Origin of the sequence: Exiguobacterium sp. 17-1 (genome assembly GCF_023096305.1) — a bacterium.
Taxonomy (GTDB): domain Bacteria; phylum Bacillota; class Bacilli; order Exiguobacteriales; family Exiguobacteriaceae; genus Exiguobacterium_A; species Exiguobacterium_A sibiricum_A.
This window is the reverse complement of the sequence record NZ_JALIGJ010000004.1, coordinates 1-57,455: the sequence shown is the minus strand read 5'-3', so window position 1 is coordinate 57,455 and position 57,455 is coordinate 1. Positions and strand designations below refer to the sequence as shown.

56 protein-coding genes, 7 tRNA genes and 1 rRNA gene (1 of these 64 running past the window's edge) are annotated in these 57,455 nt (G+C 49.0%); 18 read left to right on the top strand and 46 right to left on the bottom strand.

From position 1 onward, the window contains the following. Positions 1 to 625: the 5' portion of an IspD/TarI family cytidylyltransferase gene (locus tag MUN34_RS11315; protein ID WP_026829555.1), read on the bottom strand. Its footprint begins 89 nt before the window's first position; the window shows 625 of its 714 coding nt (coding positions 1-625); the start codon lies at positions 623 to 625; its stop codon lies beyond the left edge, outside the window. Between the two features lie 305 nt (positions 626 to 930). On the opposite strand from MUN34_RS11315, the gene MUN34_RS11310 reads away from it, so the two are divergent. The 3 genes from MUN34_RS11310 to MUN34_RS11300 all read left to right on the top strand — a co-directional run bounded on the left by MUN34_RS11310 (position 931) and on the right by MUN34_RS11300 (position 5,114). Next, the gene (locus tag MUN34_RS11310) at positions 931 to 2,697 is read left to right on the top strand and encodes a CDP-glycerol glycerophosphotransferase family protein (protein WP_247857814.1); all 1,767 of its coding nucleotides are present in this window, start codon (positions 931 to 933) and stop codon (positions 2,695 to 2,697) included. Next, positions 2,694 to 3,752 (top strand): acyltransferase family protein, encoded by a 1,059-nt coding sequence (locus tag MUN34_RS11305; protein ID WP_247857813.1) that lies wholly within the window; start codon positions 2,694 to 2,696, stop codon positions 3,750 to 3,752. Before MUN34_RS11310 ends, MUN34_RS11305 begins: the two co-directional genes overlap by 4 nt. Before the next feature lie 165 nt (positions 3,753 to 3,917). Further along, complete coding sequence (locus MUN34_RS11300) at positions 3,918 to 5,114, top strand: MFS transporter (protein WP_026829558.1); 1,197 nt, start codon at positions 3,918 to 3,920, stop codon at positions 5,112 to 5,114. 82 nt (positions 5,115 to 5,196) lie between these two features. On the opposite strand, the gene MUN34_RS11295 is transcribed toward MUN34_RS11300, so the two are convergent. From MUN34_RS11295 to MUN34_RS11285, 3 genes are all read right to left on the bottom strand, one after another. Next, positions 5,197 to 5,529, bottom strand: a complete 333-nt coding sequence (locus MUN34_RS11295; protein ID WP_026829559.1) for a hypothetical protein — start codon at positions 5,527 to 5,529, stop codon at positions 5,197 to 5,199. Positions 5,530 to 5,621: 92 nt separating this feature from the next. Then, on the bottom strand, positions 5,622 to 6,074 hold the full coding sequence (locus tag MUN34_RS11290; RefSeq protein ID WP_247857812.1) for a DUF4385 domain-containing protein: 453 nt from the start codon (positions 6,072 to 6,074) through the stop codon (positions 5,622 to 5,624). Between the two features lie 45 nt (positions 6,075 to 6,119). Further along, entirely contained in the window at positions 6,120 to 6,743 is a 624-nt protein-coding gene (locus tag MUN34_RS11285; RefSeq protein WP_247857971.1) for a TetR/AcrR family transcriptional regulator, read from the bottom strand. Positions 6,744 to 6,854: 111 nt separating this feature from the next. Between MUN34_RS11285 and kynU the strand changes: the two genes are divergently transcribed. Genes kynU through kynB form a run of 4 tightly spaced genes read left to right on the top strand, consistent with a single transcriptional unit; the run spans position 6,855 to position 11,021 of the window. After that, the gene (gene kynU, locus MUN34_RS11280; protein WP_247857811.1) at positions 6,855 to 8,132 is read left to right on the top strand and encodes a kynureninase; all 1,278 of its coding nucleotides are present in this window, start codon (positions 6,855 to 6,857) and stop codon (positions 8,130 to 8,132) included. 9 nt (positions 8,133 to 8,141) lie between these two features. Further along, positions 8,142 to 9,524 carry an amino acid permease gene (locus MUN34_RS11275; RefSeq protein WP_026829563.1) on the top strand — a complete coding sequence of 461 codons (1,383 nt, stop codon included), beginning with the start codon at positions 8,142 to 8,144 and terminating at the stop codon, positions 9,522 to 9,524. Between the two features lie 20 nt (positions 9,525 to 9,544). Continuing rightward, complete coding sequence (kynA, locus tag MUN34_RS11270; protein WP_247857810.1) at positions 9,545 to 10,384, top strand: tryptophan 2,3-dioxygenase; 840 nt, start codon at positions 9,545 to 9,547, stop codon at positions 10,382 to 10,384. A 13-nt stretch (positions 10,385 to 10,397) separates the two neighbouring features. Further along, on the top strand, positions 10,398 to 11,021 hold the full coding sequence (gene kynB, locus MUN34_RS11265; protein WP_026829565.1) for an arylformamidase: 624 nt from the start codon (positions 10,398 to 10,400) through the stop codon (positions 11,019 to 11,021). Between the two features lie 43 nt (positions 11,022 to 11,064). Here the strand turns inward: kynB and MUN34_RS11260 are convergent, their stop codons facing one another. The 3 genes from MUN34_RS11260 to cydD all read right to left on the bottom strand — a co-directional run bounded on the left by MUN34_RS11260 (position 11,065) and on the right by cydD (position 15,282). Further along, on the bottom strand, positions 11,065 to 11,715 hold the full coding sequence (locus MUN34_RS11260; protein WP_247857809.1) for a cyclase: 651 nt from the start codon (positions 11,713 to 11,715) through the stop codon (positions 11,065 to 11,067). A gap of 121 nt (positions 11,716 to 11,836) precedes the next feature. Beyond that, positions 11,837 to 13,555 carry a thiol reductant ABC exporter subunit CydC gene (gene cydC / locus MUN34_RS11255; RefSeq protein ID WP_247857808.1) on the bottom strand — a complete coding sequence of 573 codons (1,719 nt, stop codon included), beginning with the start codon at positions 13,553 to 13,555 and terminating at the stop codon, positions 11,837 to 11,839. Then, a complete protein-coding gene (gene cydD, locus MUN34_RS11250) occupies positions 13,552 to 15,282 on the bottom strand; it encodes a thiol reductant ABC exporter subunit CydD (RefSeq protein WP_247857807.1) in 1,731 nt (576 codons plus the stop codon). The genes cydC and cydD overlap by 4 nt, the downstream gene beginning before the upstream one ends. Before the next feature lie 211 nt (positions 15,283 to 15,493). Between cydD and MUN34_RS11245 the strand changes: the two genes are divergently transcribed. Both MUN34_RS11245 and MUN34_RS11240 read left to right on the top strand, forming a co-directional pair. After that, the gene (locus tag MUN34_RS11245) at positions 15,494 to 15,976 is read left to right on the top strand and encodes an RrF2 family transcriptional regulator (protein WP_026829569.1); all 483 of its coding nucleotides are present in this window, start codon (positions 15,494 to 15,496) and stop codon (positions 15,974 to 15,976) included. Positions 15,977 to 15,991: 15 nt separating this feature from the next. Continuing rightward, the gene (locus MUN34_RS11240; RefSeq protein ID WP_247857806.1) at positions 15,992 to 16,381 is read left to right on the top strand and encodes a nuclear transport factor 2 family protein; all 390 of its coding nucleotides are present in this window, start codon (positions 15,992 to 15,994) and stop codon (positions 16,379 to 16,381) included. 58 nt (positions 16,382 to 16,439) lie between these two features. On the opposite strand, the gene ypfJ is transcribed toward MUN34_RS11240, so the two are convergent. Beyond that, entirely contained in the window at positions 16,440 to 17,285 is an 846-nt protein-coding gene (ypfJ, locus tag MUN34_RS11235) for a KPN_02809 family neutral zinc metallopeptidase (protein ID WP_012369084.1), read from the bottom strand. Between the two features lie 205 nt (positions 17,286 to 17,490). Here ypfJ and MUN34_RS11230 point away from each other — a divergent pair, with 205 nt between their 5' ends. Continuing rightward, positions 17,491 to 19,017, top strand: a complete 1,527-nt coding sequence (locus MUN34_RS11230) for a methyl-accepting chemotaxis protein (RefSeq protein ID WP_247857805.1) — start codon at positions 17,491 to 17,493, stop codon at positions 19,015 to 19,017. Between the two features lie 141 nt (positions 19,018 to 19,158). Further along, positions 19,159 to 23,619: an MFS transporter gene (locus MUN34_RS11225; RefSeq protein ID WP_247857804.1), complete on the top strand. Its 4,461-nt coding sequence runs from the start codon at positions 19,159 to 19,161 to the stop codon at positions 23,617 to 23,619. Positions 23,620 to 23,666: 47 nt separating this feature from the next. On the opposite strand, the gene MUN34_RS11220 is transcribed toward MUN34_RS11225, so the two are convergent. Further along, positions 23,667 to 24,821: a glycosyltransferase gene (locus MUN34_RS11220; RefSeq protein WP_247857803.1), complete on the bottom strand. Its 1,155-nt coding sequence runs from the start codon at positions 24,819 to 24,821 to the stop codon at positions 23,667 to 23,669. A 51-nt stretch (positions 24,822 to 24,872) separates the two neighbouring features. Between MUN34_RS11220 and MUN34_RS11215 the strand changes: the two genes are divergently transcribed. The 3 genes from MUN34_RS11215 to MUN34_RS11205 are packed head-to-tail and all read left to right on the top strand — an operon-like array spanning position 24,873 to position 28,059. Further along, positions 24,873 to 26,060: an MATE family efflux transporter gene (locus MUN34_RS11215; protein ID WP_247857802.1), complete on the top strand. Its 1,188-nt coding sequence runs from the start codon at positions 24,873 to 24,875 to the stop codon at positions 26,058 to 26,060. After that, a complete protein-coding gene (locus MUN34_RS11210; RefSeq protein ID WP_026829575.1) occupies positions 26,057 to 27,196 on the top strand; it encodes a glycosyltransferase family 4 protein in 1,140 nt (379 codons plus the stop codon). Before MUN34_RS11215 ends, MUN34_RS11210 begins: the two co-directional genes overlap by 4 nt. After that, positions 27,193 to 28,059 carry a glycosyltransferase family 2 protein gene (locus MUN34_RS11205; RefSeq protein WP_026829576.1) on the top strand — a complete coding sequence of 289 codons (867 nt, stop codon included), beginning with the start codon at positions 27,193 to 27,195 and terminating at the stop codon, positions 28,057 to 28,059. The genes MUN34_RS11210 and MUN34_RS11205 overlap by 4 nt, the downstream gene beginning before the upstream one ends. Here the strand turns inward: MUN34_RS11205 and MUN34_RS11200 are convergent. After that, on the bottom strand, positions 28,043 to 28,654 hold the full coding sequence (locus MUN34_RS11200) for a response regulator (RefSeq protein ID WP_026829577.1): 612 nt from the start codon (positions 28,652 to 28,654) through the stop codon (positions 28,043 to 28,045). The genes MUN34_RS11205 and MUN34_RS11200 overlap by 17 nt on opposite strands. Before the next feature lie 35 nt (positions 28,655 to 28,689). Here MUN34_RS11200 and MUN34_RS11195 point away from each other — a divergent pair, with 35 nt between their 5' ends. After that, complete coding sequence (locus tag MUN34_RS11195) at positions 28,690 to 30,021, top strand: sugar phosphate nucleotidyltransferase (protein WP_051525187.1); 1,332 nt, start codon at positions 28,690 to 28,692, stop codon at positions 30,019 to 30,021. A 33-nt stretch (positions 30,022 to 30,054) separates the two neighbouring features. Here MUN34_RS11195 and MUN34_RS11190 read toward each other — a convergent pair whose 3' ends face one another. The 3 genes from MUN34_RS11190 to MUN34_RS11180 form a co-directional block, all read right to left on the bottom strand. Continuing rightward, positions 30,055 to 31,014, bottom strand: a complete 960-nt coding sequence (locus tag MUN34_RS11190) for a type I phosphomannose isomerase catalytic subunit (protein WP_026829578.1) — start codon at positions 31,012 to 31,014, stop codon at positions 30,055 to 30,057. A gap of 171 nt (positions 31,015 to 31,185) precedes the next feature. After that, positions 31,186 to 31,821, bottom strand: a complete 636-nt coding sequence (locus MUN34_RS11185) for a peroxiredoxin-like family protein (protein WP_247857801.1) — start codon at positions 31,819 to 31,821, stop codon at positions 31,186 to 31,188. Positions 31,822 to 31,879: 58 nt separating this feature from the next. Beyond that, complete coding sequence (locus tag MUN34_RS11180; RefSeq protein WP_247857800.1) at positions 31,880 to 32,932, bottom strand: YcjF family protein; 1,053 nt, start codon at positions 32,930 to 32,932, stop codon at positions 31,880 to 31,882. A 120-nt stretch (positions 32,933 to 33,052) separates the two neighbouring features. Between MUN34_RS11180 and MUN34_RS11175 the strand changes: the two genes are divergently transcribed. Further along, on the top strand, positions 33,053 to 33,655 hold the full coding sequence (locus tag MUN34_RS11175) for a hypothetical protein (RefSeq protein WP_026829581.1): 603 nt from the start codon (positions 33,053 to 33,055) through the stop codon (positions 33,653 to 33,655). Between the two features lie 78 nt (positions 33,656 to 33,733). Then, positions 33,734 to 34,291: a hypothetical protein gene (locus tag MUN34_RS11170; protein ID WP_247857799.1), complete on the top strand. Its 558-nt coding sequence runs from the start codon at positions 33,734 to 33,736 to the stop codon at positions 34,289 to 34,291. 79 nt (positions 34,292 to 34,370) lie between these two features. Here MUN34_RS11170 and MUN34_RS11165 read toward each other — a convergent pair whose 3' ends face one another. The 12 genes from MUN34_RS11165 to MUN34_RS11110 all read right to left on the bottom strand — a co-directional run bounded on the left by MUN34_RS11165 (position 34,371) and on the right by MUN34_RS11110 (position 43,119). Continuing rightward, a complete protein-coding gene (locus MUN34_RS11165; protein ID WP_026829583.1) occupies positions 34,371 to 34,850 on the bottom strand; it encodes a GNAT family N-acetyltransferase in 480 nt (159 codons plus the stop codon). A 63-nt stretch (positions 34,851 to 34,913) separates the two neighbouring features. Further along, positions 34,914 to 36,275, bottom strand: coding sequence for a DUF4179 domain-containing protein (locus MUN34_RS11160; RefSeq protein ID WP_247857798.1), 1,362 nt, complete (start codon positions 36,273 to 36,275; stop codon positions 34,914 to 34,916). Further along, positions 36,250 to 36,795 carry a sigma-70 family RNA polymerase sigma factor gene (locus MUN34_RS11155; protein ID WP_247857797.1) on the bottom strand — a complete coding sequence of 182 codons (546 nt, stop codon included), beginning with the start codon at positions 36,793 to 36,795 and terminating at the stop codon, positions 36,250 to 36,252. Before MUN34_RS11155 ends, MUN34_RS11160 begins: the two co-directional genes overlap by 26 nt. Before the next feature lie 98 nt (positions 36,796 to 36,893). Further along, a complete protein-coding gene (locus tag MUN34_RS11150) occupies positions 36,894 to 37,334 on the bottom strand; it encodes a GNAT family N-acetyltransferase (protein ID WP_247857796.1) in 441 nt (146 codons plus the stop codon). Positions 37,335 to 37,442: 108 nt separating this feature from the next. Then, positions 37,443 to 38,414 (bottom strand): Gfo/Idh/MocA family protein, encoded by a 972-nt coding sequence (locus MUN34_RS11145; RefSeq protein ID WP_247857795.1) that lies wholly within the window; start codon positions 38,412 to 38,414, stop codon positions 37,443 to 37,445. Beyond that, positions 38,411 to 39,112: a YjjG family noncanonical pyrimidine nucleotidase gene (locus MUN34_RS11140; protein ID WP_247857794.1), complete on the bottom strand. Its 702-nt coding sequence runs from the start codon at positions 39,110 to 39,112 to the stop codon at positions 38,411 to 38,413. The genes MUN34_RS11145 and MUN34_RS11140 overlap by 4 nt, the downstream gene beginning before the upstream one ends. A 3-nt stretch (positions 39,113 to 39,115) precedes the next feature. Then, positions 39,116 to 39,586, bottom strand: coding sequence for a DMT family transporter (locus MUN34_RS11135; RefSeq protein WP_114597218.1), 471 nt, complete (start codon positions 39,584 to 39,586; stop codon positions 39,116 to 39,118). A 12-nt stretch (positions 39,587 to 39,598) separates the two neighbouring features. Further along, positions 39,599 to 40,267, bottom strand: a complete 669-nt coding sequence (locus tag MUN34_RS11130) for a Crp/Fnr family transcriptional regulator (protein WP_247857793.1) — start codon at positions 40,265 to 40,267, stop codon at positions 39,599 to 39,601. A 12-nt stretch (positions 40,268 to 40,279) separates the two neighbouring features. Beyond that, entirely contained in the window at positions 40,280 to 40,705 is a 426-nt protein-coding gene (locus MUN34_RS11125; protein WP_026829591.1) for a DMT family transporter, read from the bottom strand. Positions 40,706 to 40,844: 139 nt separating this feature from the next. Next, positions 40,845 to 41,183 carry a zinc ribbon domain-containing protein YjdM gene (locus MUN34_RS11120; RefSeq protein ID WP_247857792.1) on the bottom strand — a complete coding sequence of 113 codons (339 nt, stop codon included), beginning with the start codon at positions 41,181 to 41,183 and terminating at the stop codon, positions 40,845 to 40,847. Positions 41,184 to 41,335: 152 nt separating this feature from the next. Continuing rightward, positions 41,336 to 42,187 (bottom strand): PPK2 family polyphosphate kinase, encoded by an 852-nt coding sequence (locus tag MUN34_RS11115; protein ID WP_026829593.1) that lies wholly within the window; start codon positions 42,185 to 42,187, stop codon positions 41,336 to 41,338. A gap of 74 nt (positions 42,188 to 42,261) precedes the next feature. Continuing rightward, complete coding sequence (locus tag MUN34_RS11110) at positions 42,262 to 43,119, bottom strand: SDR family oxidoreductase (RefSeq protein WP_247857791.1); 858 nt, start codon at positions 43,117 to 43,119, stop codon at positions 42,262 to 42,264. Positions 43,120 to 43,244: 125 nt separating this feature from the next. Between MUN34_RS11110 and MUN34_RS11105 the strand changes: the two genes are divergently transcribed. Further along, complete coding sequence (locus MUN34_RS11105) at positions 43,245 to 43,598, top strand: winged helix-turn-helix transcriptional regulator (protein ID WP_247857790.1); 354 nt, start codon at positions 43,245 to 43,247, stop codon at positions 43,596 to 43,598. A gap of 48 nt (positions 43,599 to 43,646) precedes the next feature. Here the strand turns inward: MUN34_RS11105 and MUN34_RS11100 are convergent, their stop codons facing one another. The 21 genes from MUN34_RS11100 to rrf all read right to left on the bottom strand — a co-directional run bounded on the left by MUN34_RS11100 (position 43,647) and on the right by rrf (position 57,446). Continuing rightward, entirely contained in the window at positions 43,647 to 44,639 is a 993-nt protein-coding gene (locus tag MUN34_RS11100; protein WP_247857789.1) for an NAD(P)/FAD-dependent oxidoreductase, read from the bottom strand. A gap of 65 nt (positions 44,640 to 44,704) precedes the next feature. After that, a complete protein-coding gene (locus MUN34_RS11095; protein ID WP_247857788.1) occupies positions 44,705 to 45,601 on the bottom strand; it encodes a phosphotransferase enzyme family protein in 897 nt (298 codons plus the stop codon). Beyond that, the gene (locus MUN34_RS11090) at positions 45,598 to 46,080 is read right to left on the bottom strand and encodes a GNAT family N-acetyltransferase (protein WP_026829598.1); all 483 of its coding nucleotides are present in this window, start codon (positions 46,078 to 46,080) and stop codon (positions 45,598 to 45,600) included. The genes MUN34_RS11095 and MUN34_RS11090 overlap by 4 nt, the downstream gene beginning before the upstream one ends. A gap of 13 nt (positions 46,081 to 46,093) precedes the next feature. After that, positions 46,094 to 46,654, bottom strand: coding sequence for an isochorismatase family protein (locus MUN34_RS11085; RefSeq protein ID WP_247857787.1), 561 nt, complete (start codon positions 46,652 to 46,654; stop codon positions 46,094 to 46,096). Positions 46,655 to 47,025: 371 nt separating this feature from the next. Next, positions 47,026 to 47,625 (bottom strand): short chain dehydrogenase, encoded by a 600-nt coding sequence (locus MUN34_RS11080; RefSeq protein WP_247857786.1) that lies wholly within the window; start codon positions 47,623 to 47,625, stop codon positions 47,026 to 47,028. 61 nt (positions 47,626 to 47,686) lie between these two features. Further along, a complete protein-coding gene (locus MUN34_RS11075) occupies positions 47,687 to 48,028 on the bottom strand; it encodes a hypothetical protein (RefSeq protein WP_247857785.1) in 342 nt (113 codons plus the stop codon). A gap of 338 nt (positions 48,029 to 48,366) precedes the next feature. After that, positions 48,367 to 50,163, bottom strand: coding sequence for a glutamine--fructose-6-phosphate transaminase (isomerizing) (gene glmS / locus MUN34_RS11070; protein ID WP_026829603.1), 1,797 nt, complete (start codon positions 50,161 to 50,163; stop codon positions 48,367 to 48,369). A 486-nt stretch (positions 50,164 to 50,649) separates the two neighbouring features. Beyond that, on the bottom strand, positions 50,650 to 52,005 hold the full coding sequence (glmM, locus tag MUN34_RS11065) for a phosphoglucosamine mutase (protein ID WP_026829604.1): 1,356 nt from the start codon (positions 52,003 to 52,005) through the stop codon (positions 50,650 to 50,652). Positions 52,006 to 52,034: 29 nt separating this feature from the next. Then, positions 52,035 to 53,321 carry a CdaR family protein gene (locus MUN34_RS11060; protein ID WP_247857784.1) on the bottom strand — a complete coding sequence of 429 codons (1,287 nt, stop codon included), beginning with the start codon at positions 53,319 to 53,321 and terminating at the stop codon, positions 52,035 to 52,037. Continuing rightward, positions 53,321 to 54,181 (bottom strand): diadenylate cyclase CdaA, encoded by an 861-nt coding sequence (gene cdaA, locus MUN34_RS11055; protein ID WP_014969179.1) that lies wholly within the window; start codon positions 54,179 to 54,181, stop codon positions 53,321 to 53,323. Before cdaA ends, MUN34_RS11060 begins: the two co-directional genes overlap by 1 nt. Positions 54,182 to 54,261: 80 nt before the next feature. Next, the gene (locus MUN34_RS11050) at positions 54,262 to 54,876 is read right to left on the bottom strand and encodes an anti-sigma factor (protein ID WP_026829607.1); all 615 of its coding nucleotides are present in this window, start codon (positions 54,874 to 54,876) and stop codon (positions 54,262 to 54,264) included. Positions 54,877 to 54,897: 21 nt separating this feature from the next. Further along, positions 54,898 to 55,461, bottom strand: a complete 564-nt coding sequence (gene sigW / locus MUN34_RS11045) for an RNA polymerase sigma factor SigW (RefSeq protein ID WP_026829608.1) — start codon at positions 55,459 to 55,461, stop codon at positions 54,898 to 54,900. A 125-nt stretch (positions 55,462 to 55,586) separates the two neighbouring features. Continuing rightward, positions 55,587 to 56,495, bottom strand: a complete 909-nt coding sequence (gene rocF / locus MUN34_RS11040) for an arginase (protein ID WP_247857783.1) — start codon at positions 56,493 to 56,495, stop codon at positions 55,587 to 55,589. Positions 56,496 to 56,716: 221 nt separating this feature from the next. Beyond that, positions 56,717 to 56,792, bottom strand: a tRNA-Ala gene (locus MUN34_RS11035). 12 nt (positions 56,793 to 56,804) lie between these two features. Beyond that, positions 56,805 to 56,876, bottom strand: a tRNA-Gly gene (locus MUN34_RS11030). A 6-nt stretch (positions 56,877 to 56,882) separates the two neighbouring features. Continuing rightward, positions 56,883 to 56,955 (bottom strand) — tRNA-Lys (locus MUN34_RS11025). Positions 56,956 to 56,959: 4 nt separating this feature from the next. After that, a tRNA-Tyr gene (locus MUN34_RS11020) sits at positions 56,960 to 57,043 on the bottom strand. Positions 57,044 to 57,077: 34 nt separating this feature from the next. After that, positions 57,078 to 57,150, bottom strand: a tRNA-Thr gene (locus MUN34_RS11015). Positions 57,151 to 57,162: 12 nt separating this feature from the next. Continuing rightward, positions 57,163 to 57,237 (bottom strand) — tRNA-Glu (locus MUN34_RS11010). Positions 57,238 to 57,239: 2 nt separating this feature from the next. Continuing rightward, positions 57,240 to 57,314, bottom strand: a tRNA-Asn gene (locus MUN34_RS11005). Between the two features lie 16 nt (positions 57,315 to 57,330). Further along, positions 57,331 to 57,446 (bottom strand): 5S ribosomal RNA (rrf, locus tag MUN34_RS11000). Positions 57,447 to 57,455: the final 9 nt, after the last annotated feature.

The window sequence follows — 57,455 nt, the reverse complement described above, 5'->3', positions numbered from 1 at the left end:
CGAGCGCGACCGCTTCACCTTTGAGCAAAAGAATCTTACATGCGTCTGTCAGAATCGCCCGCTCATCGGTTGATAATGCTTCGTAATGATTTTTCAGCTTTGTGATTTGGAAACTTTGCGGCGTCTGTCCTTGATACATTTGATCACGGACTGGAATATCGGAAATCGTTTTTCCGTCTGTCGAGGCGACAATCGTATCGATGGCTGAGATGACCGTATCGCATGCTCCGTATTCGAGTGCTGTCGAAATGTTTTCTTTGATGATCCGGTGCGTCAAGAACGGACGGACCGCATCATGTGTGACGATGACATCCTCGTCTGATAAACCATTTTTATTTTCGATCCAGTTGATGGCTGCCATGATGGATTCGTTGCGGTCACTTCCGCCTGCCGTGATGACAATCCGCTCATCGGTTCCAATATATTTCTCCAAGATATCACGTGTATAGTTGATCCAGGCCGTTGGAGTCACAATGATGATTTGATCAAAATCTTCGTGTAACAGAAACTTTTCAACGGTATGCACGAGAATCGGACGTTCTCCGATTGAAAGGAATTGTTTAGGACGATCGACATTCCCCATTCTTGTTCCTTTTCCGCCAGCTAAGATTGCTGCATAAATCATCTTGTATCGCAAAGTTCCCATCCATAGACAATGGCGCTGCCATGGGTCACTTCGCTTCCCTCCCTTATTTAAAAAGTTTTTTTGTTTCCACTTACCAGCGATGTGGGTATGTCTCACAATATGGTCTTTTTTTGACGATTCTATCCACCAAACCAAAAAAAATAGACAAAGTTCTATTTTTTTTGCACCATCACGATATAATGATGGGTGATTTCTAATATCACTATACTATGTTCGTGATGATTTTAAAAATCTGTCATTGTTGTGTAAATGCATTGTAATCATTTAAGCGAGGAGAGATTGTTTTGACAGAAGAAACACAGATACCGACATTACAGGCACACGTTAACTATCTAGAACTAGCGGGAACGAAATTCCGCTTCGAGGCACGTCTTTTCGGATTAACTGATTTCCTTCAGGCCGAGCAGCTACTTTTTGAGAATCCTGCCGTTCCTGAAGACACAGAAGAAACACAACCGGAAGATGGATACATCCAGTCCGAAGCACCGGTCGAACCGATTCCTTTAGAACGGGCCGTGATTTTCCGTAACAAACGAAATAAACGGACATTCATACTGCGCTTCCCGTTTGAAGGGGACTGGACGGAAGAAACGTTCAGCGGCGAGCTTGATCTCAACCATCTGACTCCGACCGGACGACCTTTGCCAATGGGCTACTTCGATGCTTTCTTCGGAATCGTCCAAGGAAAATCAATTTTACATGAAGCTCCATTTGGTGATACACGGTCCTTGATTCCGGTCATTTATCGTGTTGAAACGAAACATAGCAATGTCTTGCTCAAACTCGAATATGAACTGGTCGTCCAGTATTCAGAATACAGCAATACCCTAAGTTTCCATTCCCTTAAGCAAGGAGAGACGAAACGTTTTATCCGCTTGATCGAAAAATTCAACAAATCGAAAAAGAATTGGCGGAAACGCGCGTTTAAATTCCGTCGTTTTACATTCAAGAGTATTTACAATGTCACAAAATGGACGCAACCGATCCAAGACAACAAAGTTGTGTTTGCTTCGGATTCCCGAAGTGATGTCAGCGGGAATTTCGCCTATATCTTAAACGAAATCGAACGCCGGGATCTCAACCTGGATGTTAAAACGTTCTTCAAACCCAATTTGCAGTCCCGCCGCGATTGGCGTGATAAATTTACGTTGCCGTATCACCTCGCGACAGCCAAAACGATTTTAGTCGATGATTTTTATCCGATGATTTATCCGCTCAGCATCCGGAAAGGAAGCGATCTTGTTCAAGTCTGGCACGCAGTCGGAGCCTTCAAGACATTCGGATACAGCCGTCTCGGTAAGCCGGGTGGCCCAAGTGCCAACTCGCTCAGCCACCGAAACTATACGAAAGCCATCGTCAGCTCGCATAACGTCGCTCGTCACTATGCGGAAGGGTTCGGATTACGGGAAGATCAAGTCATCGCAACCGGGATTCCCCGGACAGATATGTTCTTTGACCAAACCTACATCTCCGATGCCAAGGAACGGATTTACGAAGAATATCCTGTCTTCAAAACAAAAAAAGTCATCATGTTTGCTCCGACTTTCCGTGGAAACGGCGCGAAAAGTGCCCATTATGATTTCAGTCAACTCGATTTGGATGCTTTGTATGAAGCTTTCCATGAAGACTACGTCTTCGTCTTGAAGATGCATCCGTTCGTCCGCCGCCGGATGGAGATTCCAGAAGTGTATGCTGACTTCTTCCTCGACTTGACGGACCACCGGGAGATCAACGAATTACTGTTCGTCTCTGATATTTTGATTACCGATTATTCATCGACTTGTTTTGAATTTTCACTGCTCGATCGCCCGATGCTCTTCTTCGCTTACGATTTAGAAGATTACATCTCAAAACGTGACTTCTATTATGACTTTGAAGAATTTGTTCCCGGACCAATCGTCCGTACCTCGGAAGAGTTGATTGAACGGATTAAGAACGAAGATTTCGAGATGCAAAACGTCAAAGCTTTTGCTGAATACTTCTTCGAGCATCAGGACGGGAAGTCGAGTCAACGTTTCGTCGATCAAATCATTCTTGGAGAAAACGAATGAATCAAACACCAAAACCAATGACCTTTTCCTATGATCATTGGCTCGGGAACTACAAAGTACTGCTGATTTTCATGGTGGTGTTCGGACATCTAATTGAGACGTTCCGTAATTTGGATGGGAATGATCCGGTCCAAATCGTCTACAACATCATTTATTTGCTGCATATGCCGGCTTTCATCTTCATGAGCGGATATTTTTTCAAGGAAGTCAGACCGAAACGAATCATTTCGTTTGTCGTCCTCTATTTCATCTGGCAATCGATTCATGAAGTCTATCTTGCTTACGTCAATGAGAAGACGGCCGATGGATTGATGGACGGTCTCCTTCATCCGCTCGTTCCGAGTTGGACGCTCTGGTACCTGCTCGGAATCATTATTTGGCAGATTGTGACGCCGGGATTTCTGACCTTGCGTTATCCGTTGTTGATCAGTATCGCGTTTGCGCTGCTGATTAACGCCAATCCGGGTTCGATTACGAACTTCCTGTCCTTGCAAAAGGTCATCAGTTTTTATCCGTTCTTTTTGATGGGCTATCTCATCAAAGAGCGGGGATGGCTCGCGGACGGACGGATTCGTGACCGGATGACGTCACCCCTCGGCCGTTTGACCGGATTGATCATTTCTGTTTCCATCGCCATTGCCATGGCGGTCTGGACAAAAAATGGATTCGATACGGTCTGGTTGTTCTACCGGGACACCTATGGCGAGTTTGACGTTCCGATACTCAAAGGCGCATTGATTCAACTCTTTTTATATGCAGTCAGTACCGTGATGATTTTCTCCATATTGATGATGGTTCCACATCGTTCGTTCGGTGAACGGTTTGATCAGATCGGAATTCAGACGTTGGCGATCTATCTGTTACATTCGTTCATCGTCCGTCTGTTTCGTGACTCTGTTCCACCATGGATTGCCGAATCGCCGGCGTTGCTGATTGGTTCCTCCTTCTTGCTCGCCCTGTTCTTCGTTTGGATTTTATCCAGTCGTCCAATCGTTCGATTGTTCCGACCGTTGTTATCTCCAAACGTTAACTGGCTGTTCAAGAAAACGCTGTAAATGTCAATTCAACAAACAGTTGATATAGGACCAGATCTCATTTCTTGAGATCTGGTCCTTTTTGTAACGGGGCGATAAAATTGACAGGTTCTTTCTCTTGAAACTAAGATAGTAAAGGTAGATCAAATAAACGCTTACACCAGCGTGCAGAAAGAAGGGATCCCCTTGCAAGCGGATCAACGTAAAAAATTAACGGTCCTGATGATTAACATGTTCATCGCCGTCGGGAGCTTCGGGATCATCATTCCGATTCTGCCCGCTTACTTAGCTTCAATCGGTCAAGGCGGTACTGCTGCCGGTCTGATGATCGCGATTTTTGCCGGCGCACAGCTTGTCATGTCACCGGTCGCCGGAAAATGGGCCGATCAGTACGGTCGCCGAAAGATGATCATCTACGGTTTGATCGGACTGACGTTATCGATGTTCGTCTTTTATTTCTCGAACTCGGTTACAATTCTCTACATCTCGCGGGCAATCGGCGGTGTCGGTGCCGCGCTGTTGATCCCTGCGATTTTTGCCTACGTCGCAGATATCACGACGATGGACCAGCGCGCAAAAGGTAACAGCTTCGTCTCCGCCGCGATGTCACTCGGAATCGTCATTGGTCCCGGGATCGGCGGTTTCCTCGCCGAGTTTGATTTAAAATTACCGTTGCTCGTCTCAGCACTCGTTTCACTCCTTGCTGTAGTTTTCAGCGTTCTGTTGCTTCAAGAAAGTGACGTCCATGACGCGACGGCGATGGCACCGGATGAAGGGTCGATGTGGAGCAAGCTCGGCGCGTCGTTCCATAAACCGTACTTCGTCCCGCTCGTCATCACACTGGTCATGAGTTTTGGTTTGATGGCGTACGAGTCCGTGCTTGGCCTGTTCGTCGACAACCAGTTTGGTGCGTCACCAAAAGACATCGCCATCATGGTGACGTCGACCGGAATCATCAGTGTCATCGCTCAGATTTTTGTCGTCGATAAACTGTCCCGCAGTCTCGGCGAAGGCAAAGTCTTGAACATCTTCCTGTTAATCGCGACGCTTGGCTTCTTGTTGTCACTTCTGACAGCAAGTTACGGCGGCTTCTTCGCCGTCACACTCGTCATCTTCCTTGCGACGTCGATCCTGCGTCCTGTTTTGAACACGATGATTTCAAAACTGGCCGGAAACGAACAAGGATTTGCGATGGGGATGAACAACGCCTACATGAGCATCGGGAACGTGCTCGGTCCGACACTGGCCGGACTGTTATATGATGTCAACATTCTTTATCCGTTCATGCTCGGACTTGTTTTCCTTGCCGTGACACTGATCGGATCTGTCATTTGGCAACGCCGTCAGTCCCGTTTGATTAAAAAGATTGAACAGACATCTTGATTCAGATGTCATAACAAAAGCAGGAGGTCGTCCGATTGGATTATCGGAGAACCTCCTGCTTTTTTCATATGGTATGGAAATATCAGCCATGCAACGTCGTCCGGTCCCACCAAAGCGCCTGCAGGAAGCGGAGGGTTTTGACAAACGTTTCGACGACGAGCAAGACGAGTAAAAATGCTGTGAATCGTAAATCCAGGGCATGGTTCAGGACCAGTCCTAACAGAAGCGTCGTCACAAAGACACGTCGTGTCAGCTCAATTGAAGACACTTCGAACGTCGTGACGATACTGAGTCCGATACTGTATACCAACAGGCCGACCAAGATGCTGACAGGAACGGTTTCTACTGTATAGTCCACCAACAGATACATACTTATAATCAATCCGATCAAAGCTATCCAGTACGTGTATCGCATATCTGTTCCTCCCTTTTGATCTCATCATAGCAAATTCTGATTCCTTCATTTTCAGTGCCACGAAACAGGCAAATGGGAAACTAAGAATCCGTTCATCCGTACTGTTTTTGATGAGCTTTCTTTAGCTTCAAGTACTCTTCATCCGCCCGGATCAAATCCCATTTTTCCTGAAAGATTTCTGCCGATTTTGCTTTTTCCGGATCAATTTCCCGTTCGTTTAACTCACCTGTCGCTTTGTTCTTGTACTTCCGTCCGCCTTTATAATTCGTATACCGGCGTGCCCGCGTATGTCCCATCTGGATGAACTTCCGCGCCATGTCCATTCCGACGAAGTCTCCGGCCTCTTTATAGTCGAGGTACATCTGATAGATTTTTTCGGAAGATTCTTTGGCAATTTCCGGCGTCTTGAACCGCCAATGCGGCAAGATTTCTCCTTTATACGGTTCAACGAGTAAGACACCCTGCTCGCCCCGTCCGACCCGATATTTTTCCGGTTCTTTGCGGAAGTCCGTTGTCTTAAAATCAAGATCGTAATCAAATGCCATATTCAGCGCTCCCTTCTTCTAAAGGATTCCCAGGAACGTTCTTCTTTAATCGTGTTGATACAATCCGGTCGTATACACAGCCGTCAAGGTTTTAGCGATTTCTTCAATCGATGCTGTCGTCTCTTCCCGGACGACTTCGAACAGATACATTTCGTTGGCAAAAAACCAGCCGCGGCCAACGAGTGTCGGATTCAAGTCCGGACGTGCAAGTCCCGCTGCTTGCGCATAATGAATATCGTGACTGATCCGTTCGATGAACCGTTCGCGGATCTGTTTCCATTTCGCCCGGATGACATAGGATACCCCGATTGCCTGATCGACGACCCGGAGCATCTCCCGCTCCTGCTCAGCCAGCTGTAAAAAAGCCGTCGCCTGTTGCTCGATTTGTTTTTTCGCCTCTTCAGCCGTTCCAGGCTCAAACGGCTGTTCCGCCACTTGATGGAAACGATCCATCACGTCTTCCATCAGGACGATCAACAGTTCATCTTTTCCTTCAAAATGGACATATGCCGTTCCGTAGCCGACACCCGCCCGTTTGATGATTTGCGAAATCGTCGTCGTCTGAAAGTCATTTTCAAGAAATACTTCCCGTGCTGCGACTAATAACTTTTCCCGCGTCCGGACTGTCCGTAAATGCCGTTTGTCCATTTTGGATTCATCTGCTTTCATCATAATCAACCACCTCTCCTGATTCTCTATCCGATAATATTGACACAGTGTCAATTTGTTTGCTACGCTTTTCTCAAAATTGATTACTGATTCATTTAAGGAGGAACGGACATGACATTGAACGCATCACGCAAGCATGCCATCGAACAGGATCAACAGGATATACTCGCTCCATACCGGAACGAATTTTATCTGCAGGAAGGTTCGATTTATATGGATGGCAACTCGCTTGGTCTGTTGTCGAAACGGGCGGAAGCCACGTTACTCGAATCGCTCGCCGATTGGCGGGAACTCGGGATTGACGGATGGATGAAAGGTCGGCACCCCTGGTTTAACTTGTCGGAAAAACTGGCTGCCTTGAACGCACCGCTTGTCGGTGGACGTGCGGATGAAGTCATGGTGACCGGTTCGACGACGGTCAATCTGCATCAACTGGTCGCAACTTTCTTTGCTCCGTCCGGACGACGGACGAAAATTTTAGCCGACAGTTTGACGTTCCCGTCTGATATTTATGCGCTCCAAAGCCAGCTCCGGTTGCGCGGACTCGATCCGGCAGAACACCTCGTTCAGGTCGAAAGCCGCGACGGACGGTTTCTTGATGAAGCGGATATCATCGCCGCAATGACGGATGACATTGCCTTGATCGTTCTGCCGACCGTTCTTTACCGGAGCGGACAAATTTTAGATATGGAACGATTGACCCGCGAAGCCCATGCCCGCGGGATCCTGATCGGCTTTGACGGCTGTCATTCCGTCGGCGCGATTCCCCATGCCTTTCATGACTGGGGCGTCGACTTTGCCTACTGGTGCAACTACAAACATTTGAATGGCGGTCCCGGTACGGTCGGTGGATTATTCGTCCATGAACGTCATTTCGGAACATTGCCTGGTCTAACCGGCTGGTTCGGTTCCCGTAAAGACAAACAATTTGATATGAATCATACGATGACACCTGCCGAAAATGCCGCTGCCTTCCAAATTGGCACGCCACACGTCTTGAGCCTCGCCCCGCAAATCGGTGCGCTCGAGTTGTTTGCAGAAGTCGGCATCGATGCCGTTCGGACAAAATCACTGGCACTGACCGACTACATGATGGCGCTCGTCGATCAAGAATTGGCAGCTTACGGCTTCGTCATCGGCAATCCGCGTGACGCGAAACGACGTGGCGCCCACCTGAGTCTCGAACATCCGGAAGCAGCACGCATTTGTAAAGCACTAAAAGCCCATCAGGTCATTCCTGATTTCCGGGCACCGAATATTGTCCGCCTGGCTCCTGTTGCCTTGTATAATAGTTTTGAAGACGTCTATGAGGTCGTTTCGATTTTAAAAACGATCATGGACGAAAAACAGTACGAACAATTCAAGAACGAACGCGAAGTCGTCGCGTAAGGAGGCTTTATGAAAGAACATCCTACTGAATTACGGCGTGACTTAAAAACACGTCAACTGACGATGATTGCGATGGGCTGTGCGATCGGAACGGGTCTTTTCCTCGGAAGCGGTCTCGCGATCAGTCTCGCCGGACCAAGTGTTCTCGTCAGCTATGCGATCGGTGCCTTCATCGTCCTGCTGTTGATGGGCTGTCTCGCGGAAATGACCGTCGCCCATCCGACCTCCGGCTCATTCGGAACGATTGCTGAAATGTACATCAGTCCCTATGCCGGTTTCCTCGTGCGTTATTCTTATTGGGTCGCGAATGTCTTGGCGATCGGCGTCGAAGTCAGCGCCATCGCCATCTACATGAAATACTGGTTCCCCGACGTACCCGGTTACATCTGGATTTTCGTCTTTGCAGCAGCGTTAATCTATATTAATGCCACGACCGTCAATACGTTTGCGACATTCGAATACTGGTTTTCTGTCATTAAAATCAGTGCCATCCTGATGTTCATGATTCTCGGTGCTTACCTGGTCTTCGGGAGCAGTTCACCGGAAATCGGTCCGCAAAACTTCACGAATGACGGTGGCTTCATGCCGTTCGGATTCTCCGGTCTCTGGATTGCCGTCTTCATTTCGCTGTTTAGTTTCCTCGGGACCGAATTAATCGCCGTTACGGCCGGTGAAGCAAAGGATCCGGACGTCGCTGTGCCGAAAGCATTGAAAGCAACGGTCTTCCGGCTGTCGACGTTTTATGTCATCACGATTGCTTTGATGCTGATGATCGTACCGTGGCAGCAGGCCGGCGGTGTCGATGAAAGTCCGTTCGTTAAAGTGATGGAAATGTTGTCGATTCCCGGTGCGGCCGGTATCATGAACTTCATCATCCTGACGGCTGCTTTGTCCGCGATGAACAGTCAGTTGTATGCCTCGACACGGATGATGTATTCATTATCGAAAGCCACCTATGCCCCACGAATCTTCAGTCGTCTGAATGCGAAAGGTGTGCCGCTCTTTGCACTCGCTGTGTCGACACTCGGCATATTCCTTGCTGCCGTCATCAGCAGTCAATCGAGTGTCTCCTATCCGTTCATGATGGGAATTTCGATGTTCGGGGCCATCTTCACCTGGTTCATGATTTTCATCTCCCATCTCTATTTCCGGAAAGCCTGGGAACGGGACGGTGGACGGAAACTGCCGGTCCGGATGATGGGCTATCCGTATTTGACGGCGCTCGGTGCCCTCTTGTTATTTGCACTGGTCATCACGACCTGGTTTACCGATTTCCAGATCGTCTTGAAGTTTGGTATTCCGTGGTTGATTTTCCTGACGATTGCCTATGTGTTCTGGAAACGCAACAACCCGCCGCAAGCGGATCAGACAAAACGTTCACAATCACTTTAACGTAAAGGGGATCGAGTGGTATGAAACAGACGGACGCGACACAGATTGAGGAGTCGATTCAAACCGACTTTAAAAAAGACATGTCTTACGGGGATTATTTGCAGCTGGACTCGCTTTTAATGAGCCAACAACGGTTATCGGATCACCATGACGAGATGTTGTTTATCGTCATTCATCAAACGAGTGAACTCTGGATGAAACTGATTTTGCATGAGATGACGGCGGCCATTCAGGCAATCGCCGATGATCAACTCGAACGGTCGTTTAAGATGCTCGCCCGGGTTTCAAAAATTCAACAACAGCTGATCCAGTCATGGAGTGTCCTCTCGACACTGACACCGGCTGAGTATCTTGAATTCCGTGACTCGCTTGGGCATTCGTCCGGATTCCAGTCGTACCAAAACCGGCAGATTGAGTTTGCGCTAGGCTTTAAGAATGCCCAAATGTTACGCGTCTATGAGCATGAAACGGCGTTGTTCGCTCAATTGAACGATGACTTAAAGACACCGAGCATCTATGACGAAACCGTCCGGGCGATGCACCGGCGCGGCTTACCGATTGACGAGACGATTCTCAAGCGGGATGTCACGGAAGACTGGGAAGCTGATCCGAGTGTCGAAGCTGCCTGGGCCATCGTCTATCAAGACGTCGAACAGTACTGGGATTTGTATGAACTCGGCGAAAAGTTGCTCGACATCGGCAGCCAGCAACAAATGTGGCGCTTTAACCACATGAGCACCGTCGAACGGATTATCGGTCAAAAGCCGGGAACGGGTGGTTCGTCCGGCGTCAGTTATCTGCGCCGTGTGCTCGATCATCGGTTCTTCCCGGAACTGTGGTCGGTCCGGACAAAACTTTGAGGGGGAATCTTGCATGAACCGTTGGATAGATGTCTCACAACCTTTAACATCGTCGATTACGACGTGGCCGGGTGATACGAAATTTGACTACACCATCAATTGGAGTAAAGCCGATACCGGCTCCGTCAACGTCGGACAGGTCACGATGAGTCTGCATACCGGCACTCATATCGATGCACCGTTCCATTTTGATGATGCCGGTCAAAAAGTCATCGATTTGGATCCGGATCTTTATATCGGTCATGTCCGTGTCATTTACTTGCCCGGTCGGACGGAACTCGTGGCAAGTGATCTCGAGGCATTTGATTTAACCGATGTCCGCCGGTTGATTATTAAAACAGACGGCTGGGTCGATAAATCGATTTTCCCGGAAACAATCCCGGTACTGACACCAAGTCTCGCCGAACGTCTTGGAGCACTCGGCGTCGAATTGATTGGTCTTGATTTACCGTCCGTCGATGCGATTGACAGTAAAGAGATGAGTGCCCACCATGCGCTCGCCGCACATGGAGTTCATATACTCGAAGGGTTGGTTCTTGATGCGATCACACCGGGTGATTATCATCTCAATGCCGTCCCGCTTCCGCTCGTCGACGGTGACGGCAGTCCTGTCCGTGCGTTGTTGCGACCGTATTAAAAAAACCGACAGAACGCTCTTCCGAGAGTTTTCTGTCGGTTTTTCAGTTTTCCTTGACCGTTACGGGGAACAATACGTCTTCCGTCCGTTGCATGATCTGTCCGAGTACTTGAAGAGACGGATCGACTTCAAAATCAATGTCGAGCGAATGGTTGGCTCCTTTTATTTGTTCCAGCACTAGGTTCGAGCTGCCGCACCGTTCCAACGCTTCCGGACTGAACTGACGATCGTGGTCACCGATGACGAGTAAACCGTGATGCCGGCTGTTCGCAATCGCCTCGACGATTGCCGGATCTTTTAAGAGAGGCGTCAAGAGAACAACACGCGCTTCCGGAAACAATCCGCGGTGCATCATCGTAACCAGCGGTACCGTTCCGAGCGATTTGGCAATGAAGTGAATCGTTTGATATGTACGTGAACGTAACACCTCATCGATGACCGCTTCAATCCGCCGACTCATCTCCGCATCTCCCTGTTCGTCCGGCAAGCTGAACAAATCATCCGAGACATACTGAATCTCAATCACGTTCACGCCCCGCTTCAATAACATCATCCGACTGAAGTAAAAGTATGGATGATCATACGCATAACCTGCGCCGGACAACATAAAGCAGACCTCATCCGACTCGGAATAATAGTGATTATAGGCAATCGTTTGATTCCCCAGTCGTGTCTCGCAACGCCGAATTTCCATCATGGCTCCCCCTTTATTTTTTCCTTACTTTACCATTCCCGTTATCAATCGTCTATTTAAATCCTCTACATACTAAACAGCCCCCTCCAACGCTTTAGTAGCGACAGAGAAGGCTGTTGGTTTAACGGACCAGTTGATCTGGTGTAAAGACTGACTGTTCAACTTGTTTTAAGGCATAAAAAGCACCTTGTCGTGCCATTAAATCTTCATACGTCCCGACTTCGATGACCTGCCCCTGGTCCATGACGACGATTTGGTCCATCGTCTCTAGTCCTGCGAGACGGTGACTGACAAGCAACAGCGTTGCATCCGTTGCACGTACGAACAAGTGCTCTAAAATTGTCTGTTCCGTCAACGCATCAACCGACGAGGTCGGCTCATCCAACAGATACAGTGGTGTCTGACGCAAGAAAATTCGGGCAATCGCCAGCCGTTGTTTTTCACCGCCGGACAGGTTTTCCCCTTTTTCAAGTACCCGGTCGTCGAGTTCAAGCAACGAAAGACCGACCTGTTCGAGTGCCTCGATCATCTGCTCATCCGTTGCCTCGCTACTGGCGAGCTTCAGATTGTCGCGAATCGTTCCGTAAAAGAAATGGTTCTGTTGCAGGACGACATTCGAATGTTTCCATAACGCTTCCGGATTAATCTCTTGACCCGGAGTTCCTTCAATCCGGATCCCGTCGGCCGGGTACATCCGCAACAACAGTTGCAACAGCGTCGATTTTCCGGAACCGCTCGCTCCGACAATCGCCGTTTTACTGCCTGCAGGGAACGTCACGTTGACATTTCGTAAGACTGGACGATCCTGCCCGGGAAACGTGAAGCTGACGTGTTCCGCACGGAGTTCCGGAGCCCGCGTCAATGCAAACGGGCGATATTCCGGTTCCGCTGTCGCTTCGACGACGTCATCGAGCCGACGTGCCGCATGACGGCTGTCTTCGAAGAAGCCCGGTAAGATCGCCATCGGTGCGGCATTTTCAAACACCGTCAACGAAGTCATGACGAGTAAGGCCAGGAAGACACCGTCGAGCTGCCCGTCAGCAACCAGATAAGCACCGAGTCCGAGGACAATCCAGGAAATAATCAATGTCGCCAGTGTATTCAACGCAAGGTTCGAGACGGCGTGTAGCCCGTTGCGTTTTTCTTCTGCCACGTAACGTGCTGCGACGGCATTCAGTTCCGCTTCCTTGTTCCCGAGTTGTTGATAAATCTTTAAGTCCCGGTAGCCTTGGAACAGTTCTGTCACTTCTGTCGACAGTTCCCCGCGCCGTGTCCGAACGGACCGGGCAAACCGTTGTTCCCGGTAGGCAAACCAGCCGGGAATGATGAATCCCGTCAAGATTAGACCGAACACAAGCACAAGTGCGACACTGAGTGAAAAGAAACTGACGAAAAAGATTGTACACAGAAAAACGAGCACCAGGATAATCGGCGGATACACGACGCGCAAAAATGTATTTTGCAGACTTTCGACGTCCCCGACAATCCGGGCGAGCAAATCACCACTCCGGTACTTCGCAAAGATGCCCGGTGCGAGCGGTTCAAGACGTTTATAAAACGTCGTCCGTAAGTCGCTGAGAATCGTAAACGTCGCCCGGTGTGAGTAATAACGTTCCGCATAACGGCTGACAGCCCGTGTCAGGCTCGAGATTTTCTGCAGGGCAATCAAAACAGCAAGTGTCTGGATCGGTGGCAATAAGGCGGCTTTTGAGATCAAAAAGCCGCTTGCGGCAAACAAGCCGACCGCCGTGATGCCGGCCAAAACACCAAAGATAATCGAGAGCACGATGTCCCGTTTCTGGTGCAACATCAAGCGAAAAATTCCCATCAACTCTTTCATCGTGTCTCCTCCCCTCGTTGAACGGCACGCATCATCGCATACTCCGATTCGCGTCCGAGTAATTCTTCGTGTGTCCCACGGTCGACGATCTGTCCCGCTTCCAGCACGACGATTTGATCCGATTGTTCGATCGTATGCAGACGGTGGGCGACCGTGATGACAGTCGCTTCACGTCCTAAGACGGTCATTGCTTCCTGTAATACCCGTTCCGTCTTGACGTCAAGACCGGTCGTCGGTTCATCAAACAAGATGACGTTCGGTCGTTTCAGGAAAGCACGTGCCAGCGCAACACGCTGTTTTTCGCCGCCGGATAAGCCGCGTCCGCCTTCCCCGATTACCGTGTCGAGTCCGTTCGGCAGTTGTCCGATCAATTCAGTCAGACCGGCATCAGATGCCGCCTGCTCAATCGCCGGTCTCGATGCTTCGCGCAATTCACCTATTGCGATGTTATCCGCAAGTGTCCCGGCATAGAGGTACGGATGCTGGGAGATATAACTCAGTTGACGGAACCAGCTCGCTTCCGTAATTGTCTGACGATCTTGACCGTCCAACAACAGCTGTCCGTCCTGCGGATCGGCAAGACCTGCCAGTAATTGAAGAACGGTCGATTTTCCGGCACCGCTGCGACCAATCAAGGCAACCTTCTGATACGGTTCGATGACAAGATTCAGTTCAGTCATCGCAAACCGGGCATCGCGGTACGTAAAGGCGACATCTTTCAGCTCAATCCGCGGCGGATGGCCTGCTGATAATTCAGTTTGTCCGAAGACGACACTCCGGTCATCTTCCGTCAGTTCGGCCGCAATCTGTTTTGCGGCGGCGACACTACCGCGCCCCGTATGGAAGGCAGCGCCCATCTCTTTTAAAGCTAAATAGTATTCCGGTGCCAGAACCAACATCAGAAAGGCCGGCACGAAGGTGATGCTTTGGAACAAAATCAACCGTAAACTGACTTCAAGCGCAATCATCCCCATGCTGAGCATCGAGATGAATTCGAGCATCAGCGATGACAGGAAGGCCAGTTTTAAGACAGTCAACGTCGCATCCCGAAAATCGAGGCTGCTCCGTTCGATGACGTCCTGCTGGGCCTTTGCCCGTCCAAATAACTTCAACGTCGTCAGTCCCTGTAACGTATCGAGGAACGTACCGGAAAAGGCATTCATCTTCTCGAGCTGCGTATCGGCCCGCTTTTGCGTCATGATCCCGATGACGATGTAAAACAGCGGAATGAACGGCGCCGTAATCATCATGACCAGTCCCGTCACCCAGTCATAGCTGAAGGCGGCAATCAGCACCATCAGCGGAACGATCGACGTCTGGATAACTTTCGGCAGGTACTGGCTATAATAGCTGTCCATCTCATCGACGGAATCGAGCAGGACACTGACCTTTTTTCCGGATTGTCCTTCGAGCATCGATTCAACAGAGTTTTTCGTATATTTCGCGACAAGTGCCTGGCGTAAGTCTTGTTTGACCCGTGCCGCAAGATTCGTCCCGAGACGTCCGTTCCAGTACGTGACGCCGACGCGCAGGACAAGCATCCCCAACAGGACACCAAGCAATGGAATGACTGCCGCGAACGGATCCCCTTGCAGGAAAATCCGGTCGACAATGATGACAATCAGATAGGATTGACCGATGACGGCTACGCCCATCAGGACGGCTGCAAGCATCAGTTGTATAAAAATCGTACGCGGAATCGTGATGATTCCTTTGAGTGGATTCATAAGAAAACGTCCTTTCACTAAGTGTGAACGACTTTTAGTGAATATTTTCACATATCGTACATTCAGTATACCGAATCCATTCTGTTGATGCCACGGGTATGCTGTCGAAAAGGTGTGACGGTTTTGTGAGGGACCTTTTGTTGGACAATTCATCTATCCGGATGTATTGTAGATAATAGTTATCCACGTTATACAGAAAGGAGAATGTTTCATGCAAATGAAAACAGGCGTCGAACAATCGGTGTACGCGATGCTCTTATTGACGTTTTTACCGGAGAAGGGTGTGTTGCCTGGAGAATTCATCAGTCAGCAACTCGGCGCTTCCCCGACCTATTTTCAAAAACTGCTTCGGAAGCTCGTGAGTGCGGATCTGCTGATTTCTGTTCCCGGTGCCAAAGGCGGCTTCCGTCTGAAAGCGTCACCGGAAACAATTCGTGTGTTTGATATTTATGAAGCCATCGAGGGCAAACAGTCATTATATGCTTCAAGCGGTGTCTTCGAAGACTTGATGGGCATCCAAAACCAAAACATCTGCCTGTTATCCGACCTGATGGCGGAAGCGGAACAATCCTGGCAGTCGACGCTTAAACGCGAGACGATCGATTCGATCCGCCGTGAAATTTATTTGAACTGTCCGCCCGACCATCTGACAAAACTGCAAAGCTTAATCGAAGAAAAAATGATTCGCAACTAAAAGGAGATTATTATGATGAACACTACTACACTTGACCGTTATTTTGATTTATTTGACGCTTCCCGGACCGATGAACAAGCCTTCACCGATCTTGTTTCCCTGTTCTCGGACGATATCACGTTCGTCTTAAACGGACAGGAACAGCATGGAATCGAAGCCTGGAAACAGTTTGTCCGGATGGTCTTTACGGCTAATCAGGATATTAAGCACATGTATGCCGGATGGGTTCCTTCAGAAACAGGCGATACGCTTGAAACACGATGGGCCGTTTGTGGTAAGCGTGCCGACGGATCGGTCTTCACGCAAGACGGAACGGATATCGCCCGACTGGATGCGGACGGAAAAATCGTCTATCTCGCCAACGTCCCCGATGATACTGCGATGTTCAATCAATACAATTCTTAATCACAGATGAAAGACAAAAGGTCTCACTTCATGCGAAGTGAGACCTTTTAATGCTGCTTTATAAATTTTTCGCCTTGAAGGTGTCGCCACCTTCAATCGTTCCATTATCAAATCCTTTTTGGAACCAACGTTCCCTTTGCGCCGACGTACCGTGTGTAAAGCTTTCCGGTACGACATAGCCTTGCCCTTTTTTCTGCAATGTATCATCTCCGACGGCATTCGCCGCTCCAAGTGCCTCTTCCAAATCGCCTTCTTCAAGCAGATTTTGTCCTTGTGCATGGTTGGCCCAGACACCCGCATAGTAATCCGCCTGCAATTCAAAGCGGACCAGGTATTTGTTGAACTTCTCTTCGCTCATCTTTTGGCGGAGCGGCATGATTTCGTCTGATGTCCCAAGCAACGTTTGGACATGGTGCCCGACTTCATGGGCGATGACATATGCCATCGCAAAGTCTCCCGGTGCCCCGTATTTATTTTGCAGCTCATCATAAAAACTAAGATCGATGTATAATTTCTGATCCCCCGGACAATAAAATGGTCCGACTGACTTTCCGGCTTGCCCACACGCTGAACTGACCTGATCGGTATATAAAACGAGCGTCGGTTCTTTATAGGTCATACCGTCCTGTTTAAATTCCTTCGTCCATACTTTTTCCGTATCTGCCAACACAACGGATACAAAATCAGCCGCTTCTTTTTCTTTGGCAGTTTCCTGGTACTCGCCTTGACTGTCACCTTGCGAATCGGACAGCCCCCCGAGGATATCCGCTGGATTGCCACCCATTAACGTGACGACGATTAAAATGATGATTCCGAGTCCGCCACCAATACCGGCGACTCCTTTACCGCCCATCCCCCGCCGATCCTCGACGTTCGAACTTCTTTCCCTACCCTTCCATTTCATACACAGTTCCTCCTACAAATCTCAATGCACTTCTATACCCCATCTCGTGTCTGTTTAGCCGTGATTTCTTATTTTAAAATTTAATTTTATTTAAAGTATCTTGAAGCTAAACAATTTTAATTCCTCAACCGATAGTCGTATACGTTTAACATGTTTATTCGCAATTTGTTTCACCTTTAACTAAAAAACGGGGGAATTTTATTTTATGAAACGTCGAAATCAGCTTATGCTTGGAATCAGTTTCTTTGTCGTCATCTTGTCACTGATTGTTCATGGTTTACACCGCTTCACAGATTTTGCTGACGGATATCAAATCATTCGTGGAAACGTCAGTGCTGCCCCACCGATCGCTCTGATTTGGATTGCTTTGTTACCGGTCATTTGTTTGCTTGCTGTTGCTGTCCTGTACCGGATGCAATCACGAAGTGCGACCGTTCCGCTTCTGTTGACGCTGACATTGACATTTTCCAGCATGTCAATCGTCGCTGGCGGAAACGGACTCGTCGAATACCATTTCTCGATTTTTATGGTCTTGGCATTGATTGCCTACTTCCGTCGGATTGATTTGATTCTTGTCAGTACCATTCTGTTTGCCGTTCAACATTTTGCCGGCTTCTTTTTTGCACCGGCGCTGATTTGCGGTACGACCGGTTATCCGTTCAGCATTCTGATGATTCATGCCGTTTTCCTGATTTTAACCAGTGCTGCGCTTATCATTCAAATTGCCGTTCAAAATAAAGAGCGTCAAGCGTCATCACGCCGTGAAGCGGACGCAACGACGCTGATTACGAATGTCAGTCAGCAGATTGAATCTCTGGTCGGCAGTTTAAAAACGAATACGAAACACTTACAGCAGGCGGCTGTCCAGTCCGTCGAAGCAACGAACCAAATCGCGACGGCGATCGCACCAATCGTTCAGTCCGCTGACGGTCAGCATCAATCGATGCAACAAGGAACAGATCAGTTGCACCAGGTTAACACGTCCATCGCCTCGATCCAATCGAAAATGGCACAGACCGTCACGACGACGGAACATATGACGAAACGCGCGTTGACCGGAAACGAGGAGATGAATCTGATGGACCGCCGCGTCGAAGAGATGGTCGAATCGACGAATGGTCTGCACACTTCTGTCACGGCAATGGCCAGCCGGTCGGATAAGATTCAAAAAATCCTCGCCAGCCTAGAAGCCATTGCCGGTCAGACCAATCTATTGGCATTAAATGCCGCCATCGAAGCGGCACGTGCCGGGGATGCCGGACGGGGATTTGCCGTCGTCGCAACGGAAGTCGGGCATCTCGCTGTTCAGTCCCGTAGCTATGCAAACGAAGTAACGGAAGTCTTGCAGGCCCTGATTGCCGATACCGATCAAATCAAAACGACTGCCGCCGGTTATACGAAAACACTGGCTGAAAATCAAGAAATGACGAGCCGTGTCCGTCAGACTTTTTCTGATATCACGCAACTCGTTCAAGAAGTTGAACAAAGTATCAACTCGATTCAAACAGCCCGTCACGGAGTTGGTGTTCAGATGCTCGACATTGAACAACGAATGGAAACGACCCGAACCGCTTCACTCGAAGTCCGGCATGGCATTGAATCGACTGCCGTCTCACTCGAACAACAAACGACTGTCCAACACGAATTTGAAACGATGACCCAGTCACTCGGTCAGATGACAAGTTCCTTGGAACAATTGGTTGATGAATTGACCAATCACATCGAACGGTAATTTAAACCAGGCAGGCTCCTCCTTCAGACGGAGGAGCCTGCTGTCATTTTTGTTAAAATTAAGTGAAGCTGTTCTAGGAATCATCCCAGTACATCCCGAATAGTAAGAGAATTGACCTTTTTTTGAGAGAGGAGTTCCTAGATGCAGACCTCACTACAATCACTACTCGATGCTGCCCGCAGATTTGGTCGAACCTATCGCAAAGATGCTCTCGTGTTAACCGGCGTTCTCGTTTTGATTGTTCTGTACGGCGCCCCCCTGCTGAAACCGGGAATGGTCGTCTTCAGTGATATGTCATTTGGTCTCTCGTCCAACCGGTATCTCGAGGAAATTTTTGGCGCCTGGAACAACCGCTGGAGTACGACGACCTTGTTGAACGTCGCCCGTCTGATTTACATCTTTCCTTTTTATCTGCTCAGTCTACTGTTTGGTGCGTCCGGTCCGATTTTGATCAAGTCGTTTATTTTCGGATTGTTGATCGTCTCCGCTGTTTCGATGTTCGCTTTGACGAAACGGTTGCATTCGGTCTACGTCTCACCTCACTTTTCTTTTTTATCACTCGTCGCCTTTGGTCTCGCCGCTTTGTTTTATGCCTTGAATCCATGGGTCATCACGCGGATTCAGCACATTTATCTCTTATGTGGCTACTCCGTCTTTCCACTCGCCTTGTTGTTGTTTTTTAATATATTTGATCCCAAATTCCGTGAACAGCTGAATCCGAACTTTTCATTATCCGAACGGCTATCTCGACGGACATGGATCGACATTACCGGACTGTCCGTCGTCTTTGCTTTCATGGCGGCCGGCATCCATTACTTTTTCTTCTCCTTGATCTACATGGGGATCATGGTCGCCCTGATTTTTGCGAAGACCTTCTGGACACACCGCAAGGAAAAGATCATTAAACCGTTGATCGGTTTTTATGTCCGCTCCACGATTGCCTTTTCTCTTGTTTTCCTGTTGTTTAATTCGTACTGGTTTTTCATGTATGTCGGTTCCATCTTGACCGGATCACAAGCTTCGCAACATAACATCAATGTCTCCGATACGTTGATGTTATTCAGCCGTCATTCTTCGTGGACAAATGTATTTTATATAACGAGCTACTGGTGGCCGATGTTCGATCTGACGACGTTACCGCTTAGTTTCTGGTTAGGCGGCGGTGTCATTCTGTTGTTGATTTCGCTTGGTGCGTTCGTCTCCTATCGTCAGCCGATCCTGTTATTCTTCACCGGACTGAGCATCCCGTTGATTGTGTTTGCGACAGGGACTCACGAGCAGGTCGCCGACCTCTTTGTCTTGTTCGTCACGAAGACACCGCTGATCGGTGCCATGTTTCGTGACCCCAACAAGTTAGTCGGATTGCTGATGGTGAGCTATAGTTTGTTGCTCGCTTCAAGCCTCGCGACCGTGTTTAACCGCCCTTCCAAAACGTTGCCGCTTCCGGTTTACCGCCTGCTTGCGATTGGAACGACAGTCATCGCCCTCGGGTTGTTTTTCTGGCCGTATCGCGCCGTTTACATGGAAGGTTTTTATCATCCGGTGAAGATGCCGAAAGAATATACCGCCGTTCAAGAACTGATTGACGGGAAATGGCTCCAGTTTCCGATTGCGGATGAAATGACACAACCGAGTACGGGGGTCGCGACACCGACCTGGAATAAAAATCCGCATCCGGACGGCGAAACCAAAGCGACCGGGGACGTCCAAGTCTACGGTTCGCAGGCAAACACGGTTTTTCATCACGAAGGTACCACCCAGACGGTCCGCTACATGATGACGTTCATGCAATATTTACTCGATACCGGCCGCTCCGATCAAGCCGGGCAAATTGCACAGGCGTTTGGTCTGCAACAGTTTGCGTACCGGACGGAATATACGGGCATGCAGGAGCGGCAAGCCTTCAATAAAAAGATTCTCGCCACCCAACACGATCTGCTCGCGACAAAACAAGTGGGGCTGTTTACGTTATTCGATTTAATCGAGCCACTTGACAGTCGGACTGTTCCACAGTTGATTCTGACCCCATACGGTCTCGAACGGTCAGTCACTTTCTCGACTTTGGATGATTATAAACTTGGTCCCCAATCCATTTTGTATGCGACCCAAGCCCATCAAGACGGCTTATCGTGGTTAAAGAAAGACGACATCATCGAGATGACGGAAGAAAACGATGTGTTACTGAGTCAGGTACCGGAACAATACTTCTGGAAACCTTTCGACGCAATCGATTCAGCTAACTCTTTTTTAAACTGGGGAAAAACGTTTTTGGCAAACAGTGATTGGCGCTGGTATTTACGGACACAAGGAATCAGCAATCCATCGTTTGATCTCGACTTCGGTGATGGCGTCGGCTTATCCTTTGCTTCCGCACGAATCGATGCTCCCGTTTATAAACTTGATCAATTAAAGACAAAACAAGTTGCTTCCTTCAATTCAATGCTTGAGGACGAGACATTTTTCAAAGCGGATAATCCGGACATCGTCGACTTATCCCCCAATCCTTTGTCAAAGGAAAATAACCTGCCTGTCCTGCGGGCGGAAGTCGCAGAGGGTGATCCGAAATACATTTGGCAGGTCGCGAAATCCGGCAAGCTGGACGCTTTACCGAACAATGCGTACCGGTTTGACATCACAGCGTCCGGTCGTGGTGTTGACCGGTTGCACGTCAAAGTCCGGTTTTACGATGCACAGGATCGTGAACTGAATCAGACGTATGTCGTCGCTCCCCGCGACTCCGGTGATCTTGACGCAATCCATCTTCAAGGCGAGTACGTCACCCCGAAAGACGCCAAGACGATGCGGATTGATTTGCTGAGTTTTCAGCGTCCGGAACGGAAGACGTATTGGTGGGTCCACGATATCAAGATTTTCAGTTTCGAGGACTATATGGTACCGAACACGATTGAGATGACAAAAGAGACTACCCGAGGTCGTTATGCCGGTTACGCACGTGTCTTATTGAACCAAAACGGCGGCCAGCTTGACTTTGAATTCAACGACCAAACATTCTCTGTCAAGACGAAGCAAGCGGCAGGCGCAAAACTCGTTTGGGTGCCTCTCGGAAACTTCGTCGCAGACAACACAAGTTCGACACTCCGCATCACGAATACGTCCGGCTTTAATGCCGTTCAAAACATCGTCTTGATTCCGAAAACAGAATGGACGAAAGTTCAGGAACGACTGGAAGAGAAACTTCCAATCACCAAAACGTTGATGGTGCTCGAAGCAGAAACTGCCTTTGATTACGAGGGACACCTTCAATCCGAACGTAACTACCCCGGATTCAGTTTCGGAAAAGGTGTAGCTGCTCAAAAAGGAACGTTACGCCGGACGATTGATGTTGCTGAGGATGGAACCTATGACATCCAGCTGAAAGCGACACGACCGACGAACACGAATGGCCGGTTGACCGTCTTGCTGCGCGATGGGAAAAAAATCATCTACCGGCGTGTCTTGACAGCGCAGGATTTCAAGACGCCGGACATCCGAAAACAAGCGATTGGTCAAGAAACCGTGACCTTCGATCCGTTGCACCGGGATTTTCCGTATCAACTCGAATCTTTGCCGGATGTCTACTCGGCACTTCATCAGATTACGCTGAAAGACATTCCGTTGATGGGTGGTCGTTATGAGATTGAACTGGTTTATGCGAGTGCCGTTCCGTCACTCGTTACGATGGACGATCTGCATCAGTTTGACCCGAGTGAAATCGTCACCGACAAGCCACTTACGGAACCGGAAGCAGCCGCCAATTGTGCGACATGTGTCTCGATCACGGACGATATGTTTAGCGGGAGCGAAAAAGACGGTACGTATCGAATGGAATATGAAGCAACTTGTTCGTGTGACTGGTATATCTTCGCCTCCCAAAAAATCAAGGCACGCCCGAATCATGAATACTTGTTGCAGTTTGATGCGGTCAGTAAAAATGTCCGGCAACGCCACTTGAAAGTCTTTTATTTGGATGAAAAAGACCGTGTCATCGGGACTGATTTCATCAATGAAGTCGAGGAAGACAAAAAGAGCCGCTGGAATCATTACGAACAGATGATCATTCCTCCGAAAAAAACGGTGCGGATGCAACTGCATATCTGGACACGCGGTAATGAAAAAAAGGCGGGCAGCTTACAGCTTAAAAATTTGGAGTTTCTCCCTTACGATCAACTGATTCTCGTCGATCAGTTCGTGATGGCGGAACAGACCGGAAAACCACTGTTTTCTAAAACACCAGCCGAGAAATTGGGTGTCACTCCGTCATTGATGAATCGACACATCACAAGTGATGCGCCTCTTGGTCGTTTTACAGTCAACGATTCGCCGACACCGCTCTTTGAGTTACGGGACGGCATCGAACCGATGCGGGGAAACATCGCACTGAACGGCGTCAGCCAACTGTACCGCTCGACTCAATCAACCGCCGATGTCACCGTCGTCTTACGTCCCGTCTATTACGTCGGACTGACCGTCCTGCTGCTTGCGTTCCCCTTGAGCGGGCTGCTGATCTGGTGGATGACGGGTCACCGCTTCATGACGGTTCGTCAGCGGCTCCGCACGAAACTGTTGTCAGCGATTCGTCGCCTTAAAAAATCGAAGACATGACAAATACCCTGTACCGACCCGTTGCATATCGAGTCGGTACAGGGTATTTAACGATGCCGTCGATACAAGGCAACCATCGTCTTTAAAAAAGCAATCGAGTCCTTGACCAGATTGACGTGTGACCCTTCCCGCTCGATACAGGTCACGGGCTGTTGGAACACACGCAACCGTTCTTTTTTCGCGGCATACATCAATTCCAAATCAATCGCAAGACCGCTCTCGACGTTTAAATACGGCAGGATCCGCGGGACGACACGACGATTGATGATTTTTAGACCGGTTTGTGAATCCGTCACCCCTTTTGGTAAAAAGGTCCGTGTCAGATTCCGTTTGGCAAAACTAAGCAGACGCCGGACAAGACCGCGGTCTTCGATCGTTAAGTCCTTCGTTCCGATGACGATATCATAGTAATCGTTTTGGGCAATCGTCAGCAGACGGGCGATGTCTTCTGTCTTAAACGAATTGTCAGCATCGACGAACACGTAATAATCACTCGAGATATTTTTCATCCCTTCGATGAAAAGTCCCGCTTTCCGAGTATTCCGTTCCACCTGATGGACTTCCAGATATCCGACTGTAAACAGTGTATCCGTCGCTTCCATGACGATGGACCGATAGTCATGTAACAGCGCCTTTGAACGGTCGGAAGAAGCATCATCAAAGAAGTTGATCGAGGCATGGATGTAATCTTCACTGATCAGCTCTGCCAAGGCCTCTAAAAATTGTTTTACATGCATAAAACGTTTCTCTTCGTTAAATATTGGTAATATAAAGGCTATAGTGTCTTTTAAAATGGGATATTCAGGATGGATGATATGTTGGATTTCAGCAAACAGTTCATTTGGATAACCTGCTCGATAGGAAAATGTGTGGAGAATGCCGTCCCCCTTAACCGCTTCATAGGGGAAATCCCCTTTCATCTGCACGACATCTCTAATCAGCAGAATTTTAGCACGCGAACGGATACTTCGGATTTGATTCAAAATCTTCAACTCGTCTTCACGCGTCTGATAATCGACGATATACAACTTGATATCATGTTCACCTTCTGCCTCCTGCACTTCTGTAATGGCAATTTGTTCAAAAGAAGCAGGACATTTACCAGGCTGCGTGTAAAAGAGTACAGGATAATAAGAAATCAGGCTCTCGTACGGAATATGCCGTCCGTGGTCCGTAAAGACTGCGATATGACCTTGATTCATGCTGATTCATCCTTTCCGTATCATTCAAACTGATTGATGGGAGGTGTTCCGATGACTGGTTTTCTGAACCGTCATGCGGTAATTTTGATTTTTCCGGTTCTCGATATTTTATTGAACATTGTCAACTATGCCTATCACTTGTTGTTAGCCCGTCAATTATCGAGTGTCGACTATGGATTTTTAAACGGTTATCTCGCTTTACTTGGTCTGCTCCTTATCATCGGAAGTGCTTTGCAGTGGACGGTCACACGCGATCTCAGTCAGCATTTAACGAATCATTATCGTGTTTTACGAAACCGGTTGCTTGCTGTCGTTGGAGTCATTTTACTTATCTTACTGTATGTCTTACCTATCCTTCTACCTTTTACCAGAATAAACCTTCTTCTTGTTGTGCTTACAGTCTTCTTCCATATCTTATTATCTTTCAGGCGTGGTGTCATTCAAGCGCAAGAACGTTTTTACGCCCTGAACCTTTCTTATTATGTTGAATCATTAACAAAAGTGATTGCCACCTGGCTCTTGCTTCAGTATACGAACGTGACCCTTGCCTTAGCCTTTATCTTAATCGGGATGCTAATGGCTTATCTTGTCAGCCTGCTTCAGACATCATTCCCAGAGAGTACCGGTCCAACCCGGTGGCACGGTCTGACGCATATGATTCATACCCAGGTCGTCATGACCCTCTTCTTTACACTCGACAGCCTGCTCGTGACACGGTTTTTCCCGACCTTTGCCGGCGACTATTCCGTCGCGTTGCGGTTCGGTCAGTTATTGTTGTTTGTCGCCCTCTCCTTATCGCAGCTTCTTTTGCCGCGTCTCAGCAGCCTTAATCACCAACAGTCCTTTCACATCTGGGAACGTAAGTTGTACGTGTTTCTATTGAGTGGTCTTGCCTGTGCCATCATCTTTTACGTCACGGTTGTCCCGTACCTTATTCCCTTATTATTCGGAGCCGGTTATGACTTGGCCGGACAATATGTCAAATACATGGTGCTCGTCTACGCCGGGATCACGCTGATCCAGTACGAAGCACTTGTCCAATTTTCGCTCCACCGGACAAGCTATCTGAAGTGGTTTTGGGGGATTCTCGTCTTGTTGGTCCTCTCTCTCTTGTTCGTCCGCCAAACGGTTGAAATTTGGTTGACCGGACAAGCGGTCGTCTTGTTAGGAAGTGCCTTTGTCCTGAGATTCATTTTGCCGAAACAGCGATTGATTGCGAAAAAGGAGGAACGATTATGAAACCCCATCTCTTATTTTTATCGTGGCGTGACATCAAACATCCGAAGGCCGGTGGTGCCGAGGTCTTTACACATGAAATGCTTCGCCGTGTCACGGATGACTATACGATCACGCACATTTCCCCCGCCTTTGAAGGGGGGCATGACGTCGAGTTTTTGGACGGCGTCACGTATGTCCGCCACGGTACACTCGCAACCGTCATTCCCTATGCGGCTTCTTACTATTACAAACACGCTTCATCGATCGATCTCGTCGTCGATCAGGTCAACACCCATCAGTTCTTCACGCCGTTTTACGTCCCGCGCGCCAAGCGTGCTTTGTTCATTCATCAGTTCACGCGTGAAATCTGGCAGATCAATGTCAAGCGCCCTTACGCCTGGCTCGGCGAACAGACCGAGACGCCCCGGCTTCAGCTGTACCGAAATGGCCGCGCCTTGACGGTCAGTCAGTCGACGGCGGACGACTTGCGCTCCATCGGCTTTTCCAAACAACAGATCACGATTCTTCCCGAAGGACTCGATTTTGTTCCTTGGAAAGAAGACGTCTGGCAGCCGAAAGAGCCGGTCCCGACCTTTTTATACGTCGGACGGATGTCTGCTTATAAAGGAATCGACGATGCCATTCAGGCTTTCGTCATCCTAAAACAAGAATTTCCGACAGCAAAGTTTTGGGTCATCGGCAAAAAAGATGAGCGCTATATTCAGCAGCAGCTGGACCCGCTTGTTCCGGAAGAGATTCGGGGAGATATTACGTACTTCGGCTTTGTCAGCGCAGAAGAAAAACTCGAACGGATGAGTCGGGCGACCGCCCTCCTCTTCCCTTCCAAACGCGAAGGCTGGGGATTGACGGTCAGCGAAGCAGCGGCTGTCGGCACACCGACGATTGTCTATGACGCCCCCGGTTTACGAGATGCCGTCCAGTACGGGATGGCGGGTTATATGACCGTCGCCCAGTCGCCCGGTGCGCTCGCTTCCGAAATGCGTTCCTGCATTCAAGACACCGAACAATACGACACGATTCGTTATGCCGCCTATCGTTTCGCCCAGACACTGCACTGGGATAACACCGGTCAACACTTTCGAAACTGGCTTCAGAACGAACTTCCACTACCTGATGTGAAGGAGGAGTATGTATGATTGGAATCGCGATGTCGACGTATCAAAATGAAGCCATTATCGGGGAAACGATTCGTTCTCTCCAAGCCCAAGCTTCACCTTTTCGTTGTATCATTGCCGACGACGGCTCGACTGATCAGACGGTCCAAATGATTCAGCAGTTGACACAACACGATGAACGCTTTGAGGTCATTGCTCTGCCGCATGGTGAACGTGGGATTGCAAGAAAGACAGCCATCGATCGTCTAAAAGCACTCGACGTCGAGTATCTGTACATCATCGATTCGGATATGGTGCTTTCGGATGATCTGCTGAAGAGTTGCCTGTTGTACCTCGAAGCCCACCCGGATATTGGAGCACTTGTCATCCCGGAACAGGCATACAGCGACCATTCGAATTTTTTCAGTCAGGTCAAAGTGTTCGAACGGAACCTGTTTAATATTCCGACCGATCAGCTTGATGCCAATTCGATTGAAGCCGCTCGTTTTTGGCGGCTCGACGCCTATGTAACTTCAGGTGAAATTGATCCGACGCAAATCAGTTTCGAGGAAACCCAACCAACCATCCGTTACCTGGAGCAAGGAGGACAAATCCGGCGGGCGACCTTCACCTTTGTCAGGCATAATGAAAAACAGGTCGAGCTTAGCGACCTGCTTCAAAAAAAACGCTATTATTTTGAAGTCATGCCGACAACGCTTCAAAACGAAGAAAGCGGACTGGCAAAGGCATTGCAACGATGGTACTTTTTCCGGCCTGTTTTATATCACAAAACGAATCTCAAAAAATACGTTCGCCATCCGCTTCTTGCAGCTGGTGTCATCTACATGTATATCCGCCTCAGCTTCATCGGGGTCGAATCGCTTGTCTTCAAACGTGTTTCATGACCGTTCCATTCATGGCTTGATACAAGATATAGGTTCCGAATTGCGTCGGAAATTCAAAGCGGTGTAAACCGTTCATTTCATCATCCGGCGCTTCTTGATTCGGAATCTCCAGTGCACGGCGACCCACAATCGTCCCATCTTCAAAAAATAAGCAATATGGCCGATTGGCATTGGTTAAAATCCCGTTAAACATGACACCAATATTTTTCTTCCGGTGTTTCGTCTCAACGACTTCTGCTCCGATTTTCTCCATGATGCGGAGAATCGTTTCATCAATTTTTAATGGTTTTGTCATCAAACGACTGATGTTTCCGGAATTGACGGCGGCAAGTAACGTATGCAATTGCATATAATCCGTCAGTACAATCTGTTTCGTTAACGGGTACAGTCGCGTGACCTTTTTCAGCAGTTCGACACCGTCGAGTTGTGGCAACCGCAATTCTGTCACGATGACATCAACATCCTGTACTTCGAGCAAGGACAAGGCCTCTTCTGCCGATCCCGCTTCTAGCACCTCCTGCTCTCGTTCGAGTAACTTCCGTTGCAAAATCTTTCTTGTCGGCTCATGTGCATCAACTAATAAGTATAGTGCCATCTTTAAAACCTCCAGTTCAGAAAGGGTGTTGGATGATGTATATTCTCTTATTATCAGGTGGATCCGGAAAACGACTTTGGCCGCTATCAAATGATTTGAACTCCAAACAGTTCCTGCGCATTCTTGAAGATGCGGATGGACACAAACAATCAATGATGGAACGGGTGTTTCAACAGTTAGAAGCGAGCGGTTTGGCGGACCGGACCGTCATCACGACGACGGAAGCCCAACTCGATGCGATTGAACATCAACTCGGCACCAAGGTGTCCGTCATCCATGAACCGTCTCGGCGGGATACGTTCCCGGCCATCATGCTCGCAACGAGTTATCTGGCAGAACGGATTGATCCAACGGAAACGATCATCGTCATGCCGGTTGATCCTTACGTCGACGCTTCTTTTTTCCAACGGTTTTCCGCGCTCGACGAGGCCGTCCAGGCTCACCCTGACGCGCTTCATTTAATGGGAGTCGAACCGCTTCATCCAACTTCTAAATACGGCTATATCATTCCTGAATCGACAAGCACGATGTCTCCGGTTCAACAATTTCGTGAAAAACCCTCCCTGGAGACTGCAGTCGAGTTGATTGATCAAGGGGCGTTGTGGAATTGCGGTGTCTTCGCCTGCCGGCTCGACTTCTTGACGGAACGCCTGAACGAGCAACAGGTGCCTGTGACGTATCAGGCATTGCGAACGGCGTATGATTCGCTTGAGAAAACATCGTTTGATTATGCCGTCGTCGAGAAAACAACCCACCTGTTCGTTCATCGGTATGATGGATACTGGAAAGATCTCGGGACGTGGAATACCCTGACGGAAGAAATGCCAAGTTCCATTCATGGAAATGCGCGGTTGATCCATTCCACCAATACGCATATCGTCAATGAATTACAAGTCCCTGTCCTCGGAATCGGCTTGACCGATTTAATCGTTTCGGTCAGTCCCGATGGTGTGCTCGTTTCGTCAAAAGAGGAAACACCTCACCTTAAAGAATATCTTGTCGATCAAGAGCTTCCCCCGCAATTTGAATGGAAACGCTGGGGATATGCGACGATTCTTCATCAACAACAATTGGAAGACGGACGGTATGCCGTGACACGCCGGCTGCATATCCAAGCTGACCATCAGATCAGTCATCACTACCATGCTCAGACAGACTCGACGTGGAGCATTCTCCAGGGACAAGCCGAAGCGATCATCGACGGGAAACATCAATTGCTTGGTCCCACTTCCGTCGTCCACATTCCACGCGAGATACCGCATACATTAAAGACATTGAGTGACTTGATTATGATTGAAATCAAATACTCCATCGACTGGACGGAGGAAGACAACTACCCGTTTCCGATTTCACTCGGTTCGAATTAATGGCGGCACGTATCGCAAAGGCGATACGTGCCTTTAACTTGGAAAGACTTCACTCGTCACGCACTCCAGCCGCCCGGAGATCCGGTATTCCCCTGCCGAACAGGGAATGAAGTACTGATCCCCTTTTTGTAACAGGCGTTGTTCGGAACCATCAGCTGCATGCACTTCACCTTGACCTGATACGACGGTCAGCAGTCGAAACGTCGGACTGTCGGATAAGCAGTACTCCGCCCCGTTGATATCGTGATGGACGACCGTGAAGAAGGGGACTTCCAGTAACGTCGTTTTCGTCCCGGAAGTCGTCATCTCCCGAATCGGTCGGATTGTCAACGGTTCATCCGGAATCGTCGTAACGGCGATTGCTTTTTCGAGATGCAGCTCACGGCGGTTTCCATCAGCGTCGAGACGGTCATAATCATACAGTCGATACGTCCGGTCACTCATTTGTTGAATTTCAAGCAACACGATTCCCGGACCAAGAGCATGAATCGTTCCACTCGGAATGTAAATGAAATCCCCTTTTTGGACAGATTGATGACGAAGGCAGACATCCCACTCTTTCCGCTCCGCACACGTCACGAGTTCTTCGCGACAAGACAGATGGTGACCAACAATGACCTCCGCCCCTTCCTCCGCCTCAAGGATATACCAACATTCATTTTTCCCATACGGTTCGCCTTCCAACCGTTTTGCATCTTCATCATTCGGATGGACTTGGACGGACAAATACGAGGAGGAATCGAGTAGCTTAACGTGTAAAGGAAAAGCCTCCAGTGCGTATGGACCAAATAAACTTGTCCGATGAGTCTGCCACAATTGATCTAGTGTCTGTCCTTGATAAGGACCGTCCGCTAAAGGAGTTTGTCCGCTCGGATGTGCCGAAACCGTCCAGCATTCTCCGATTGATCCTGCCGGTAAATCGAAATGAAACAACTCTTCAAGACGACGACCACCCCAAATCCGTTCTTTGAATACTGGCTCGATTTTATACATAGACACAGCGAACTCCTTGATTGAAAAAGGAGCAACGCCCACCTCCATTTCTTCAATTCGTTACCTTTATATACCCATTTATATACATTTATCAACAAAAGAATGGCACACCACGACAAAAAAATCCCGCCTCGATGAAAGACGGGATTTCATTCTTGGTTCATGCGATTTTTACAACGCTTCGATGATCGTCAGCGGATCTGTCCGTTTTGTATAATCAGCCGGGACGTCAGCAAATGAAACTTTTCCGGACGGCTGAATGATGAACGTTGCCGGTTTTGGCAACTGCCAGTCCTCATTGCCGTTATGACCGGCAACGTCAAGACCGGACGCCTTGTACACGTCGATTAAATAGTCAGGCATACCGAACACAAGGTCGAATTGACGGGCGACGACGTTATCGACATCACTCAACACTTGAAATGCCAGGTCATTTTTTTCCTGCGTCGAGAGCGATTGATCCGGTGTTTCCGGACTGATCGCTACTATCGTCGCTCCTTTTGCTTCAATTTTTTCTACTTCCCGTTGGTAGGCCCGAAGCTCCAGATTACAATACGGGCACCAGCCGCCACGATAAAACGTTACGATGACCGGACCATCTTGCAGCAGTTCCTCTAACGACACCGACTGACCGGATGCACTCGGCAACGTGAAGCGGGGTGCCTCATCTCCGACGCTCAATCCTTTGGCGCCGTCTGATGCGGCTAACTCGTTTGTCGCTTGTGCCATCAATCGTTGTTTTTCCTGCGGCGCCTTTTGACGAAATTGTTCTTGATACGCTTGGATTTCTTCGAGCAATGTAGACATGACGTGTCCCCCTTTATGTTTGTCTTACAGCATAGCAGGGACTTCCGCAATCTGTCCGTTATTTTGCTCCGTCTGATTTCTTGCGGAACTTTTTGATGAAGCCCATCAAACTTTCCGGTGTCAGTTCCAGTTTGTTCTCATAAGCGTATTTCGTCCCGTACCCGAGGGCGAGTGTCGCTGTCGAGGCAACCCCTGCACCGATGACAGCCCCGTATCCCGGGACCATCTTCGCCAGTTGCCGGAATGCCGTTTTGCCGGAGTTGCCGACAATCGTCACGACCAACAGTTCTTTCGCACTTTCCTTCGAAAGATTCCGCTCATACAAGTTCGACAGCTTCAGCATCAGTCCGATTTGAATCGATGTTAACGGAATGATGTCGGCTCCCGGAAACGGTACCGCTCCAATTGCTCCCGCTGCGGTCCCTGCTCCGACGATCCAATTGTTCGCGATTTTCCCCCGCAACGCCGGATCGATCTCGCGAACAAACAGATTATCCTTGTTGAACTTTTTTAGGATATCGAGCACCTCACGCCGCAGACGGTCAATGTTCGTCCCGTCCATCGCGGAGACCGGTACGACTTTGGGTCCCGGCAATTTTGACTCAATATGCGACAGAATCGTCGTGAGGTCATTCGTCGCATCAATCTTCGTGACGACGATGACGATGTTTTTGTTGTGGGCATAAATCTTCTTGAAGTTTTTGGTCTCCGTTTCCGATAAGACGGTTCCGGCGGCGTTCAAGAAGTAGAGGATGACGTCCGCGCTCTGGTAAAACTTCCACGTCGTATCCGAGTTTAAGCTGTTTGCATCGTTCAATCCCGGTGTATCGACGAAAACGACCTTATCTTCCGGATGTTGCCGGATTTGATCGATCCGTGTCGTCTCCCCCGGCTTTGCACCAACGGTCGCGACTTCCCGACCAAGGATCGCATTCAGCGTCGAGGATTTACCCGCATTGACGTCCCCGATTAAGGCAACGGTCACTTCCTGTTCGAGTGACTGGTTAAAGTCGCGGCGTTCCGACTCAAACGATTGGTCAAACACTTCTTCGAGTTTTCGTTTTCGTTTCTGCTCATTGGTCTCAAGACCTTCTCCAAAAAAATCATCCATCTTTATCCCTCCTGAAAATACCTGCTGTCGGTCTTTTCCCGTTCTCCATTGAAATCATCCCCAAAAAGCGATACGATTAATTATGGGTAATATTACCAAAAATGAAATGAGGCGTTTTTCATGAAGAAATGGCTTTACATACCACTTGCGGCACTTGTCTTGACCGGATGTAATCAAGAACAGGCACAAGAATCCGTTCCAAAAAAAGCAGCATCGGCTGACTACACATCGAGTCTGACGATTTCTCCCGTCTCCATCACCGAAGGCGAAGAAAAATTTGCGGCGCTTGGCAATCAACAGATTGGCAGCGTCCAGTTAAAAGGAAAGCTGACGAAGACACACTGGCTCAAAGGGGTCGAATACCTGCCGAATAAAAAAGAGCGATCTCTCTTTACACTTGAGCTTGAACCCAAAAGCTATGACACACAAGTCCGCTTTGCCCAGTCTTTCTCCGACGATAAGATCCACCTTGGCATCGACGTTGATGACACGACAGTCCAAGGGGACCATACCTTTAAACAGCTTGATGATTACATGGTGCGTGGTGCTGATTTCCGCTCCGGTCCTTCTGCCGCTACCCCGTATAATCTGTTGATGGTTTATCACATGACAAAAAAGAACGGAATTCGCGGCTTTAATTTAAACGATGTCACCCGACCGGCTGACGTCCCGCTTAAAAAGGGTGAACGGATTTTCGGGATTGTCTTATCGAATCACAAGTAATGACATCCGCGTCTTGTCTTTCTCGACAAGACGTTTTTTGTTTGTTACCTTAATCCTTTAAGAAAGGATGTTTTTTCCATGAGAAAATTTTGGATGATCTGCCTGTTGGCTACTTTTTCACTCAGTGGTTGCCTCGCAACTCAAAAAGAGACAGTGACGGTGACACCGCTCAAGTTAAAAGCCGGTGAACAAGCCTTTGCGCAAATCAACGATCAGGACATCGCTGCATTTCATTTAAAAGGCAAACTCAAGAAACCGTATCTCCTGAAAGGTGTCGAATACTTACCAAATCATAAAGAGCGGACACTCTTTTCAATGGAAATCCCCGCTAAAACATATGACTCGACGTTGCGGATCGTACAATCTTCTTCGGCCAAATATACTCGGTTTGGTGCTAATTTGAATGGTGTAAGCCTGCGTTCACACGAAGCTTTAAAAATAAAACCGGATGCCGTCAACACACAAAATCCGTCAAGTGAGTTCACGCTGGAAGATTACAATGTCCTGTTCCTCCGTCAGTTGTCCGCAAGCGGAAACCTCTCGTCGAATCCATTTAACGATATTCATGGTCCTGAGAACATCACGATGAAAAAAGGTGAACAGATTTTTGCCTTTGTTCTGACCAAAAAGAACTGATGATGTTAAAACAGCCATCACCACACAAAAAGGGAAGACGGATGTGACATCCGTCTTCCCTTTTTCCTCTCATCTGCTTTTACATCTGACTTCTCCGCTCCAGTAAAATCGTATCCCGCCAGACGCCGGCCAATTGTCCGATCCGTTCCCGCCGACCGACTTCCCGGAAACCAAACCGTTGGTGCAGCTTTAAACTCGCAGTGTTTTCCGGGAAGATTTGTGAGTGCAACGTCCAGATGCCCGCCGCTTCACTTGCTTCAATGACAGCATGCATCAATGCGGTACCGATGCCTTTGCCACGTGCGTCTTCGTCAATATAAAGACTGACTTCCGCCACCCCCTGATAGGCGGGAATCGACGAAAAGGGACTGATGGCGACCCATCCGAGCACCTTCCCGTCTTCTTCCGCTACAATCCGGCTGTGTATGTGATGATGGGCATCCCAGTAGTCAAACGGCGGTACTTCCGTTCGAAACGTCGCATTCTGCGTCTGTATCCCCTGTTTGTAAATCCGGCCGACTTCCGGATAATCGGCTGCGGTCATTGCCCGTATCTTCATACTCTCCCACTCCTTGTTCAATCGTCATCCGTTTGGAGTTCGACGTCCGGTCAGGTTTTCCTGTTAGTTGACCGTAAACGGAATCGGGCGTAATTCAAGTGGTGTATTAACGAGGGTATTGCTGTAGCCGGTTTCGAGATAATATTCTTCCCGCGTGTGTTCGGATGGTTCCGGCAAGCGGAACGTCGACCGGAACGTCTGTTTGTCGGCATCAAGGACCGTGACTTTCGGCTTGATTTCCCGACCGTCCGGTGGTTCTGTTCCTTCAAGCAACCGCATAGAGTTACGGATATCAAGCTTCGTATCAAATTGGGACGAGCGGGAATTCGTCGAAAATTCAACCACGACTTGCTCGGATGTCGTCTCAATCGATGTGATTTCCATCTTGAGCGGATGTGTTTCTGACTGTTGGCGGTATGGCAACGGCTCGGTTAGCGGAATCGGTTGTGTCTCTAAATCAATTCGTAAAGAAGGCTGCAACAGATAGTTCCCTTTTGGGATGACATAGTTCCCGAGGATTAACCGCGACTGCTCGATGGCTTCCGTTTCGGTTTTCGTCCGTTTGACGGACTGGGTCGACTTTGTCCAGTTGCGAATGATTTCCTTGCCGGATGGATCGAGCAAAGTCAGCTCGACACGGGCCCGTTCTTTTTTCGATGCGCGAATCGTGTAGTCGAACGATGTGCTGCCTTTGCCCTGAATCAACTTATCCAATGTGACTTCCGTCTGATAGGCTGGATTTTTGACCGTTGTGCCGTAGACTTGTTCGACGGCAGGAAGCCGCTTGACCGGTATGTTAAACGCCCAGTTTCCATCGACGCCAAATACGTCCGTCAACACGATCGGAATCCGGATCGTATCTTGCAGTTTGGTTTCACCGAGCGTGTATTCAATCCTTCCTTGCCAAATACCGTTCACCTGCTTGAAATGAACCACTTCTTTCGTCTCCGTCCCGGCAAACCGTTTATCGCCTTTAAACAGTTCATATAATCCTGATCGCGCTTCCGGCTTCACATCCGGGACGCCGGTCGCTGTCAGATTCATCCCGATTGTCGCCCCGTCGTAATAGGCATCGATGACTTGAATGTCGATCCCGTTATCACTTGCGACTTGATGGATTTTGGTTGCGAGTTGCTTCTGACTGATGGCGGTGCCGGTGTTTTCCTGTTCGAGGAACGGCCGATACATCTGACCGAGTAACGGGACTTTCGCCATTGCCGTCGCAAAGGACGGGATGACGAATGTCGATGTAATCAACAGTGATGCGGCAAGTCCCGTCGAGACAATCAGGCGCCGCAGGTGTTTTGGCCGTTTGATTTGTTGCTCCTGCTTTCCCTGCTCCATTCCTTGACGAATCCGCTCCTGTAAGGCGGCCTGCGGCACAGGAATCTGTTTATACTCATTTTGAAGATCGTGCTTCGACATAATCAAGTCCTCCCAACTGTTTCTTCAATTCTTCCCGTCCCCGTTTGAGATACGTCTTGACCGTATTCAAGGTGATACCGATAAAAGAAGCAATCTCCTTCATCGGGACATCGTGAAAATAAAAGAGTACCAAAACATCCCGGTATTCTTTTCGCAGATGCGACAAGGCGTCAATCAAGTCCAGATGTTCTTCCCGCGAAGATTCCTTCACCGGAATCTGTTCAATCAGATCCACTACCGCTGTCCGTTGATTCAAAACACGGTAACAGTTCCGGATCAGGATTTTCGTCAGCCAAGTCACGAAGTATTTCGGCTCTTTGACTTGTCCAATGGAAATGAATGCTTTATAGACCGTTTCCTGGACGACGTCGAGCGCATCCTGTTCGTTTTTGACATAGACGTAGGCCGTCCGGTAGAGCTGTTCACTATGTAGGAGAATCAATTGTTCAAATGCTGCCTCGTCTTGCTTGATGGCACGCCGGACAAGCTCCGTGTGCTCCGTTCGTAAGTCCAATTCCATCCCCTCCTTTTACTCATTAGAGCACTCGGTAGTTCAAAAAGTTTCAAAAAATATCCATCCCAGAAAAAAAGACCTTAGCAGGGCTAAGATCTTTTGGTTTAAAACGTATACCGGACCGCCATCTCTTTGCCGAACCGGTCCCCGTGATCGATAAAGCCGAGTCGTGCATACAGACGGTGTGCTGCTTGATTGTCCGGATGGTAACCGACGACGATACACGCCGCTTCCGGAAGCTGTTGCATCTCCCCGAGCAACAACCGCATCGCTTCCCGGCCGATCCCTGCTCCTTGGTGGCGGTGGTCGACCATCAACCGGTAAATCCAGTAGCCGTCCAGTTCTTCCCGTTCCGAATTGTACATCAAAAATCCGACCAACTCATCCGCTGCATAAATCGCCCGCATGACGAGCGTCGGCTCAAAGCTAGCCTGAGCAATCGAGTAGACGTTCGGTTCTAAAAATCCCTGTTGTTCCGTCGTTAATTCAAGCGCACAACAGGCTTCCCAGTTCTCGTTCGTGACTGCGCGTAATTCAATCTGCATATCCATTCCCCCGTTTTTTTAGAAAAGCGGGTTACACGTCGTGCCCCGTTTCCTGTTTTGTCTGCGTCATGTTCACCATGATCGCCCCCTTTCGTGATCTTTTACCTATTATCGGACGGTATCGAGAATATCTTGAATCAACTGCATCGTTTTGACGTTGTCCCGAAAATCGGAGTGGGATACGACATCGCCTTGAACCGCCGCTTGAAAATGTTTCATCTCGCCGACGAATCCGCGCAAATACAAATCTTTCATCCCACCGGACATCGTCGACATCGGGGACCGGTAATACATCTGCCGTTCTTCGAGCTCCTGCCAGGATGTCGGTGCTTGTTTTTCCTCGATGATCAAATGCTCCATTTCCGCGGCTTGGCACACAGCCCGTTCAAAGCGCAGCGTCAGCTCCTCGACTTCTCTTGTATAGAGCGGAGAGTTAATCAAGGTCACCTGTCCGACTGCCCCGCTTGTCATCCGAAGTGACAGCTGAAGGTGCAGTTCACCGTCCGCTTCGAGCGACATGCCGGTGATTTGCTCGACCTCACCCGCCAAGAAGCGGATCAAATCGAGTTGATGAATCGCGGCGAGTGATAAAAAGTCGGCTCGGTCGTTACAGAAGCCGGACGCATCACATGCAAACCGTAATTCGAACGAACGAAGATCGCCGTATGTGTTTTGGACCAGTACTTGCTTCAATTTCGTATAAACCGGTGCATACCGTTTCATGAAGCCGACACTTGTCACCTGATCCGTGACGAGTTCGGCCAGCTCTTCCGCCTGTCCAACCGATAAGCCGAGCGGTTTTTCGACGTAAACGGCACAGCCCGCTGCCAGACACGACCGGACGACCTCGACCTGATCCGCCGGTTGAAGACAAATGAGGACTGCATCCATCTGTTCCTCTGCAAGCATCTGCGTGTAGTCTATATAGGCACGGCCGGTACTGCCGATGTCACGTAACGCCCGTTCCGCACTTTCAAGACGGCGTGTCGTCACCGCAACAATCTCAAAATCGGCTTCCTTCATTGCCGGGAATAAGTTCGTCCGGGCATGGAACCCGGCACCGATCAATGCCACTCTCATCGGACTTCCTCCTTTGTTTCAAGTACGGTCACAAGCTGGTCGAGTCGCTCGATCGTATAGGTCGGCGTCAGTGTTGCCGAAGCCGTGGCATGACCGGGATTAAACCAACATGTCGCAATTCCTGCCGAGATGCCTCCCTGGATGTCTGCCGTCAACGAGTCGCCGATTATCAACGTCTGATCGCGCGTCGCGTCCGGAATCCGGTCAAACACGTAATCAAAAAAGGCTGGCATCGGTTTTTGATAGCCGGTTTCTTCCGAGACAAAAATCCCGTCAAAATAAGGCGCCAGACCAGATCCTTTGAGTCGTGCATGTTGCGTCGCCGCGACACCGTTCGTCACGACATACAGCCGATACTTCCCTTTGAGCGCGTCGAGCAACTCGATCGCTCCTGCAATCAATTCCGTCCCTTGACTCAAGTACGCACGGTAGCGCGTATCCATTCGACTGCCGTCGACCGTCCGGCCCTGCTCGGCAAAAAACGTCACGAAACGTGACGTAATCACTTCATTTCGTGTCACTTCTCCCCGCTCGAGCGCTTTCCATAAAGACTGGTTAATGGTCCGGTACCGGGCTTCCCGCTCGTCCGTCCACTCGAGCTGTTCCTCTTCAAACAGTTGCCGTAACGCCGCACGTTCCGTCGCATCAAAATCAAGCAAGGTATGATCGATATCAAATAACAATGTCGTGTAATTCATCTGTCAGGCCCCTTTTCGTAACATCCGTCGTTCAGTCAATTTGCCGCCGAGTTGGAATAATAAAACACCGCCGCCAATCAGGACAACGCCGACGGCTTTCGTCCACGTAAATGCCACTTGATCGAGACCAAACCAACCAAGCGTATCCCACAACAAGGCAAACAGAATTTGTGAAACCATGACGATTGAGATCGCATAACTCGGTCCGAGCTGTTGTACCCCTTGCGTCACACACAGGACGACGCCGACGCCGATGATGCCGCTGAACCAAAACCACGGTTGCATCCCGCTCATGGAAAAGAGATCGCTGCCTTCAACAATCAATCCGATGGTCAAGGATGCCAGGAATCCGAGTCCGAGAACAAGCGTCGTCGTCGCCCATGCGCCGACCCGTTCCTTGACCTTGGCATTAAAGGTATTCTGAATACAGACCATCATTCCGCCGAATAAAGCCAGAACTATTCCAAGTGTCATCTTCTTTCCTCCTCACTCATAGATACTTTCGCCGACCCGTTCCGTCAAACCCTCCCGGTCCACGATCGTAATCGTCCGGTTCGTCCGCTCAATCAAGCCGTCCTGACTGAACTGCCGCAGGACACGGTTGAGGTGACGGTAACTCGTACCGATTAAATCCGCCGCATCGACGAGATCACTGACAGGTAACATCGGTGTTTCCGGTGTCATCGACAAGAGGTAACTGGCCAGTCGGACTTCGACCGGATACAGCAGGTTAAAGCTCATCGAATGCGATTTCAACTCAAACTTCATCGTAATCGTCTCGAGTAAAAAGCGGAGCAGTGCCGGATTATCGGCTCCATTTTGTTCCAGTGCCGCATAGGAAATACTGACCGCTTTGACCGGTGTGACCGCTTCGACCGTATTCATCAATGGTGTCCGACGAACGTATTCAATATCGCCGACCAGATCAAACGGATGCTTAAACGATAAGACGAGCCGTTTTCCCGTTGCCGACATATGGGTAATCTTCAGCTTCCCCTCGAGCAACAAGTACATCCGGTCCGCCGCGTCGCCTTGACGACACAGCCAGTCTCCGGCTTGAAAAGCGACCGGTTGTAAATGCTCCCGCAACTCGCCGGCAAACACTTCCGTCAATTGAAACCGCGCCAAGTACTCATCCAGTTGTGCTTGTTCCACGTTCTTTCCCCCTTACCATTTTAAGATCAGCACGCCGCCGATCATCATTAAAATGCCAATCACTTGCGGCAACTGCAACCGCCGTTTGATCATTCCGAACCATCCGTTCCAATCAATCACCAGTGCCAAGCCGAGCTGGGCAATCAGGAATAAAGAAATCGTCAACGTCACACCCATCAAATGAACAGCTGTCATGTTACTGAACAGAACGGCAGCGGCCAATGCTCCTCCGGATAAATAGAGCAGCTTAACCTCTTTCATCTGCCGGAACGTCCGGTCACGCAGGATCAACGTAATCAATAAGGCGACGACAAAACCGGTCATCTGAGTCAAGGTCGCTGCTTGCCACGTCCCGATGCTGTTGCTGATTCGGGCATTGGCGACACTTTGGAGTGTCAGAAAAAAACCGCCGCTGATTGCAAAAAGAATTCCACGCATACTAGTTCCTCCCATCCTGATTTTTCATACTTTCATTTAAACGAAGCCTCCCTGAATGATAAAGGACATTTGTCCTGAAAGGAAACTTATATCTTTTCCCATGAAAAAACCGCCTCGTCGTCAGACAGGCGGTGAAAGTTTAAATTTTCTTCACGAACTCCGACTTCAACTTCATCGCACCGAGTCCATCAATTTTGCAATCGATGTCATGATCACCATCGACGAGACGGATTCCTTTGACGCGTGTCCCTTGTTTGACGACAAGCGACGTTCCCTTCACTTTTAAGTCCTTGATGACCGTGATCGTATCACCGTCGCTCAGTACATTACCGTTCGCATCTCGGATGACGTTGGCTTCTTCTGCCGCTGCTGCATCGGCTGCCGTCCATTCATGGGCACATTCCGGGCACATCAATACATTGCCGTCTTCGTATGTATACGCTGAGCCGCAGTTCGGACAGTTCGGATATTCATTCATGCTGATTCCTCCAGTACTTGATCGATTCTTCCCTTTGATTATAACAGCGATCCTGCAAAAGAAAGCCGTTTTTCCGCACAACAAAGGAGACAGATGTTAAAGTCTGTCTCCCGTTGTCATCTGAAAACTGACTGCTGCGTCAGTTCGCACACTTATTCATTTTCTAATTTTTTAATCGCTTCATCGAGTTTTTCCTGATCCTCGTCCGTCAGCTTCGGATACTGCGGATCGATTTCACGCAGGACGTCATTCATGACCTCTGTCACGATGTAACGGGTGAACCATTCGTCATCGGCCGGCAGGACATGCCACGGCGCGTGTTCCGTTGATGTGTGCGAGACGAGCTCGGCAAAGATGTCCTGATACTCATCCCAATGCTCCCGTTCTTCGACATCACTGAACGAAAACTCAAAGTTTTTCTTCGGATCTTTGATCCGTTCAAGCAATCGTTTTTTCTGCTCGTCTTTTGAGACGTTAAACAAAAACTTGACGACGCGGAAACCGTTCTCGACGAGATAACGTTCAAAGTCATTGATTTGACGGTAACGCATCTTCCAAACATCTTGATCGTCCGGCACTTCCTCTTCTTCCAGCAGATCATGAATCCGTGGTGCGATGACTTCCTCGTAATATGAACGGTTCAAAATACCGACTTCACCTTTTTCCGGCAAGCCTTCGTGAATCCGCCAGAGATAGTCATGCTTTTGCTCCGTATCGGAAGGTTTTTTGACGGAAAGCGTCCGTAATCCTTGGGCGTTGAGGTTCGAGAAGATATAACTGATGGCTTCATCTTTTCCGCCGGCATCAATCGCCTGCAAAATCACAAGAACTCCGTTTTTTTCTTCGGCATGCAGACGCCAATGTAATTCTTTTAATTCCTCGACACTTTTCGGAATGTGCTGATCCAGTAACTCGTCTTCTGCAATCCGGTTGTCATCCGACGTCGGATAATCTGATAATCGGATTGATTCCCCTGGTGTCACACGGTATTTTTTGATGTTCATGGTAATCCCCCTCGTTTTTATGTACGTAAGGGATATTTACCCAAAGCACTTCAGAAGGAAACGTTCAGATGAACTTATCTTTTAACAAGTTGTCGTAAGCCGTCTTCGAGAGAAACCGGTGGTCGACCAAGGATCTGTTCAAAATCCTGACTCTCCACCGCCAGTGTTCCGGCCGCAATACCTTCCTGAATCGCCTGTAACATCGGCAGTAAAAATTCCGGAACTCCTGCTTGCTGCATGATTGCCGTATAAGTCGCGCTGTCGACTTGCTTCACCTGTACCGGGCGCCCCAGAACCTGTCCGAGTGCTTCTGCGATATCTTGTTGCGTGTGCAGAGGACCTGACAGTTCATAAATGGATTGTTCCGGTTTCGGATCAACCAAGACGGTCGCGATCGCTTCCGCATAGTCTTCCTGCAATGCCCAGCCGACTTTGCCGTCCCCGGCACTCGTCAACCAATCCTGACCGGCACGAACGGCATCAATCGTCGACTGTTCGTTTTCCAGATACCAGTTATTCCGGAAGAACAAAAACGGAATCCCTGTTTCACGAATTAACTGTTCCGTCACTTGATGCGTCCGGGCCAGGAAATTTTGACTGGCTTCCGCGTTGGCGATACTCGTGTAAGCAATCAAGCCGACTCCGGCTGCTTCAGCTGCCCGGACGGCTGCCGTATGTTGACGGATCCGCGTCGTTTCTTCGCCGTCGGTCGAGATGAGCAAGATCCGGTCGACACCCGCAAAAGTTTCTTGCAGCGTATCCGGTTTATCAAAATCACCATGACGCACTTCAACACCGCGCGATGCTAAATCCGATGCTTTTTTCGGATCGCGGACGCTGATTATTACATTCTCCGCTTCGATTTTCGTTAAGAGGTGCTCGACAATTTTAGTTCCCAATTTTCCGGTTGCACCGGTCACAAGTAATTTCATGGACGTAAGCTCCTTTTTTAATAAGTTTCTACCTGTATCCAATTGTATTACAGGTGATACACTATGAGGAGTAGGCACTTTTTCGATACCAGGTCACACAAACAGAACGAAAGGACTGATTCCCGATGAATCAAGCTTCGACAACGGACTCCCCTCTCTCTCAACGGACAGCTTGTCCTGTTACTCGCGCGCAAAAAATCATGGCCGGCAAGTGGAAAATCGTATTGCTTTGGCATCTCAGTACCGGAACGAAACGGTTTCACGAGCTCGAGCACCTGTTGCCGGGATTTTCAAAAGGCATTTTGACACGACAATTACGGGAACTGGAAGCGGACGAAATGATCGACCGGAAAGTCTACCGGGAAGTCCCGCCGAAAGTCGAATACTCCTTAACCGATACCGGACACAGTTTTATGCCGATTCTCAATCAGATGGCAGCTTGGAGCAACCGCCATTTTCCACCCGAATCCAAATCGTGATACTAAAAAGGGCGACTTCCGTTGTTGGAAATCACCCTTTTTCACGGCTTATTGTTCTGTTACGACCGCTTTGAAGTGCGCATCCATTGCCGCTGCAACACGCAGACCGGAAATGACGGCACTCTCGACCCGTGTCCGTCCGGACGTATCTTTCGGATCGAGAAAGGCATCTCCCGCAAGCCAGAGCGGATGTTGATCGAGCTTCAGATAAGGCGTACGGAAGACGTCGCGCGCCTGCGCATACCGCCAACGTTTGAGTTGGCGGGAGATAATCGTGACCGGTCCGAGCTGCTCCTGCAACAACCGTTCGATTTCCGCAAGCGTCGCGTCTTCCCCTTTGTCATACCACGATTCACTCCAGTCCCCAGCCATATAGACACTCAGAAGCGGGGTCGCCGACACTTCTTTTTGCGCATTGTTGACGATTTTCAACATCCCGGTTGCGAGACCTTCGTCAAGTAGACCGACCTCACCAATTTCGAGTGTTTCCTGAATCTCGAACAAACCGACGAACGTCGGCTCAAACGTCACTTTCCCGAGACGGGCGTGATCGGATTCAACTAACGTCAACGGAGATGCTTCCAGTAAGTCATAGGCTTGTGGCACCGGTGCCGTCAGCAGGATGGCATCATACGTCCGTGTTTCTTCAGAGGCGATGGTTTGAAGTCCGGGTGCATCCGACACAATCCGTTTGACCTGTTCATTTAGATGCACAGGAATTCCACGGGCAATTGATTGGACCAGCTGATTCATCCCGTTGACCGCAATATAGCGGGGAAAGTCATCCCCGAACCATTTTCGGATTAGTCCCTGTTCCAGCCATTCGTCGACTTCCTGCGCCAACTCGTCCGTACGGACTGTAAAGAAGACAGCCCCATGATCCGCTGTTCCCTGGTCGATCCGTCTCGTCGCCATCCGTCCCCCGACACTTTGGCTTTTTTCGATGACCTCGACCGCATAACCTTCCGTCACCAATTGACGTGCCGCAAAAATTCCGGCGAGCCCGCCACCAATAATCCCAATCCGTTTTTGTTGTTCCATCCAATTTCCCCCTCTACTTGCTTCATTTCCACAAGTATAGCGGTTCGCTCGTCAAACCACGCCTTTTAACGTTCTTCGAATATGCTCGTCCGTTCCAGTTCCATCAACAAACGGGCATGGTTGTGATTGAAAAACTGTTGGTGATGCTCCAGTCCGCGCTGCACACACCAGCCGATTCCCGTCAGCGCTTCAAACAGACGATAATACGGCAAGTAGACTTCAATCGGCTCCGGTGTCCTGACTTGTCCGTACCCTTGTTGATAGGCGTCAAGTAACCCGGATTCGCTCTGGAACACGTCGCGGTCAAGTTTCGTAAAATCAATTTCCGTCGCCCCGAAACGTGAGGTCTCAAAGTCAATCAGTCCGGTCAGTCTTCCATCGTCCGCGAGCAGGTTGCCGAGCCGGAAATCGAGGTGGACCGCGACAGGTCGAGAGGGCTCCGGTAACTCACGTTCACGCCGCTTCAATTCCGTAAAGGCAGCTTGATACAACACGGGTGACAAGGCTTTACGAATCGCCGGCTCGAATGAGGTCATCTTCGCATTTCGGAAGACACGCCAGTCCTGTGAGCTAAAGGCAGTGAAGCCGTTCTCCTCAAAATCGCCGTACGCGTCGCGTGTACAGTTGTGGAGTGTTGCATGCAATTGTCCGATTTGCGAGGCGAGCGCCGATGTGACCGTCTCAATCGTCGAACCGGTAAGTGCTTCGAGCACAAATGCACCCGTCGTCTGTTTGGTTGGTCGCGCCTCCATGAGAATCTTCGGCACAGCAACACGACTGGCTAAATACGTTAACCAACCGTGTTCCCGATACCACTTGTCAGTGGTATAAGGCCGTTTCAAAAAGACGGTCCGACCGTCGCTCAGTACTAACCGGTCGACATCTGAACTGTATGAATCGGTGACGGAAAAGATATCCGCGACATCCAGATCAAACGATTGAATCCACTCTTCCCGCGTCATGAGGATTCCCCCAATCGTTTTTCGAGAATTTCACCAGGCAGCCCGTCAATCGGTCCAACATACGTCGAGTGAAATCCAAGATTCGTCAAAATCTTTCGCGACGCGAGATGATTCGGATCAATCGTTGCCGTGACGACGGTCAATTCGTGTTCCGTTGCCAATTCGAGCAACCGTGTGGCGAGCAATGATCCGTAACCGTGACCCCACTGTTCCGGCAATAACATGTAGCCGAGTTCCGCTTCAAACGGTTGCCGTGTATCCCGCGTGACATGACCGATGCCAATCCATGTTCCGTCCTGATAGACGAGGTATGATCCGAGACGGTCATGCCGCTGTTGCTCGATGATCGACGCGAACCGTCGTTTGGCTTCTGTTTCGATTAAGGGATGTTCTGTGATATAGCGCATGACCCGCTCATCGGTGACGAGTGTCGCGTAGGCGGGATAATCCGTTTCTTCCATTTTTCGTAGTTCAATCATGAGGTCGCTCCTTTTACGTTCTATAGTGATCGTGGATAGGTTCAAACAACTTCTCCGTTGAGGGACGGACAACCGCAAAATGTTCGACATTGTAGTGTCCGTGCAAGACTTGATTGTGATGGGCAATCATCTGCTCTGCCGATAAGACATCGGAACCGTTCGTCGTATGTCCGTCAGCAACGAGTGTCACATCAAATCCCTTGACGGTTGCACTGCGGACAGCCGTATCGATACAGTGTTCCGTCTTACAGCCGAGGATGACGACATGTCCGACCTGTTGCTCTTTCAAATGACTGAGCAATGGCGTGCCATGAAACGAATTGGTTGCGGCTTTGTCGAACGTGACCGCCTGATCCGGAATCTGAATCGAGGAGTGCACCGCAAAGCCGGCTCCTTCTCCATTCGCGACATCAAGATCCCGGATGAAGACAATCGTATGATCATGATCGCGCGCTTCTTGCACCACTTGATTGATGACTCCGATGACAGATTCCTTCGCATAAACACCAGACTCTTCGGGTGTCCCTTCGACAAGATCCTGTTGAAAATCGATGACGAGTACCGCTTGTCGCATCTGAATGTACCTCCTTTTGGTTTCTTTACTTTCTTCTTTCCCTTCCCCACTGGAAAATCCTGTTTTTTATAAGCGATTTCAAGTCCTAATGAAACTTTTTGTCTGCTGGATGCGTTGAATAAGACGACGGAAAGGATGTTTTGTATGGAATTGTTGCCGCTCTTTTTTTTAACCTTCACCATCGTCTTGGCTGTAAATCTATTTCTCGACAAGATGATCATGAACCGTGAGATGACACGACATGTCTTTTTTAATAATCTCTTTATCTGCTTCTTAATTTCACTGGTCCTGATAAATATTTTTTATTTACAATCCTTAATGAGCTGACAACAAGACCGTTCACTTGATACAAGTGAACGGTCTTGTTGGATTCAATAGACTTCGTAGTTTTGTCCGGTCTGTGCCCCTTCGATGCTTTTCTCAAATGCTGTCGCGACACGCGATGCCGGAACCGCTTCGAATCCACGGAAAAATGGTCCATACTTCTCGAGTGACTCAATCAAAACGTTTGGACTGACACTGTTGATCCGGATACCCCGCGGCATCTCAATCGCCGCGGCATGGACAAACGCTTTGACCCCGCCATTCGCAAGGGCCGCTGACGCGCCTTGGCGAATCGGATCGTCCATCATGATACCGGTCGTCAACGTAAAGCTGCCCCCGTCCCGAACCGTCTCCAAACCAAGCAGGACGAGATTGACCTGCCCCTTCAACTTGCTGTCGATTCCGATCTGGTTCAACGCCGGTGTCAAATCCGTCAATGGTCCGAAATGCGCCCCGCCGGTTGCACTGATGACGGCATCGACCGGACCGACCGCTTCATACATCGAACGGATACTGTCTTCCGACGTGATGTCGACCTGGACATCCACACCTGTCCGTCCGGCCTGAATGATTTCATGCCGCTCCCCTAATTGCGTGACGACCGCTTGACCGATTGTTCCACTTGCCCCAACTACTAAAATTCTCATCTGTTTATCCCCCTTCTGATCTGGACTACGTGTTCAGCCTACCGTAAACCGGAAGTTTTTTTCAAGAATTAGCACGATACGTGCGGTAGAACTGAGCAATCCGAAAGCCGACATAGGTCGAATCCCATAACACCGGATAGGTCGTCCTTTGATGTATATCCCAATAGCTGATAATGCGTCGTTCAATTCGTTGCAGATAACGGTCGTTTGCTGCGGCAAAAGTTTTCAGCTGTTCTTCGGACCAAGTCTGTAACATCGGTTCGATCCGTTCGAGAATCTCGTAGACATATTCTCCCGTGAGTTCAATTAAATAAAGCAGTACCCAGTCCGTTTTTGCTTGTTCCTGTTCCAGCCGACGAACATACTTTTCACGGATGTATCCGTCATGGTGACGGGTGTACATGCAGTACAGTATCCACCGTTGACGATCCGTTAGGTTTTGAATTTTTTCTTCTTTTACTTCATTTAAGTACAGTCGGGACGGAAGAATCAATGGTTCCCCGAAAAACGTGACATCAATCGTCCCCCAGCTTACCGGCTTGGAAAACCTTAGCGGTAGAAGCCGTATTACGGTCTCAACGTCTTTCGCAAAGGACTTGGGAAAAGCCTGAACCCATACTGATTTCTTAGTATGTAGACAGAAATTAAACATTATTCATCTTCTCCTTCGTTAAAAAAAATGTTCCATATAAAAAATACCCTTTCAGATATTCGGATCTGAAAGGGTTAAAAATTATTTAATTACTCGACCGTTACCGATTTCGCCAAGTTACGTGGCTTGTCGACGTCGCAATCACGGCCGAGTGCCGCGTAGTACGAAATCAACTGAAGCGGTAAGACAGACAAGAGTGGTGACAAGAGCGGCTCGACTGCTGGGATGACGAATGCATCCGTCGGCAATTCGAGACCTTCCGCTGCGATGACACACGCGTTAGCGCCACGTGCGACGACTTCCTTGACGTTGCCTCGGTTGTTGAGGTGAACGTGTGGTTGTGTCACGAGGGCGATGACCGGTGTGTTGTCTTCAATCAAAGCGATTGGACCGTGTTTCAATTCGCCGCCGGCGTAACCTTCTGCTTGGATGTACGAAATTTCTTTGAGCTTGAGAGCCCCTTCCATTCCGACATACGCATCTTGACCACGACCGATGAAGAACGCATTGCGTGATTCAGACAAGTATTCTGAAGCGATCTCTTGGAACCGTTCTTTTTGTGACATGACGGACTCCATTGCGCTTGAGATTTTTCCGAGTTCTTTCATGAGATCGAAGTTAACTTCGACACCTTTTGCTTGAGCAAGGTCAAACGCAAGGACTGCGAGAACAGCGATTTGTGCTGTATACGCTTTTGTTGACGCAACGGCGATTTCAGGACCCGCATGCAACAAGAGTGTTGCGTTTGCTTCACGTGACAAAGTAGAACCCGCAACGTTCGTGATCGTGAGTGCCGGGTGACCGAGTTTTTTCGCTTCAACGAGAACCGCACGGCTGTCCGCTGTTTCACCTGATTGTGAAAGGAAGAGGAAGAGTGGTTTCTCAGTCAAGAGTGGCATGTTGTAGCCGAATTCAGATGAGATGTGAACTTCTGTCGGGATACCCGCGATTTGTTCGATCAATTGTTTTCCAATCAATCCTGCATGATAGCTTGTTCCGCAACCGATGATGTAGACACGGTCACGTCCGAGGACTAAATCACGGACCGATTGATCAAGTGTGATTTCGCCTGACTCGTTTTGGTATTTCTGAACGATGTTCCGGATAACAGCCGGCTGCTCATCCATTTCTTTGAGCATGTAGTGCGCGTACGTGCCTTTTTCGATGTCTGATGCATCGATTTCTGCTGTATACGCCTCACGCTCTTTGACGTTTCCGTCTAAGTCCTGGATTGTGACACTGTCACGCGTCAAGATGATCATTTCGCCGTCATGCAACTCAACGAACTGATCCGTTACTTGAAGCATTGCCATCGCGTCAGATGCGACGACGTTGAACGTACCGTCACCGAGACCAACGAGAAGCGGTGATTTGTTTTTAGCGACGTACAAGACATCCGGGTTTTCAGCATCGATCAACGCGAGTGCATATGAACCGTGAAGCACACGAAGTGTTTGACGGAATGCTTCTGTCACGTCACCTGTTGCATCAAAGTTCTTTTCAATCATCTGAACGATGACTTCTGTATCCGTGTCGCTGAGTAAATCAACATTGAGTTCTGCTTTTAACTGCTCATCGTTTTCGATGACACCGTTATGCACGAGTGTGAAACGTGATGAAGCACTTTGGTGTGGGTGGGCATTCGGTACACTTGGGACACCGTGTGTCGCCCAGCGTGTGTGACCGATTCCAACAAGACCATCTGCTTCTGCAGGAACGACTTCGCGTAGCGCAGCAATCCGGCCGACTTCTTTATGGACTTGAACGCCGTCGTTGACGAACGCAAGACCAGCCGAATCATAGCCGCGGTACTCGAGTTTTTCGAGTCCTTTTAATAAAATTTCCTTTGTGTTAACCTGTCCGATCATACCTACGATACCGCACATAATGTTTTTCTCTCCCATTTACAAGTATTTCCCTGAAGAGGAAACGGCTCTTGTCGAGAGTTGTCATCACGCATCTGCCTGTCCGTCTAATCACTTAAACGATTTCAGATGAGTTTACGGTACTGACATGGTACCGGGAGGCATCCGCCGAATGATTCGATAAACCCCCACCTCGTCAGCTGCCTATTACATAGTCAGCCCTGGCGCTTTCATTTCCGTCTGACCCCGTTTCTGTCCGACTTTACAATCATACGAACTTTATTTAGAAAAAGCAAGAAAGGTAACGTCTTTGTAACTATTCCCGATATTTTTCTAAATGATACCTCTAATACCTAGATTATGTAAAAAAACTGTTTGGTTTTTGTTATTGTTTTTCTTGTGTATCTTCTTTATGATTCGTAATATTTTAAAATATGCCAAAAATCTCTTGTTTCACGCGACTTCTACAGAAAAAGGAGCAGATTTTCATCCGCTCCTTCCGTTCACTCAGTTTTCTTGTAAGGCGTAGTTTTCACGAACAACGTTTGCAATCCGTTCCACATACATATCACATGCTTCTTGCGTCGGTGCTTCCGCCATGACACGGACGAGTGGTTCTGTCCCTGACGCGCGGACGAGGATCCGACCGTTGCCTGCCATTTCCGCTTCTACTTCAGCAATGATTGCTTGAACAGCCGGACCGTTCATCGCACCATTTTTATCCGATACGCGAATGTTGACGAGGCGTTGTGGGAAGACCGGCATCTCCGCTGCGAGTTCCGACAATTTCTTGCCTGTCGCCTTCATGATTTGTAAGAGCTGGACGCCTGAAAGCATCCCGTCTCCTGTTGTCGAGTAATCCATGAAGATGATATGACCCGACTGTTCGCCGCCGAGTGTATAGTTGTGTTTACGCATTTCTTCCACGACATACCGGTCACCGACCGCTGTCTGTAATGCCGTCATGCCGTGTTCAGCGACTGTCTTATGGAAACCAAGGTTACTCATGACTGTCGCGACGATTGTGTTATCTTTTAAGCGACCAATTTCATTAAGGTATTTTCCACAGATGAACATGATTTTATCGCCGTCGACGATTTTACCGTTCTCATCGATTGCAATCAAACGGTCGCCGTCGCCGTCAAATGATAGACCAACGTGAGCGCCTTTTTCAAGAACGAAGTCAGCTAAATGTTCAGGATGCGTCGAGCCGACACCTTCGTTGATGTTCAAACCGTTTGGTGTCGTTCCGATTGTCGAGACTTCCGCTTCCAGATCACCGAACAGACGTGGTGCGAGACTTGATGTTGCCCCGTGTGCCCCGTCGATGGCGACGTGGATGCCTGAGAAATCTTCATCCGATGTCTGACGTAACATATGGAGGTACTTTTGTGCCCCTTCATAGTAATCATGAACGAATCCAAGTTCTTTACCTGACGGACGTGGTAATGTATCTTCTACTTCATCCAGTAGTCCTTCGATTTCAAGTTCTGTTGCGTCATCGAGCTTAAAGCCGTCTGATCCGAAGAACTTGATTCCGTTATCTTCAACCGGGTTATGCGACGCGGAAATCATGACGCCCGCAGTCGCATCCATTGTTTTCGTCAAATACGCGACACCGGGTGTCGAGATGACACCAAGACGCATGACTTCTGCACCGATTGATAGGAGTCCTGCGATCAATGCGTTCTCGAGCATTTGTCCAGAGACACGTGTATCGCGACCGATTAAGACTTTCGGACGTGTGCTTTCGTGTTTCGTTAAGACATACCCACCTGTCCGACCAAGACGATATGCCAGTTCAGGTGTCAATTCTACGTTTGCGACGCCGCGGACGCCGTCAGTTCCAAAATACTTACCCATGTTCTATTTCCTCATTTCACAAAGTTGATTTAATTGGTTTGGACCGATGTCCGGGGAATCGCTTTCAGTGTGATATCCATATTATCCGGACGAAGAACGTCGAACGCTTTTGACGTCTGATATGAAATCGGTAAGCCGTGTGTACCTTCTTTTAAACCGGTCACATCAATGACCGCTTTAATATCTGTTGCATCAATCGATGCAAGATCAGCTTCACTTCCACGGACGACGAGATCAATCGTCTGTTCGTAATCAATCGTATACTTCGACTCATCAAATCCGTTTAATGTCACCGTGACACCGGAAATTGTTTTTTCGGCCCGGTCCTCGACGGTTTCTGTCGTCGCTTTCGCATTTTCCTTCTCGACGACGATGCTGACTGTAATCGAAGTCGGTTCCATTGCTGTTACGTTGTCCGGTTCAATCAGTTTGACCGTTCGATCGACAGTTTTCGTCAACCCTTTTAAGGAGACAGCTTCCGTCGACACGGAACCGATCCGTGACAGTTCTTCTTTTGTTCCATATAATCGGGCTTCCGTCGTGACGGGAACAATCTTGACGACTTTATACCCTTTCTTGACCGCATCTTTTGTTTCGACGTTAATCGGAACGGTTTTACTTTCTTTATAGACCGGAACCGTGACTTCCAGCTGTTCCGGATCATACGTGGCACTGATGGCATTTCCATTCGCATCCGTTGCTTTGACGTTAAAGGATTCTGTAAACGTCTCCGCCCGGCCCGTTACATCGATCGGAACTTGGATTGCTGTGATGGCCTGCAGTTTTTCTGCCCCGCCGGTCACGGAGACCGTTTGACGGGTCGGCTGTGCTTCACCGACAACATATCCTTCAGCGATTTTATTTTTGTTTAATAATGCCACTTGAACGGGAACTTCTTTCGTGACTTTTTTATCAAGGAATACTTCAATCGTTTCCTGTTTTGGTGTCACTTCGACATCTTTTCCAAATCCGTTCGCTGTCAACCGGACACGATGATAGCCGGGATCAAGACCGGTCAAGTCAATCGACAACCCAAAATCTTTGACGAGTCGAAGCATCGTTAAACTGCTCGACGGGCCTTTGACCGTCGTTTCAATTGTTTTTGGAATATTATAGGCGACCCACTGCGTTTCATCATAATTGACTGTCACCGGTACGTCAAACTTCGTCGAGCCTTGTCCGGCGATTGGCAACAGACTCGCCGCATCACTTTTACCGGTCGAATTGGACCCTGCGACCATCAGATACAGCATGACGGCCAGCAAAACCGCAACGATGCGGAGAAACCAGCGTTCATTGAACCATTTTTCGAACATTATTTTTTCGCCCCCATCCAGTTCAAGAAGGAAGTATTCGTCGGTTCGACTTTGACGATTGTCTCAAGCAGCTTCGTCCGGAGTGATTCTTCATCGAGCTCTCGGTACAGACGACCATTGATGGCAAGTGAGACACCACCTGTTTCTTCCGATACGACCAGTGTGACACTGTCCGTCACTTCACTGACACCGATGGCTGCCCGGTGGCGTGTCCCGAGGTCCTTAGAGATATGCGCACTCTCGGATAACGGTAAGTAGCAAGCCGCTGCTGCTAGTTTCCCTTGTTGGACGATGACGGCGCCGTCATGCAGTGGTGTATTCGGAATAAAGAGATTGATCAATAACTGACTTGTGATTTGTGATCCAAGCGGAATGCCCGTCTCGACGTATTCACTGAGACCCGTTTCTCGCTCAATCGTCACGAGTGCTCCAATCCGGCGTTTGGACATATATTGCGCAGATGTCACGAGTGCGTCCACGATCCGGACTTGTTCATCTTCGTCACTGATGGCACTCCGCGAAAAGAATTTACTCGTTCGACCGAGGTGTTCGAGTCCCCGGCGTAACTCTGGCTGGAAGATGATGATGATTCCTAACAAGCCATACGTAATGATTTGATTCAACAGAAATTGTAAAGTCTTCAGTCCGAAGAATCCGCTTAAGAACCAGCTGATCAAAATGACGGAAATCCCTTTGATCAATTGGACTGCTTTTGTTCCTTTGACAATGATCATCAAACGGTAAATGACGAATGTCACGACCGCGATATCAATCACATCATTAATATAATCGTACCAATGTACGTTTTCTCCCAGTTTCAACAATTGAAATTGAAGTGGTTGCCAGTTGAAGTAATTCACCAACCGTGCCCCCTATCTCATCTGATTTAAACAGCTTTCATTATAGCACAAAGGGACGAGTTAGACTCGTCCCACCTGATTCATTCAAAGATTCGTTTAATTCCGTACCAGACACGTTCAAAGAGTTGATCAATTTGTTTGATTTCGCCTGTGACGCTCCCGGCACTCGCGGTATATGCTTTTCCGTCGACGGTCATCACGTCTCCGTTGACCTTGCCTTCGATCCGGACATTTCCGCCTTCGACATACAGGTCCTGGTTGACGGTAACGCCTTCCGGTACAACGACTTCGCCGTTCTCTGCGACGATTCCCGGTACATTCGTATACGATAAGTCATGTTCTTCCTGTGTCAGGTAGCCGCCGAGACTTCCGACAGACAACAACATGAAAATCGAGGCTGCCGCAAGCAACGGGTACTGTTTCATTTTCCCGCCAAAACGGGATGATTTCCTAAGCGGAGTCACATTCGGTTGGTCCACCTGTTCGGGCAATTGTGCCAGCACGCGGGATGTAAAATCCGCCGAAAGCTTAGGTGCTGAAAGCGCGCGTAACTCTGCATCGAGGAGCCGATACTCTTCGAACTCGTCCATCGCATTCGCTTCCCGTAACTCCGCTTCAAGTCGTTTGAAGTCTTCTGGAGGTTGGTTTTGGTCTAAATAATCCTGTATCCGTTCATACACTTTTTCTCGTGTCATGGTGAGTGCCTCCTTCTCATCTCATCGTTTGCCGAAATGCTTTTTCAGCGCTTCGCGTCCCCGATGAATTCTGGTTTTAACCGTAGCGACGGGTAAATCGATCATCTCACTGATTTCTTTAAGTGAAAGATCTTCAATGTATTTCAAAACAAGTGGAACCCGGTATTTTTCCGGCAAGCCGGCGATTGCCTCTCCCACATCTTGTCGCTGTTCAGAATCAATGACTTGATCCTCCGGCAACTGATCCTTGCTTTCAAGCTGCGAATACAACGTCAGTCCTTCAGTCCCTGACATCTCAGCGTCAAGGGAATAGTCGGGACGTTTCTTGCGGAGCCGGTCAATCGACACATTCGTCACGATCCGGTACAACCATGTCCGGAACTTCCACTGGGCATTATACGATTCAATTTTCGTGAACACACGGATAAAGGCTTCTTGCGTGGCATCCTCTGCTTCCATTCGATCACGTAAAACACGGAAGGCGACTAAAAAGGCACCTTCTTTATATAGATCAACAAGTGCCGCGAATGCATCACGGTCGCCCTGCTTCACCCGCTCAATCAAGCGTAGTGTTGTTTCTTCCACTTTGAATACCCCCCGCTCTATGCGGTCAATCTCTTATACGGAGTCGACCAACAAATGTTTCATCTCAATTTGAATTGTAACAAAAAAAACTTGAACTCTGACGAAAAGAGTTCAAGTTCCATCCATTATTTTACTAAACGGTGGTTCCGCATATACTGGAGCAAGTTTCCAATCAAGTCATTCGCAAGGATTGCTGTCCCGTTTCCTTCTTCCAACAGCGGATTGACTTCAACGAATTCAGCTGCGATGAAGTCATCCTGCTCCGCACAATGACGTAAGACCGTCTGCGCATCGTCGAGCATAATTCCGTCTGCAACCCGTGTCCCGGTTCCTTCAACAAGGCTTGGATCGAGCCCGTCCATATCGAAACTGAGATAAAAGGCATCCGTTGTTTCTTTTAAATAGGCAATTGCCTCTTCCATGATGGCATCCATGCCACGTGCCCGAATCGCTTCCATATCATAGACACGAATACCAAGACGGTCAATCAGTTCCTGTTCTCCTGCATCCACATCGCGTAAACCGATGAAGACAAGATGTTCCGGTTGCAGTTTGACCTCACTGCCGCCGATTTCCGTTAACCGCTGATGCCCTTCCCCTAACGCGACAGCAAGCGGCATTCCGTGAATATTGCCGGACGGTGATGTTTGAGGCGTATTCAAATCGCCGTGTGCATCAAACCAGATGACACCGAGACGCGGTACGACTTTCCGTAGACCGGCGATCGTTCCAATCGCCATGCTGTGATCGCCTCCAACGAGTAACGGGAAACGTTGCTCTGCCAGCGCCTCACTTACGATTAACTGTAAGTCGTTTGTCGTATGGACGACACCTTCCAGTCGTTTGAGTTGTGGATCTTCTTCCCGGACAGCATCTTCAGACAAAACAGCCGCTTCCCCATAGCGTGCTGCTTCTTGTCCGTGTACCGCAAGTGTTTCCAGTAAGCCTGCTTCTTCAACAGCAGCCGGTCCTTGCTCTGTCCCCGGTTTTCCTTGACCATAACGATACGGTACGCTGATATATGCAATGTTCATCGACGTGTTCCCCTTTACTCAGTAAGTTACCTTAATTGTAAGCGGTAACAAGACAGTGGTTCAACTCGACACGACGACGCATGATTATACAAGATCAGACGACAAAAAAGCACCGTGAGAAACTCTCACAGTGCTTTCGCGTACGTACTTTAATTGCAGGCATTTCAAGTATAAAAAAACTTAAGACGAACGAAACTCGCTTAAGATCTTTAAGCAAAATTTGGTGGAGCCTAGCGGGATCGAACCGCTGACCTCCTGCGTGCAAGGCAGGCGCTCTCCCAGCTGAGCTAAGGCCCCAAAAACATAAAAAGCGGAAGACGGGATTCGAACCCGCGACCCCGACCTTGGCAAGGTCGTATTCTACCACTGAACTACTTCCGCAAAATATGAGCCATGCAGGATTCGAACCTGCGACCCTCTGATTAAAAGTCAGATGCTCTACCAACTGAGCTAATGGCTCGACATGGTGGGGGGGGGCGGATTCGAACCGCCGAACCCGAGGGAGCGGATTTACAGTCCGCCGCGTTTAGCCACTTCGCTACCCCCCCAGTTTGTCTAGGAACTATAGAATTAAAAAAACAGTGCCGGCAACAGGAGTCGAACCCGCGACCTACTGATTACAAGTCAGTTGCTCTACCAGCTGAGCTACACCGGCAAAAAATAAAAATGGTGACCCGTACGGGAATCGAACCCGTGATACCGCCGTGAAAGGGCGGTGTCTTAACCGCTTGACCAACGGGCCATTGGCTCCGCAAGTAGGATTTGAACCTACGACCTACCGGTTAACAGCCGGTTGCTCTACCACTGAGCTATTGCGGAATAAATAAAATAAATTGCCTGGCAACGTCCTATCCTCACAGGGGGAAGCCCCCAACTACTTTCGGCGTTCAAGTGCTTAACTTCCGTGTTCGGCATGGGAACGGGTGTGACCACTTGGCTATCGTCACCAGACGACGGGCT

Coding starts and splice junctions, on each gene's coding strand:
- MUN34_RS11305 (WP_247857813.1), top strand. CDS start 2,694: ATGAATCAAACACCAAAACCAATGACCTTTTCCTATGATCATTGGCTC.
- MUN34_RS11295 (WP_026829559.1), bottom strand. CDS start 5,529: ATGCGATACACGTACTGGATAGCTTTGATCGGATTGATTATAAGTATG.
- MUN34_RS11290 (WP_247857812.1), bottom strand. CDS start 6,074: ATGGCATTTGATTACGATCTTGATTTTAAGACAACGGACTTCCGCAAA.
- MUN34_RS11285 (WP_247857971.1), bottom strand. CDS start 6,743: ATGAAAGCAGATGAATCCAAAATGGACAAACGGCATTTACGGACAGTC.
- kynU (WP_247857811.1), top strand. CDS start 6,855: ATGACATTGAACGCATCACGCAAGCATGCCATCGAACAGGATCAACAG.
- MUN34_RS11275 (WP_026829563.1), top strand. CDS start 8,142: ATGAAAGAACATCCTACTGAATTACGGCGTGACTTAAAAACACGTCAA.
- kynA (WP_247857810.1), top strand. CDS start 9,545: ATGAAACAGACGGACGCGACACAGATTGAGGAGTCGATTCAAACCGAC.
- kynB (WP_026829565.1), top strand. CDS start 10,398: ATGAACCGTTGGATAGATGTCTCACAACCTTTAACATCGTCGATTACG.
- MUN34_RS11260 (WP_247857809.1), bottom strand. CDS start 11,715: ATGGAAATTCGGCGTTGCGAGACACGACTGGGGAATCAAACGATTGCC.
- cydC (WP_247857808.1), bottom strand. CDS start 13,555: ATGAAAGAGTTGATGGGAATTTTTCGCTTGATGTTGCACCAGAAACGG.
- cydD (WP_247857807.1), bottom strand. CDS start 15,282: ATGAATCCACTCAAAGGAATCATCACGATTCCGCGTACGATTTTTATA.
- MUN34_RS11245 (WP_026829569.1), top strand. CDS start 15,494: ATGCAAATGAAAACAGGCGTCGAACAATCGGTGTACGCGATGCTCTTA.
- MUN34_RS11240 (WP_247857806.1), top strand. CDS start 15,992: ATGAACACTACTACACTTGACCGTTATTTTGATTTATTTGACGCTTCC.
- ypfJ (WP_012369084.1), bottom strand. CDS start 17,285: ATGAAATGGAAGGGTAGGGAAAGAAGTTCGAACGTCGAGGATCGGCGG.
- MUN34_RS11230 (WP_247857805.1), top strand. CDS start 17,491: ATGAAACGTCGAAATCAGCTTATGCTTGGAATCAGTTTCTTTGTCGTC.
- MUN34_RS11225 (WP_247857804.1), top strand. CDS start 19,159: ATGCAGACCTCACTACAATCACTACTCGATGCTGCCCGCAGATTTGGT.
- MUN34_RS11220 (WP_247857803.1), bottom strand. CDS start 24,821: ATGAATCAAGGTCATATCGCAGTCTTTACGGACCACGGACGGCATATT.
- MUN34_RS11215 (WP_247857802.1), top strand. CDS start 24,873: ATGACTGGTTTTCTGAACCGTCATGCGGTAATTTTGATTTTTCCGGTT.
- MUN34_RS11210 (WP_026829575.1), top strand. CDS start 26,057: ATGAAACCCCATCTCTTATTTTTATCGTGGCGTGACATCAAACATCCG.
- MUN34_RS11205 (WP_026829576.1), top strand. CDS start 27,193: ATGATTGGAATCGCGATGTCGACGTATCAAAATGAAGCCATTATCGGG.
- MUN34_RS11200 (WP_026829577.1), bottom strand. CDS start 28,654: ATGGCACTATACTTATTAGTTGATGCACATGAGCCGACAAGAAAGATT.
- MUN34_RS11195 (WP_051525187.1), top strand. CDS start 28,690: ATGTATATTCTCTTATTATCAGGTGGATCCGGAAAACGACTTTGGCCG.
- MUN34_RS11190 (WP_026829578.1), bottom strand. CDS start 31,014: ATGTATAAAATCGAGCCAGTATTCAAAGAACGGATTTGGGGTGGTCGT.
- MUN34_RS11185 (WP_247857801.1), bottom strand. CDS start 31,821: ATGTCTACATTGCTCGAAGAAATCCAAGCGTATCAAGAACAATTTCGT.
- MUN34_RS11180 (WP_247857800.1), bottom strand. CDS start 32,932: ATGGATGATTTTTTTGGAGAAGGTCTTGAGACCAATGAGCAGAAACGA.
- MUN34_RS11175 (WP_026829581.1), top strand. CDS start 33,053: ATGAAGAAATGGCTTTACATACCACTTGCGGCACTTGTCTTGACCGGA.
- MUN34_RS11170 (WP_247857799.1), top strand. CDS start 33,734: ATGAGAAAATTTTGGATGATCTGCCTGTTGGCTACTTTTTCACTCAGT.
- MUN34_RS11165 (WP_026829583.1), bottom strand. CDS start 34,850: ATGAAGATACGGGCAATGACCGCAGCCGATTATCCGGAAGTCGGCCGG.
- MUN34_RS11160 (WP_247857798.1), bottom strand. CDS start 36,275: ATGTCGAAGCACGATCTTCAAAATGAGTATAAACAGATTCCTGTGCCG.
- MUN34_RS11155 (WP_247857797.1), bottom strand. CDS start 36,795: ATGGAATTGGACTTACGAACGGAGCACACGGAGCTTGTCCGGCGTGCC.
- MUN34_RS11150 (WP_247857796.1), bottom strand. CDS start 37,334: ATGCAGATTGAATTACGCGCAGTCACGAACGAGAACTGGGAAGCCTGT.
- MUN34_RS11145 (WP_247857795.1), bottom strand. CDS start 38,414: ATGAGAGTGGCATTGATCGGTGCCGGGTTCCATGCCCGGACGAACTTA.
- MUN34_RS11140 (WP_247857794.1), bottom strand. CDS start 39,112: ATGAATTACACGACATTGTTATTTGATATCGATCATACCTTGCTTGAT.
- MUN34_RS11135 (WP_114597218.1), bottom strand. CDS start 39,586: ATGACACTTGGAATAGTTCTGGCTTTATTCGGCGGAATGATGGTCTGT.
- MUN34_RS11125 (WP_026829591.1), bottom strand. CDS start 40,705: ATGCGTGGAATTCTTTTTGCAATCAGCGGCGGTTTTTTTCTGACACTC.
- MUN34_RS11120 (WP_247857792.1), bottom strand. CDS start 41,183: ATGAATGAATATCCGAACTGTCCGAACTGCGGCTCAGCGTATACATAC.
- MUN34_RS11115 (WP_026829593.1), bottom strand. CDS start 42,187: ATGAACATCAAAAAATACCGTGTGACACCAGGGGAATCAATCCGATTA.
- MUN34_RS11110 (WP_247857791.1), bottom strand. CDS start 43,119: ATGAAATTACTTGTGACCGGTGCAACCGGAAAATTGGGAACTAAAATT.
- MUN34_RS11105 (WP_247857790.1), top strand. CDS start 43,245: ATGAATCAAGCTTCGACAACGGACTCCCCTCTCTCTCAACGGACAGCT.
- MUN34_RS11100 (WP_247857789.1), bottom strand. CDS start 44,639: ATGGAACAACAAAAACGGATTGGGATTATTGGTGGCGGGCTCGCCGGA.
- MUN34_RS11095 (WP_247857788.1), bottom strand. CDS start 45,601: ATGACGCGGGAAGAGTGGATTCAATCGTTTGATCTGGATGTCGCGGAT.
- MUN34_RS11090 (WP_026829598.1), bottom strand. CDS start 46,080: ATGATTGAACTACGAAAAATGGAAGAAACGGATTATCCCGCCTACGCG.
- MUN34_RS11085 (WP_247857787.1), bottom strand. CDS start 46,654: ATGCGACAAGCGGTACTCGTCATCGATTTTCAACAGGATCTTGTCGAA.
- MUN34_RS11080 (WP_247857786.1), bottom strand. CDS start 47,625: ATGAGAATTTTAGTAGTTGGGGCAAGTGGAACAATCGGTCAAGCGGTC.
- MUN34_RS11075 (WP_247857785.1), bottom strand. CDS start 48,028: ATGTACACCCGTCACCATGACGGATACATCCGTGAAAAGTATGTTCGT.
- glmS (WP_026829603.1), bottom strand. CDS start 50,163: ATGTGCGGTATCGTAGGTATGATCGGACAGGTTAACACAAAGGAAATT.
- glmM (WP_026829604.1), bottom strand. CDS start 52,005: ATGGGTAAGTATTTTGGAACTGACGGCGTCCGCGGCGTCGCAAACGTA.
- MUN34_RS11060 (WP_247857784.1), bottom strand. CDS start 53,321: ATGTTCGAAAAATGGTTCAATGAACGCTGGTTTCTCCGCATCGTTGCG.
- MUN34_RS11050 (WP_026829607.1), bottom strand. CDS start 54,876: ATGACACGAGAAAAAGTGTATGAACGGATACAGGATTATTTAGACCAA.
- rocF (WP_247857783.1), bottom strand. CDS start 56,495: ATGAACATTGCATATATCAGCGTACCGTATCGTTATGGTCAAGGAAAA.